Annotated in this window: 50 protein-coding genes, 2 tRNA genes and 9 pseudogenes (1 of these 61 running past the window's edge); 39 read left to right on the top strand and 22 right to left on the bottom strand. The window is 37.8% G+C overall.

Annotated elements, in window-relative coordinates:
- Nucleotides 1–256 precede the first annotated feature (256 nt).
- The 12 genes and pseudogenes from JCM17102_RS31660 to JCM17102_RS31665 all read left to right on the top strand — a co-directional run bounded on the left by JCM17102_RS31660 (nucleotide 257) and on the right by JCM17102_RS31665 (nucleotide 9267).
- A complete protein-coding gene (locus JCM17102_RS31660) occupies nucleotides 257–700 on the top strand; it encodes a DUF8440 family protein (RefSeq protein ID WP_025075181.1) in 444 nt (147 codons plus the stop codon).
- Nucleotides 701–854: 154 nt separating this feature from the next.
- Entirely contained in the window at nucleotides 855–1652 is a 798-nt protein-coding gene (locus JCM17102_RS11235; RefSeq protein ID WP_025075182.1) for a MotA/TolQ/ExbB proton channel family protein, read from the top strand.
- Between the two features lie 28 nt (nucleotides 1653–1680).
- Nucleotides 1681–2286: an ExbD/TolR family protein gene (locus JCM17102_RS11240; RefSeq protein ID WP_025075183.1), complete on the top strand. Its 606-nt coding sequence runs from the start codon at nucleotides 1681–1683 to the stop codon at nucleotides 2284–2286.
- A 15-nt stretch (nucleotides 2287–2301) separates the two neighbouring features.
- Nucleotides 2302–2952, top strand: a complete 651-nt coding sequence (locus JCM17102_RS11245; protein ID WP_025075184.1) for an ExbD/TolR family protein — start codon at nucleotides 2302–2304, stop codon at nucleotides 2950–2952.
- Nucleotides 2953–2981: 29 nt separating this feature from the next.
- Nucleotides 2982–3794: an energy transducer TonB gene (locus tag JCM17102_RS11250; RefSeq protein ID WP_025075185.1), complete on the top strand. Its 813-nt coding sequence runs from the start codon at nucleotides 2982–2984 to the stop codon at nucleotides 3792–3794.
- Nucleotide 3795: 1 nt separating this feature from the next.
- Nucleotides 3796–4746 carry a PstS family phosphate ABC transporter substrate-binding protein gene (locus tag JCM17102_RS11255; protein ID WP_033886767.1) on the top strand — a complete coding sequence of 317 codons (951 nt, stop codon included), beginning with the start codon at nucleotides 3796–3798 and terminating at the stop codon, nucleotides 4744–4746.
- 14 nt (nucleotides 4747–4760) lie between these two features.
- Nucleotides 4761–6193 (top strand): annotated as a pseudogene (locus JCM17102_RS27305) (tetratricopeptide repeat protein).
- A 172-nt stretch (nucleotides 6194–6365) separates the two neighbouring features.
- Nucleotides 6366–7211 carry an ABC transporter ATP-binding protein gene (locus JCM17102_RS11265; protein WP_025075187.1) on the top strand — a complete coding sequence of 282 codons (846 nt, stop codon included), beginning with the start codon at nucleotides 6366–6368 and terminating at the stop codon, nucleotides 7209–7211.
- Nucleotides 7212–7218: 7 nt separating this feature from the next.
- Nucleotides 7219–8068: pseudogene (locus JCM17102_RS27310) on the top strand (hypothetical protein).
- Nucleotides 8069–8081: 13 nt separating this feature from the next.
- Nucleotides 8082–8459, top strand: coding sequence for a GntR family transcriptional regulator (locus tag JCM17102_RS11275; protein WP_025075188.1), 378 nt, complete (start codon nucleotides 8082–8084; stop codon nucleotides 8457–8459).
- Nucleotides 8460–8464: 5 nt separating this feature from the next.
- Nucleotides 8465–9013: a hypothetical protein gene (locus JCM17102_RS27315; protein ID WP_275564389.1), complete on the top strand. Its 549-nt coding sequence runs from the start codon at nucleotides 8465–8467 to the stop codon at nucleotides 9011–9013.
- Nucleotides 9014–9033: 20 nt separating this feature from the next.
- Nucleotides 9034–9267 carry a hypothetical protein gene (locus JCM17102_RS31665; protein WP_275564390.1) on the top strand — a complete coding sequence of 78 codons (234 nt, stop codon included), beginning with the start codon at nucleotides 9034–9036 and terminating at the stop codon, nucleotides 9265–9267.
- Nucleotides 9268–9425: 158 nt separating this feature from the next.
- On the opposite strand, the gene JCM17102_RS11285 is transcribed toward JCM17102_RS31665, so the two are convergent.
- Nucleotides 9426–11057, bottom strand: coding sequence for an alpha-galactosidase D (locus tag JCM17102_RS11285; protein WP_025075189.1), 1632 nt, complete (start codon nucleotides 11055–11057; stop codon nucleotides 9426–9428).
- A gap of 575 nt (nucleotides 11058–11632) precedes the next feature.
- Between JCM17102_RS11285 and JCM17102_RS29685 the strand changes: the two are divergent.
- The 14 genes and pseudogenes from JCM17102_RS29685 to JCM17102_RS11355 form a co-directional block, all read left to right on the top strand.
- Nucleotides 11633–11878 (top strand): annotated as a pseudogene (locus JCM17102_RS29685) (DUF2961 domain-containing protein); the annotation flags it as partial.
- 63 nt (nucleotides 11879–11941) lie between these two features.
- Complete coding sequence (locus JCM17102_RS11300; RefSeq protein WP_025075190.1) at nucleotides 11942–15085, top strand: glycosyl hydrolase; 3144 nt, start codon at nucleotides 11942–11944, stop codon at nucleotides 15083–15085.
- 116 nt (nucleotides 15086–15201) lie between these two features.
- Nucleotides 15202–17295: a discoidin domain-containing protein gene (locus JCM17102_RS11305; protein ID WP_025075191.1), complete on the top strand. Its 2094-nt coding sequence runs from the start codon at nucleotides 15202–15204 to the stop codon at nucleotides 17293–17295.
- A gap of 361 nt (nucleotides 17296–17656) precedes the next feature.
- Nucleotides 17657–18922 carry a site-specific integrase gene (locus JCM17102_RS11310; RefSeq protein WP_025075192.1) on the top strand — a complete coding sequence of 422 codons (1266 nt, stop codon included), beginning with the start codon at nucleotides 17657–17659 and terminating at the stop codon, nucleotides 18920–18922.
- Nucleotides 18923–18999: 77 nt separating this feature from the next.
- On the top strand, nucleotides 19000–19734 hold the full coding sequence (locus JCM17102_RS11315) for a hypothetical protein (RefSeq protein ID WP_025075193.1): 735 nt from the start codon (nucleotides 19000–19002) through the stop codon (nucleotides 19732–19734).
- A gap of 81 nt (nucleotides 19735–19815) precedes the next feature.
- Nucleotides 19816–20124, top strand: coding sequence for a helix-turn-helix domain-containing protein (locus JCM17102_RS11320; RefSeq protein WP_025075194.1), 309 nt, complete (start codon nucleotides 19816–19818; stop codon nucleotides 20122–20124).
- Nucleotides 20125–20139: 15 nt separating this feature from the next.
- The gene (locus tag JCM17102_RS11325) at nucleotides 20140–20466 is read left to right on the top strand and encodes a hypothetical protein (RefSeq protein ID WP_025075195.1); all 327 of its coding nucleotides are present in this window, start codon (nucleotides 20140–20142) and stop codon (nucleotides 20464–20466) included.
- Nucleotides 20438–20869 (top strand): AAA family ATPase, encoded by a 432-nt coding sequence (locus tag JCM17102_RS31670; RefSeq protein WP_245798553.1) that lies wholly within the window; start codon nucleotides 20438–20440, stop codon nucleotides 20867–20869. Before JCM17102_RS11325 ends, JCM17102_RS31670 begins: the two co-directional genes overlap by 29 nt.
- Nucleotides 20870–20892: 23 nt before the next feature.
- On the top strand, nucleotides 20893–21531 hold the full coding sequence (locus tag JCM17102_RS31675; protein WP_275564391.1) for an AAA family ATPase: 639 nt from the start codon (nucleotides 20893–20895) through the stop codon (nucleotides 21529–21531).
- 84 nt (nucleotides 21532–21615) lie between these two features.
- Nucleotides 21616–22665, top strand: a complete 1050-nt coding sequence (locus tag JCM17102_RS11335) for a DUF6371 domain-containing protein (protein ID WP_025075196.1) — start codon at nucleotides 21616–21618, stop codon at nucleotides 22663–22665.
- 2 nt (nucleotides 22666–22667) lie between these two features.
- Nucleotides 22668–23093, top strand: coding sequence for a RusA family crossover junction endodeoxyribonuclease (locus tag JCM17102_RS11340; RefSeq protein WP_025075197.1), 426 nt, complete (start codon nucleotides 22668–22670; stop codon nucleotides 23091–23093).
- Nucleotides 23094–23161: 68 nt separating this feature from the next.
- Nucleotides 23162–23434: a hypothetical protein gene (locus tag JCM17102_RS11345; protein ID WP_025075198.1), complete on the top strand. Its 273-nt coding sequence runs from the start codon at nucleotides 23162–23164 to the stop codon at nucleotides 23432–23434.
- Between the two features lie 319 nt (nucleotides 23435–23753).
- Nucleotides 23754–24662, top strand: a complete 909-nt coding sequence (locus JCM17102_RS11350) for a hypothetical protein (RefSeq protein WP_025075199.1) — start codon at nucleotides 23754–23756, stop codon at nucleotides 24660–24662.
- Nucleotides 24663–24673: 11 nt separating this feature from the next.
- Nucleotides 24674–25009, top strand: a complete 336-nt coding sequence (locus JCM17102_RS11355; RefSeq protein WP_025075200.1) for a hypothetical protein — start codon at nucleotides 24674–24676, stop codon at nucleotides 25007–25009.
- Nucleotides 25010–25191: 182 nt separating this feature from the next.
- On the opposite strand, the gene JCM17102_RS11360 is transcribed toward JCM17102_RS11355, so the two are convergent.
- The 5 genes and pseudogenes from JCM17102_RS11360 to JCM17102_RS11380 form a co-directional block, all read right to left on the bottom strand.
- The gene (locus JCM17102_RS11360; RefSeq protein WP_025075201.1) at nucleotides 25192–25566 is read right to left on the bottom strand and encodes a hypothetical protein; all 375 of its coding nucleotides are present in this window, start codon (nucleotides 25564–25566) and stop codon (nucleotides 25192–25194) included.
- 143 nt (nucleotides 25567–25709) lie between these two features.
- A complete protein-coding gene (locus JCM17102_RS11365) occupies nucleotides 25710–26168 on the bottom strand; it encodes a hypothetical protein (RefSeq protein ID WP_148302052.1) in 459 nt (152 codons plus the stop codon).
- A gap of 200 nt (nucleotides 26169–26368) precedes the next feature.
- A complete protein-coding gene (locus JCM17102_RS11370; protein ID WP_148302053.1) occupies nucleotides 26369–26599 on the bottom strand; it encodes a hypothetical protein in 231 nt (76 codons plus the stop codon).
- Nucleotides 26600–27039: 440 nt separating this feature from the next.
- Nucleotides 27040–27590: pseudogene (fic, locus tag JCM17102_RS27325) on the bottom strand (protein adenylyltransferase Fic).
- An 18-nt stretch (nucleotides 27591–27608) separates the two neighbouring features.
- Nucleotides 27609–27899 (bottom strand): helix-turn-helix domain-containing protein, encoded by a 291-nt coding sequence (locus JCM17102_RS11380; RefSeq protein WP_051572887.1) that lies wholly within the window; start codon nucleotides 27897–27899, stop codon nucleotides 27609–27611.
- A gap of 180 nt (nucleotides 27900–28079) precedes the next feature.
- Between JCM17102_RS11380 and JCM17102_RS11385 the strand changes: the two genes are divergently transcribed.
- Nucleotides 28080–28472 (top strand): hypothetical protein, encoded by a 393-nt coding sequence (locus JCM17102_RS11385; protein ID WP_025075205.1) that lies wholly within the window; start codon nucleotides 28080–28082, stop codon nucleotides 28470–28472.
- A 36-nt stretch (nucleotides 28473–28508) separates the two neighbouring features.
- Nucleotides 28509–28847 (top strand): S24 family peptidase, encoded by a 339-nt coding sequence (locus JCM17102_RS11390; RefSeq protein WP_025075206.1) that lies wholly within the window; start codon nucleotides 28509–28511, stop codon nucleotides 28845–28847.
- Nucleotides 28848–29611: 764 nt separating this feature from the next.
- Here the strand turns inward: JCM17102_RS11390 and JCM17102_RS11395 are convergent.
- From JCM17102_RS11395 to gadC, 3 genes are all read right to left on the bottom strand, one after another.
- Nucleotides 29612–29684, bottom strand: a tRNA-Pro gene (locus tag JCM17102_RS11395).
- Nucleotides 29685–29694: 10 nt separating this feature from the next.
- Nucleotides 29695–29767: transfer RNA gene (locus tag JCM17102_RS11400), tRNA-Phe, on the bottom strand.
- Nucleotides 29768–29992: 225 nt separating this feature from the next.
- The gene (gadC, locus tag JCM17102_RS11405; protein ID WP_025075207.1) at nucleotides 29993–31660 is read right to left on the bottom strand and encodes a glutamine/gamma-aminobutyrate antiporter GadC; all 1668 of its coding nucleotides are present in this window, start codon (nucleotides 31658–31660) and stop codon (nucleotides 29993–29995) included.
- A gap of 180 nt (nucleotides 31661–31840) precedes the next feature.
- On the opposite strand from gadC, the gene JCM17102_RS23470 reads away from it, so the two are divergent.
- Nucleotides 31841–32584 (top strand): potassium channel family protein, encoded by a 744-nt coding sequence (locus JCM17102_RS23470; protein ID WP_033886773.1) that lies wholly within the window; start codon nucleotides 31841–31843, stop codon nucleotides 32582–32584.
- A 168-nt stretch (nucleotides 32585–32752) separates the two neighbouring features.
- Here the strand turns inward: JCM17102_RS23470 and glsA are convergent.
- Nucleotides 32753–33717, bottom strand: a pseudogene (glsA, locus tag JCM17102_RS27330) (glutaminase A).
- 8 nt (nucleotides 33718–33725) lie between these two features.
- Entirely contained in the window at nucleotides 33726–35171 is a 1446-nt protein-coding gene (gene gad, locus JCM17102_RS11420; protein WP_025075208.1) for a glutamate decarboxylase, read from the bottom strand.
- Nucleotides 35172–35350: 179 nt separating this feature from the next.
- Between gad and JCM17102_RS27335 the strand changes: the two are divergent.
- Both JCM17102_RS27335 and JCM17102_RS11430 read left to right on the top strand, forming a co-directional pair.
- Nucleotides 35351–36590, top strand: a pseudogene (locus JCM17102_RS27335) (MFS transporter).
- 7 nt (nucleotides 36591–36597) lie between these two features.
- Nucleotides 36598–37524, top strand: a complete 927-nt coding sequence (locus JCM17102_RS11430) for a DMT family transporter (RefSeq protein ID WP_025075209.1) — start codon at nucleotides 36598–36600, stop codon at nucleotides 37522–37524.
- Between the two features lie 61 nt (nucleotides 37525–37585).
- Here JCM17102_RS11430 and JCM17102_RS11435 read toward each other — a convergent pair whose 3' ends face one another.
- The 3 genes from JCM17102_RS11435 to JCM17102_RS11445 form a co-directional block, all read right to left on the bottom strand.
- The gene (locus tag JCM17102_RS11435; RefSeq protein ID WP_025075210.1) at nucleotides 37586–37978 is read right to left on the bottom strand and encodes an HIT family protein; all 393 of its coding nucleotides are present in this window, start codon (nucleotides 37976–37978) and stop codon (nucleotides 37586–37588) included.
- Nucleotides 37979–38030: 52 nt separating this feature from the next.
- Nucleotides 38031–38495, bottom strand: a complete 465-nt coding sequence (gene greA, locus JCM17102_RS11440; RefSeq protein WP_025075211.1) for a transcription elongation factor GreA — start codon at nucleotides 38493–38495, stop codon at nucleotides 38031–38033.
- Nucleotides 38496–38672: 177 nt separating this feature from the next.
- On the bottom strand, nucleotides 38673–39824 hold the full coding sequence (locus tag JCM17102_RS11445) for a DUF4369 domain-containing protein (RefSeq protein WP_025075212.1): 1152 nt from the start codon (nucleotides 39822–39824) through the stop codon (nucleotides 38673–38675).
- Between the two features lie 193 nt (nucleotides 39825–40017).
- Here JCM17102_RS11445 and pnp point away from each other — a divergent pair, with 193 nt between their 5' ends.
- Entirely contained in the window at nucleotides 40018–42144 is a 2127-nt protein-coding gene (gene pnp, locus JCM17102_RS11450) for a polyribonucleotide nucleotidyltransferase (RefSeq protein WP_025075213.1), read from the top strand.
- A gap of 442 nt (nucleotides 42145–42586) precedes the next feature.
- On the opposite strand, the gene buk is transcribed toward pnp, so the two are convergent.
- Together buk and JCM17102_RS11460 are read right to left on the bottom strand one after the other, a co-directional pair.
- Nucleotides 42587–43648 carry a butyrate kinase gene (gene buk / locus JCM17102_RS11455; protein WP_025075214.1) on the bottom strand — a complete coding sequence of 354 codons (1062 nt, stop codon included), beginning with the start codon at nucleotides 43646–43648 and terminating at the stop codon, nucleotides 42587–42589.
- A 17-nt stretch (nucleotides 43649–43665) separates the two neighbouring features.
- Entirely contained in the window at nucleotides 43666–44613 is a 948-nt protein-coding gene (locus JCM17102_RS11460) for a phosphate acyltransferase (RefSeq protein WP_025075215.1), read from the bottom strand.
- Nucleotides 44614–44792: 179 nt separating this feature from the next.
- Here JCM17102_RS11460 and JCM17102_RS11465 point away from each other — a divergent pair, with 179 nt between their 5' ends.
- The 5 genes and pseudogenes from JCM17102_RS11465 to JCM17102_RS11480 all read left to right on the top strand — a co-directional run bounded on the left by JCM17102_RS11465 (nucleotide 44793) and on the right by JCM17102_RS11480 (nucleotide 48092).
- A complete protein-coding gene (locus JCM17102_RS11465) occupies nucleotides 44793–45596 on the top strand; it encodes a glycoside hydrolase family 16 protein (protein WP_025075216.1) in 804 nt (267 codons plus the stop codon).
- 4 nt (nucleotides 45597–45600) lie between these two features.
- Nucleotides 45601–46509: a S66 peptidase family protein gene (locus JCM17102_RS11470; protein WP_025075217.1), complete on the top strand. Its 909-nt coding sequence runs from the start codon at nucleotides 45601–45603 to the stop codon at nucleotides 46507–46509.
- 71 nt (nucleotides 46510–46580) lie between these two features.
- Nucleotides 46581–47042, top strand: a complete 462-nt coding sequence (locus JCM17102_RS32455) for a zinc-binding metallopeptidase family protein (RefSeq protein WP_373278884.1) — start codon at nucleotides 46581–46583, stop codon at nucleotides 47040–47042.
- A pseudogene (locus tag JCM17102_RS32460) lies at nucleotides 46967–47559 on the top strand (M28 family peptidase). The gene JCM17102_RS32455 and the pseudogene JCM17102_RS32460 overlap by 76 nt, the downstream one beginning before the upstream one ends.
- Before the next feature lie 107 nt (nucleotides 47560–47666).
- Nucleotides 47667–48092, top strand: coding sequence for a SufE family protein (locus tag JCM17102_RS11480; RefSeq protein ID WP_025075218.1), 426 nt, complete (start codon nucleotides 47667–47669; stop codon nucleotides 48090–48092).
- Between the two features lie 87 nt (nucleotides 48093–48179).
- Here the strand turns inward: JCM17102_RS11480 and JCM17102_RS11485 are convergent, their stop codons facing one another.
- The 5 genes and pseudogenes from JCM17102_RS11485 to JCM17102_RS27350 all read right to left on the bottom strand — a co-directional run bounded on the left by JCM17102_RS11485 (nucleotide 48180) and on the right by JCM17102_RS27350 (nucleotide 54554).
- Complete coding sequence (locus JCM17102_RS11485; protein WP_025075219.1) at nucleotides 48180–48977, bottom strand: CPBP family intramembrane glutamic endopeptidase; 798 nt, start codon at nucleotides 48975–48977, stop codon at nucleotides 48180–48182.
- A 38-nt stretch (nucleotides 48978–49015) separates the two neighbouring features.
- Entirely contained in the window at nucleotides 49016–49960 is a 945-nt protein-coding gene (locus JCM17102_RS11490; protein WP_025075220.1) for a bifunctional riboflavin kinase/FAD synthetase, read from the bottom strand.
- A 10-nt stretch (nucleotides 49961–49970) separates the two neighbouring features.
- On the bottom strand, nucleotides 49971–50597 hold the full coding sequence (locus JCM17102_RS11495) for an HAD family hydrolase (RefSeq protein WP_025075221.1): 627 nt from the start codon (nucleotides 50595–50597) through the stop codon (nucleotides 49971–49973).
- Nucleotides 50587–53288 (bottom strand): annotated as a pseudogene (locus JCM17102_RS27345) (calcium-translocating P-type ATPase, PMCA-type). The gene JCM17102_RS11495 and the pseudogene JCM17102_RS27345 overlap by 11 nt, the downstream one beginning before the upstream one ends.
- 91 nt (nucleotides 53289–53379) lie before the next feature.
- Nucleotides 53380–54554: pseudogene (locus JCM17102_RS27350) on the bottom strand (sensor histidine kinase).
- A 209-nt stretch (nucleotides 54555–54763) separates the two neighbouring features.
- Here JCM17102_RS27350 and rd point away from each other — a divergent pair.
- Nucleotides 54764–54928, top strand: a complete 165-nt coding sequence (rd, locus tag JCM17102_RS11510) for a rubredoxin (RefSeq protein ID WP_025075222.1) — start codon at nucleotides 54764–54766, stop codon at nucleotides 54926–54928.
- 231 nt (nucleotides 54929–55159) lie between these two features.
- Here rd and JCM17102_RS11515 read toward each other — a convergent pair whose 3' ends face one another.
- Nucleotides 55160–56857: a Na/Pi cotransporter family protein gene (locus tag JCM17102_RS11515; RefSeq protein ID WP_025075223.1), complete on the bottom strand. Its 1698-nt coding sequence runs from the start codon at nucleotides 56855–56857 to the stop codon at nucleotides 55160–55162.
- Nucleotides 56858–56944: 87 nt separating this feature from the next.
- On the opposite strand from JCM17102_RS11515, the gene JCM17102_RS11520 reads away from it, so the two are divergent.
- Nucleotides 56945–57671, top strand: the start of a protein-coding gene (locus JCM17102_RS11520; protein WP_025075224.1) for a nucleoside kinase. 947 nt of this gene lie beyond the right edge of the window; 727 of the gene's 1674 nt are visible here — the first part of the coding sequence; it begins with the start codon at nucleotides 56945–56947; its stop codon lies beyond the right edge, outside the window.

Here is a 57671-nt window from a genome sequence, read left to right on the forward strand (position 1 = left end):
CCAGAAAAAGAAGCCTGATTATGAAGTAATAAGATATTAATTATCATTTCACCTAGAAGAGTTCATAAGTTTATTGGGAATAAAGCTATTTTAACTAAATTGTCATTTAGTTGTAGAACAAAACTTATTGTGGATTGTTTTAATAATAGAGTTAAACTTATACACTTAAATGATGTGAATAACGACAAACGAATATGTCTTATTAGTACATTTGTCGTTGAAACATGAGAATTCTATTAATAACAAGAGAAATACAATGAGATTTTCTGTGAAATTCATATTAGCTGTTGTTTTACTAATGCTACCATATAGTATGAGTAATGCTGCTATGAGTCTCTCTAAATGTATTTCTGTGATAGAATGCTCTTCATGTCAATTATCAGAATCATCTTCTAATATTAGAACTTGCTCTTCTTTTAGCACTAGTACATCATCTGGTTTTGATAAATCGCAATCATTGTCTATTTCTGATGTAGAAATGGCAATTAAATCTGTTTCTGAAATATATAATAACAATCGTCTTCGTAGGATCATTCAAGCCAATGATCTTTTTAAGGACGTTTTGCACAAGTTTTTCTTGTTAAGAGAAAATATACTGGTATTAGACCAAAGTAAATCTTATTATTCGGATAAGGATCCACATTATTCTACTATCTGTAGCGACTATTATGTGTTCGCTCTAAGACGTATCCTTATTTAGTTTTTTATTCCTTTCATATTTACTTTTTATATCCCTATATGAACTTGTATGACTTTTTTGTTGAGAAGTCGTAGGGTCTATAACGCAGTGTGTCTAATCGTATATCAAATTTTCTAAATAGCTAAAATTTATTTTCTTAACAAAAAAACTTATTATGGAAACTAATAAAAAAAGTCCAGTTGTTGGCATTAAGAATGCTGGCATTGTTATCATTTGCTGTTTTATAATAGCTTTGTGTATTTTTTATTTTCTATTAGGAAATGGGGCTAATTTTATGAATAATGACCCCGACAACCATCCGCTGAACATTTTAGGTACTATTTACAAAGGTGGCGTTATTGTACCTGTTATTCAAACATTGTTGCTAACAGTTATTGCATTGAGTGTTGAGCGTTATATTGCACTTCGTTCTGCTTATGGAAAAGGTTCATTAGCTAAGTTCGTTGCTAATATTAAAGAAGCTTTATCTGCAGGTGATGTTAAAAAAGCGCAGTCAATCTGTGATCAACAATGTGGTTCAGTAGCTAATGTTGTTACTTCTACTTTGCGTAAGTATGAAGAGATGGAAAAGAATACAGAATTGTCTAAAGAGCAAAAGTTGTTGGCTATTCAAAAAGAATTGGAAGAAGCAACTGCTTTGGAAATGCCAATGATGCAACAGAATCTTCCTATTATTGCTACAATTACTACATTGGGTACATTGATGGGATTGCTTGGTACTGTGATCGGTATGATCCGTTCATTTACGGCTTTGGCAGTAGGTGGTGGTACTGACTCGTTGGCATTGTCACAAGGTATTTCTGAAGCCTTGGTTAATACTGCATTCGGTATCTTGACTGGTGCATTGGCTGTTATTTCTTACAACTACTACACTAATAAAATTGATAAATTGACTTACGGACTTGACGAAGTCGGATTCTCTATTGTGCAGACTTTTGCTGCTACTCATTAATTTAGCGAACCCTTTAAAATTATTAATCATGGGTAGAACGCAAATAAAAAAGAAAAGTACGTTCATAGATATGACAGCTATGAGTGACGTAACTGTATTGCTTCTGACTTTCTTTATGCTGACTTCAGCGTTTGTGAAGAAGGAACCGGTAACAGTTAATACTCCGGCTTCTGTATCGGAAATTAAAATCCCGGAGAAAAATGTACTCCAGATTTTAATTGATCCGGAGGGAAAAGTATTTATGAGCCTCGATAAACAGCAAGATATGCAGGCTGTTTTGGAGAGTATGGGTGATGAGTATGATATTAAGTTTACTCCGGAGCAGGAGAAGAGATTTATTGTATCTTCTACATTCGGGGTACCTATTGGAAGTATGCAACAGTACCTGAATCTTCCAGAAGAGCAACGGGATAAAGTCTTGAAAAACCAAGGAATTCCTTGTGATAGTACTGATAATCAGTTTAAGTCGTGGGTACGTAATGCGCGTGCTGCTAACGCGGATTTGCGAATAGCTATAAAGGCAGATGCTTCGACTCCATACTCAGTGATAAAGAATGTAATGAACTCTCTTCAGGATTTGCGAGAGAATCGGTATAATCTGATTACTACTCTCAAAGGATCGTCTGAAGAATAAAATGGAGGAAAAATTATGAGTGCCGAAGTACAAGAGAGTGGTGGAAAGAGAGGAAAAAGCAGGCAGAAAAAAATATCTGTGCGGGTAGATTTTACTCCGATGGTTGATATGAATATGTTGCTGATTACCTTCTTTATGCTTTGTACCACATTAAATATACCTCAAACGATGGAAATAAGTATGCCGTCGAATGATAAGGATATAACAGAAGATCAGAAAAGTATGGTAAAAGCTTCTCAGGCAATAACATTGCTTTTGGGAGGTGATAACAAACTTTACTATTATGAGGGAGAGCCCAACTATAAAGATTATAGTTCGTTGAAGCAGACTAGTTACGCTGCGAGCGGAGTGCGCGATGTGCTTTTGCGTAAAAATGCTGTTGCAGTGAACAAGGTGAGAGCATTGAAACAACAGAAATTGGATCTTGTGATTACTGACGATGAATTTAAGAAGAAGGTTTCTGAGATAAAAAGTGCAAAAGATACGCCAACCGTTATTATCAAAGCTACGGATGATGCTTCTTATGAGAATCTGGTTGATGTGCTGGATGAAATGCAAATTTGTAATATTGGTAAATATGTAATTACCGATATTGCAGAAGGAGATGAGTTTTTGATGAAGAACTTCGATGTAAAAGGGGAATTGTCAAAAAAAATAGCAGAATAAATAAGTAACACCTAAAAAAGAAAAGTAAAATGGCAAAAATAGATTTGACTTCTTCGGAATGGTGTCAACTGATTTTTGAGGGTAAGAATCAAGCATATGGTGCTTTTAGGATGCGTGAGAATTCGACCAAACGTCATAATATTGCCCTGCTGATTGTATTAGTGGTAACTGTGATTGGTTTCACTATTCCTACACTGGTTAAGTGGGCAACTCCGAAACAAAGAGAAGTAATAACTGAAGTGACTACACTGTCGAAATTGGAAGCACCGGAAGTGAAACAAAATGAAGTGAAAAAGGTTGTTCCTGTAGCACCTCCTCCTCAGGCAGTGAAAAGTTCTATCAAGTTTACGACTCCTAAAATCAAAAAAGATTCAGAAATTGATGAAACGAATGAAATTAAGAGTCAAGAAGAATTGCTTTCTACTAATGTGGCTATTTCGATTGCCGATGTAAAAGGTAATGATGAAGTCAATGGAGCGGATATTGCAGACTTGAAACAGATTGTAGTACAAGGTGAACCCGAGCCGGATAATACTATATTTGAAGCAGTAGAACAGATGCCCTCATTCCCGGGAGGTGAGCTTTTGGCTTATCTTGGTAAGAATATCAAGTATCCAACAATTGCACAGGAAAATGGTACACAAGGTCGTGTTATCATACAATTTGTAGTAGAACGTGACGGTTCGATTACGGATGTACATGTAGCTCGTGGAGTAGATCCTTATTTGGATAAAGAGGCAATTCGCGTGATACAAGGTATGCCCAAATGGATTCCAGGTAAACAGAATGGTAAAGCAGTGCGTGTGAAATTTACAGTTCCGGTTTTATTTAGATTGACGTAAAATGAAGATAGAGAGACAATTTTGGCTGATAGGAATCGTATTATTGACGGTATTTAGTGCTTGCGGTTCCAAAAGCGGATCGGCGGATACTTATTCGTCAGGTGTGATAGCTATTGCGGCGGATGCAAGTTTCGAACCTATAATACAGGAAGAGATTGATGTATTTGAAAGTCTTTGTCCTTTGGCCGGAATTGTTCCTCGTTATACTACGGAAGTGGAAGCGATAAATTTACTTCTGAAAGACAGTGTCCGATTAGCTATTGTGACTCGGACATTGACTAAGGAAGAAATGGAATCATTTCATAGCCGTAAGTTTTTCCCAAAAGAGATAAAGTTGGCTACAGATGGTCTGGCATTGATAGTTAATCGTTCGAATCCGGACTCTTTGTTGAGTGTGCGCGATTTCCGTCGTATTTTGACAGGGGAAGTGAAAAACTGGAAAGAAATTTATCCGGATTCTCGTTTGAAAGAGATTCAAGTCGTGTTCGATAATAGAAATTCGAGTACAGTACGTTTTGCAATGGATTCTATCTGTGATGGAAATCCATTGGCAACGGACAATGTCAGTGCGTTGGAAACGAACCTGCAGGTTATAAATTATGTAGCTAAGACACCTGATGCGATAGGAGTAATTGGAGTAGACTGGTTGGGTAACCGTAAAGATACAACTAATCTATCTTTTATAGAAGAAATCAGAGTCATGGCAGTAAGTGCAGAAGATGTGGCAACTGTTGCCAACAGTTATAAACCTTTCCAGGCATATCTGTATTATGGTAACTATCCGTTGGCACGACCTATTTATGCTTTGCTAAATGATCCCCGTGGAGGGTTGCCTTGGGGTTTTGCTTCTTTTATGACTTTCGATAAAGGACAGCGAATTATTCTTAAATCGGGACTTCTTCCGGCTACGCAGCCAACGCGTATTGTTAATGTGAAGACAAGTAATAACTAAAATTTGAGACTATCATGAAACGAGTACAAATGTTTTTAGCTGGAGCGTTTATAGCAATTGGATCGCTCTATGCGCAATCATCAGATGCTGAATGGCAGGCGGGTGTTGCAGAATTGAAAGAAACTATTCAGAAGAATCCGACTCAAGCAATGGAAGAAGCTGAACAACTGATAAAAGGAAAAAATAAAAAAAATGTTGATCTTTTGGTAGCAATTGGAGAAGCTATTTACAAGCAGGAAAACCTGCAGAAGCAGGAGAATATGCTGTTCTTGCTAGAAAAGCGAATGGCAAATCAGCTCTTGCTTCTCTATTGGAAGGAGACATTGCAATAAAACAGAAAAATGCTGGTTTGGCTTCCCAAAAATATGAAGAAGCCATTTATTTCGATTCGCATTGTGTAGATGCTTATTTGAAGTATGCGGATATTTATAAATCAGCCAATGCAAGCCTTGCGATTGAGAAGCTGGAGCAATTAAAGATCTTAGAACCGTCCAACACGAATGTAGATAAAAAACTAGCTGAAATTTATTATTTTAAAAATGATTTTGTAAAAGCTGCCGATGCTTATTCGTATTTTGCGATGGAACCAACAGCAACAGAAGAAGATTTGGCGAAATACGCGTTTGCACTTTTCATGAAGCATGATTTTCAGAAATCTCTTGAAGTGGCTAACATGGGGTTAAAGACAAATTCACGCCATGTTGCGTTCAATCGTTTGGCAATGTATAATTACACAGACTTGAAACGTTTTGATGAAGCAATTAAAGCTGCTGATATCTTCTTTAATGAATGTGATAAGGCAGACTATTCTTATCTGGATTATATGTATTATGGTCATTTGTTGGAAGCTTTAAAGAAATACGGTGAAGCTGCAGAGCAATATGAGAAAGCGGTTGCACTAGATTCAACAAAAACTGATTTGTATAAAAATATATCTTCTGCTTATGAAGAGCAGAATGAATATAAAAAAGCAATCAGTGCTTACCAAAAGTATTATTCGTCACTTGAGAAGGAACAGCAAACTCCTGATTTGCAATTTCAGATGGGGCGACTTTATTATGGTTCAGGTACGCAAGCTGATTCATCAGCAATCACAGTAGAAGAGCGTAAGCAGGCTTTGGAATTGGCAGACTCTGTCTTTAAAACCATTGCCGAAACAGCTCCGGATAGTTATTTAGGTAATTTTTGGAGAGCTCGTACCAATTCTGCATTAGATCCTGAAACAACTCAGGGATTGGCGAAACCTTTCTATGAGGTAGTTGCTTCTATGTTGGAAGGCAAGAATGATTCACGGTACAATTCTGCGTTGGTTGAATGTTACAGTTACCTTGGATATTATTATCTGGTAGTTAATAATCTACTTGAATCTAAGGAATACTGGAGCAAAATTCTGGCTATAGACCCTGCTAATGCTACTGCTAAAAGAGCGTTGGACGGCATCAAATAGTGAATAATTTTAGTTGTTTGTCGTGACAGGAGGAGTGGAGAGTGATTCTTAGCTCCTCCTTTTTTTATTATTTTTTCTCTTTTCTATTGGAATATTCAAAAGATTATCTACTTTTGCAGTGTACTATTGAACTAATACACTAAGGGATATATAATTTTTTAATTTAAGAGCTATGATTACAGTTGAGAATCTTTCGTTTTCTTATCGAAAATCTAAGCATTCTGTATTGCATGATTTCTCTCTTTCTTTGGAGAAGGGGAGAGTGTATGGATTGTTGGGTAAGAATGGTGCCGGGAAGTCTACACTTCTTTATTTAATGTCTGGTCTTTTAACTCCGAAAGGAGGGAGAGTAATGTTTCATGATACAGATGTGCGTCGTCGTTTGCCTGTTACTTTACGGGATATGTTTCTAGTGCCGGAGGAATTTGATCTGCCTTCTGTACCATTAATGAGTTATGTGAGATTGAATAGTTTGTTTTACCCACGATTCAGTAAAGAAGATATGATGAAATACCTTCATTATTTTGAAATGGAGATGGATATTAATTTGGGGGCACTTTCTATGGGACAAAAGAAAAAAGTGTTTATGAGTTTTGCTTTAGCTACTAATACTTCTTTATTGCTGATGGATGAACCGACGAATGGATTGGATATTCCTAGTAAGAGCCAGTTTCGTAAATTTATTGCTTCAGGAATGTCAGAAGATAAAACAATTGTGATTTCTACTCATCAAGTCCGGGATATTGATAAGTCATTAGACCATGTGGTAGTTATGGATAAGAGTCAGGTGTTGCTGAATGAATCTACGACAAGAATAACTGAAAAGTTGTTGTTCACTGAAAGTGAAGATCGTGAGTTGGCAAAGAATGCATTGTTTGCAGCTCCTTCCATACAAGGAAATAGTCTGATGCTTGTTAATGAGCATGAGGAAGAATCGGATATAAATCTGGAACTTCTTTTTAATGCGATTCTTTCATCTCCTGAAAAACTGTCTCAATTGTTTAACTCTCAAAACTAATGACAAAATGATAAAAGATACTTTTTTCAGTTTACCTCGTTTTGTGAATCTCTGTCGTAAAGAAGTGGTAGAGAACTGGAGATCAAATGTGCTTCGTATGATTTTGATTTTCGGAGTGATAACTATTGCCTTCTTATGGAATGGATATTTTGAATATAGACATGTTGATTCGGAATATTTTATAAACCGCTATACTGATTATGATTCGGTCTGGAGGTTTGTGCTGCCATCTTTTTTCTTCTTTTTATTTGGTTTTGGGTGTTTGAGTGCCTCATTTACGATGGAAAAGATGAAGAATAAAACGGGACGACTTTCTACATTAATGACTCCGGCAACACCTTTTGAGAATTTTTTTTTCTAGGTGGTTGATATCTACTATTGTGTTTTTGATCGTTTTTCTCATTGCTTTTAAACTGGCTGATTATACACGACTACTAGTTCTTTCATTGATTTATCCGGATTTAGCAAAAGCTATGTTTCCTGTAAATCTGTGTGATTTGGTTGGAGAAGATCGAGACTTTCATGTTTTTAGAGAAATGTATCAGTTAAAATTTGTTTTTTCTTTATATTTGTTTGTTCAATCATTATTTGTTTTAGGTAGTTCTATCTGGCCTAAAAGTTCATTCATTAAGACTTTTGCTGCTGTCGTGGTCATTGTTCTAATTTACATGTTAGTAGGTACGTCTTTAGGTAGTGTATTATTTAATCGGGGAACATTCTATAGACCTCCGTTTGAATATCTTTCTGAAAATCAGATTTCTAACATAGTCTCTGCTATTCTGGTTTTCTTTACTCTGTTTAATTGGACTCTTTCATATTTCCGTTTTAAAGAATCAGAAATTATTCAACGTATGTAAATATCCTAAGTCTATGAATTTTAAAGAAAGTAAAGCTATTTATCTACAGATTGCTGATAGAATATGTGACGAGATACTTCTGGGCCAATATATTGAAGAGGAACGTATTCCTTCTGTTAGAGAATATGCTGCTATTGTGGAGGTAAATGCCAATACGGTGATGCGTTCGTACGATTACCTCCAATCTCAGAATATTATTTATAATAAACGAGGTATTGGCTATTTTGTAGCTATGGGTGCCAAAGTACTAATTTTCTCCTTAAGAAAGGAGACTTTCTTGAAGGAAGATTTGGAGCATTTCTTTCGGCAGATTAAGACGCTTGATATTTCTATTCAAGAGATAACTGATATGTATGGGGATTTTTGTAAAAAGAACAGTAAATTGAAGTAAAGATTATGAAACGCACAACTTATATATTAATAGGACTTTTTATTGCCGGACTTATTGTACTGGCGGGGGGAATATTTGTGATGTTTTTCACAGGGAAACCTTATGGTTCCAATGAGATTCTTTTTGGGGGAGAACAAGTGACAAAAGAATTTCCTACATGTAGGGTAATATGGCTTACCCAGTCGGTACTTGAAAAAGAGGAATATGCTGTTTGGATGGCGAACTCCTGTCTGGAAGTGTTACCTTCAGAAGGGAAAAAGAATGTATTCTCTTGCCCAAAAGAGGTAAATGATTATCTGACAATGAAGGTAATAGGAGATACTTTAAAAATTACTTTTGATTATCCTATGGATAAGCTTTCCGAAAAAATTGAGGAACAAAAGTATGTGTATATGATTATTGGTGAATGGCAAATGCAATTGCATCGGACGTGGAGACTATTGTCAGTGATATCAGAAATCAGAAACTGGTACTCAAAAATCTATCGCAGGATACTCTTTCTATTGGTGTTTCAGGTTCTGCTGCAATTGAGGATTGTGATTTTAAGGCTTTAAATGTTTTAAGATGTGCTCATTTGCTGAACCTTCAAAGTGGGAATATTCGTGATTTATATCTATATCTCGACCATATTGATGGGTGGAGCGTGGATCCAAAAACATGTCATATTGATACGGAATACTTAACAGGGTATAATGCTGAGGTACAATTAGAAAAAGGAGAATGTAAACGTATGTTTTGGACTCCTACAAAAGAAGATGCAAAGTTGCATGTTACGCTTCATGAAAGGTCTTGTATTACAATGGAATGATGGTATCTGAAAAAGAGAGAAATTATTAATTCCCTTATTAAGATTAACTTATAATATCAAAATGCGAATCTTACAATATCAACACAGAACCACGAAATCTGTGATATTGAAGAGATTCGCATTTTATATCGTTTTTAGTGTAACTTTCAGCTAAGCTTTTATTCTTTAGTTAAAGTGAAGTTGTCAATATCCGGTGCCCAGTTATAACTATTACACATACGGATTACATTATAACCAGGTTTTAATTCCACTGGTACTGTGATTTGATGATGATTATCATCATTAGCTAATGAATTGATTCTTGTAGTTATATCATTAACTGTCAGATCCAATTGGCGACCTTTTCCAAATGAATAGTTGATAGTCATATTATAACGTCCTCCTTTTTCACTGTATACTTCGGACCATTCTGCATAGTTTTCCGGTTGTCCACCAATAAATCCGACTTTCATCTTACCAGAAGCCTGTCCGTCGTAGGAATATACAATACCTTTGGAGTTTTTACCTAGATCATTGTAAAGAGGCAAGTAAGCCCATTCTGCTTCGTATAGTGTTGGTTCTAGACGTGTTTCTCCTTCCATGCGTAGGAACATACCACTATGGGCAGGAAGTGTTTGTTCAAAGGTGCCGGAGAAAGTACCTAGATCATTGTGTTTTACCAGGTCACGTACTTTTACATTTCCACCGAATTCCAATGTAGAAAATGGAACAGAGAAAGTACAGATTGTATCCGATGGATTGTAAAGAGCAACAGCACGGACATTGCCACGTTGTTGTTCAATGTCTTTAACCAGTACGTATCCTTCATTCTCGTGTTGCACTACATAAGCTTGACGTCCTAATGGATCTTGGTTCAATGCAATTAATTCTTTATTTGTCACTAATTGTAGAGAAGATTCTGGCATTGTTGCCAAATTACAACCTATTAATAAAGGTGAGCTCATGATACACCATAAACCAAAATGAACTTCTTCTTCAGTCGGAGTAAGTCCTTCTCCTCCTACTTTGCAGCTATCCCGAAATCCGATTACCATCATGTCCATATCGTTATAATGTCCATTACGGGCATAAGCAGACAGATATAGGTTTTTGCCTACCACGTATTTTAATGAGTTCCAATGAGCATTGATATCCCCACTAATGCGCCATGAATTTGCTATTTTTTCTGCCCATGTTCCCGGAAATGCCCATCGGCAAATATTAACGGAAACATCCTTGTTTACTTTATCAATACTTTTTCGGATAGAAGTATATCTTTCTTCTTCATCTAGTCCTAGAAAGCTTCCACCACAATAGTCTATTTTGATGAAATCAAATCCCCAGTCGCCGAAATATAATTGAGCGTCTTGTTCTTCATGTCCATAGATACCGGCTCCTACTCCTGCATGGTCTTTGTCGGCCATAGAACCGCAGGTGTTATTTCCTGCGTCAGTATAAATGCCAGCTTTCATACCCAGACTGTGTATATGGTCTACTACGGGTTTCATACCATTAGGGAAACGAGTTGTGTTGGCTTGCATGTTTCCATTACTATCCCGTTCGTTGAAGAAGCCGTCGTCGATATTTACGTTGAGATAACCGGCATCTTTCAAACCTTTTTCTACCATAAGATCAGCCTGATTTTTGATAATATCTTCGCTGATATCTACGCGAAAGGCATTCCATGAACTCCATCCCATTAGAGGTGGTGTAACAGATTTACCACTATTAGAGTGATTTACTTGAGTCTCTGCGCAACTTGCACATAACAAAGAAAAAGTAGCAGCTAAGACGTAGAATTTGTTTTTCATTGTGTAAATAAAGATTAATGATGAATAAATAAATTGAGTTACCAAAGATATAAATGATTCTATTTTCCTGCAAATAAATTAGAAAAGAACTGTCATTTTTTGTAGAATATACAGCAAAAGTACAAAATTATGTTTTTACTTTTTCTTATGAAATGATTTCTAAGTTTGTTTTTTTAATGTTAAACTAATATTTTGATGTAATAATAAATAGATTTTTTCAATTGTTCTGTTGCTTATTAATATACTTGATTTTGACATCTGTGTATTCATATTGATTGTAAAAGGATGAATTTGCTTGGATTTAAAACTGATGAAGATACTACTTAGTAGTAAACATGAGTCGTGAAAATACTCTTTGAATAAACGGAAAATTAATTGAACATAACATAATGTATCTTTGGTCTAATCGATTTGTTGGTGATGACTTTAAAGATTATGACCAGATTATAAATGGTCAATGGAAAATAATGTTACTGAAAGGTGAAAAGGTTCTGTCTTCTTTTCTTGTAATTTTGAGAATAAATAAACTATAATATGTTGAGAACTTTTTATGCTTTACAGGTGTGCACTAAGCGATCAGATCGGACGGACAGTATAATGCAATTCAAACATTCGGACTCTATCGCTGGCATATTGTCAATCTTATCTGTTTTGAGAAAGAACTGAAGGTGACTATCCAGGATTTAGGATGGAGACATGATGGTAGATACAATGCACAACAATTGGATATTTCTTCTACTGTGTTTTGGTATCAGGCGGAACCTCATACTAAATTTCTGGTTTTACCGAAAAAAGATGACTTGGAAATACTGACTCCTTGATTGATATTTGTTATCTTTGGCAACTAGATAACATAAACGATATTATTAAAACACTTTTAGATTATGAGGACAGTCATCTTATGTTTTTTGTTAAGTGTCTTTTTTTCTGTTGTACGTGCAGAACAGAAAGACAAGTTTATACCTTTTGAGAAAATAGAATCCGGTTTTCGGCAGGTTCCGAATGATGTAAGAATAGCTGTTTATTGGTATTGGATCTCCGACAATATCTCTAAAGAAGGGGTTATTAAGGATTTGGAAGCTATGAAGGCGGCAGGTATCAGTCGTGCTTATATCGGTAATATCGGTTTGGGTGATATTGCAGCCGGAAAACATAAGATTCTAACAGAAGGATGGTGGGAAATTGTTCATGCTGCTTTGAAAAAGGCAACAGAACTGGATATTGAGATTGGTATTTTCAATAGTCCGGGATGGAGCCAGTCTGGTGGACCGTGGATCAAACCGAACGAAAGTATGCGTTATCTTACCTCATCCGAATTGAGAGTAAAAGGTCCCCAAGTGTTACAGACGGATTTACCCGTTATTGCAGAGGATGCAGAAGACGTTAAAGTCATAGCTTTCCCAGCACCTACAGGTGATGTGGTGAGTGGTAACTGGAAGGTGAAGAAGCAAGAAGGGAAAGAAGAAGTGGTAGAGATGAAACTCCCTCAGGAAACTACGGTCCGTAGCTTTTCTCTTCAAGTAAATACACCTATAAAGGCCGATGCTGATTTATATATTAAAGAAGGGAATGATTATCGTATCCTTAAAAAGATTCATATTGATAGAAGCAATGCTGCTCTGAATGTCGGATTTATTCCTTATCCGCCTATTGTAATCTCTTTGCCGGAAGTAAAAGGACAGGACTTCCGTCTTGTCATTCATGCTGGGGGGAATGCGGAACTGGATATTGCGCTTTCTTCACAACCGATGTTGGAACGTTATCCGGAAAAGATGTTGGCTAAAATGTTCCAGACTCCTCTGCCTCTCTGGCACGATTATATGTGGGATAGAATGCCAGGGCTTACCGATAAGGATTACTTGATTAAGGCGGATAAAGTGGTGGATATAACGTCCTCTTTTAAAGATGGAAAACTTAATTGGGCAGTGCCGGAAGGAGAATGGGTAATTATGCGGACAGGAATGCGTTCTACGAGAGTAACTAATAGTCCTGCCAGTCCGGAAGGTACGGGATTAGAAGTGGACAAAATGAGCAAAAAACATGTAGCAACTCACTTTGATGCTTATATTGGAGAAATATTACGCCGCATTCCGGCACGGGATCGGAGGACTTTTAAAGTAGTAGTGCAAGATAGTTATGAGACCGGAGGACAGAACTGGACAGACGATATGATTGCTAGCTTTAAAAAGAAATACGGATATGATCCGGTGGTTTATCTTCCCGTTTTGAAGGGGATGATTGTTGGTAGCCCCGATCAGTCGGATCGTTTCTTATGGGATCTACGTCGTTTGGTCGCTGATCGGGTAGCCTACAATTATGTAGGTGGTCTGCGTGAAGTGAGTCATAAGCATGGTTTGACAACTTGGTTGGAGAATTATGGTCATTGGGGATTTCCCGGCGAATTTCTACAATACGGTGGACAGTCGGATGAGGTCGGTGGTGAATTCTGGTGTGAAGGTTCATTAGGGGATATTGAGAACCGCGCAGCCTCTTCTTGTGCTCATATTTATGGGAAAAAGAAAGTATGGGCAGAATCATTTACGGCAGGCGGGCCGAATTTTCATCGTTATCCATATTTGATGAAACAGCGTGGGGATCGTTTCTTTACGGAAGGGATTAACAGTACTTTATTGCACGTATATATTCATCAACCTTCAAGCGATCGTTTGCCCGGTATGAGTGCCTGGTTTGGTTGTGAATTTAACCGCAATAATACGTGGTTCGGGCAGATGGATGTATTTACCGGTTATCTGAAACGTTGTAACTTTATGTTGCAACAGGGACAATATGTTGCTGATGCTGCTTACTTTATCGGTGAAGATGCTCCTAAAATGACAGGAGTTTGCGACCCGGCTTTACCTAAAGGATATTCTTTCGACTATATAAACGCTGAAATACTTCTGAGCGAGGCTTCTGTAAAAGATGGAAAATTGACATTACAGAGTGGTATGCAATATCGCGTACTTGTATTGCCCAGACAGAATACAATGAGACTGGAAGTGCTGAAAAAAGTAAGAGAACTGGTGAAAAGCGGACTTGTAATAGTAGGAACAGCACCAGAATATTCTCCAAGTTTGGCTGGATATCCTAAAGCTGACCGGAAAGTGAAAGCGATGGCCTCAGATTTATGGAACGGGCAAGGCTCTGGACTAGTTTATGGAAAAGGACGTGTATTCTCATCCAATGAATCACTGGATAAGGTTTTTGCAGCGTTGTCTTTATCTCCGGATTGTAGTGTCAGTAATGATGCTCCAGTTCTGTTTATTCATCGTACAACATCGGACGGAGATTTCTATTTTATCTCTAATCAGAGTGATAAAGCCATATCCTTTGACGCTACTTTTAGAATTTCTTCTAAAGTACCAGAATTGTGGAACCCGCTGACTCAGGATATGCGTCTCTTACCGGAATATTCTGATAAGAACGGTTTGACTACGGTACCTTTGCAATTGAAACCTTTTGAGAGTTCCTTTATTGTTTTCCGTAAGAACTCGGAAGCAAAACAGTCGGGAAGTAATTATCCGCAATCAGAAGTTGTAGTAAAAGTAGATTCTCCATGGACAGTTGCCTTTGATAAGAATGCTAGAGGACCGGAAGAGGCTGTTACTTTCTCTACTCTGATAGATTGGAAGGATTCGGAAGATGTTCGTATTAAATATTATTCAGGTACAGCTGTTTATACGAATACATTCAACCTAGAGAAATTACCGAAAAAACAGTTTTATATTGATTTAGGTAAGGTAATGGTGATGGCTAAGGTATATGTGAATGATCAATATGCCGGCGGTGTATGGACGAATCCATATCAACTTAATATAACTGGCTATTTACGTACTGGAAAGAATACTCTGAAAATTGAAGTTGTGAACAATTGGCAGAATCGTTTGATTGGCGATCAACAGTTACCGGAGGAATCTCGTCCTACCTGGACTGCGGTGAATCCGTGGAATGCAAATTCTCCTTTGCAATCTTCCGGATTATTTGGACCTGTACAAATAGAAGCTTACGATTATCTGATGATAAAATAAGCTTTAAAAATAAAACTTGAATGAAATAGAGTGTATCAAAAGTAAAGATGACTTCAAAGAATCACGAATACTTTTGATTCACTTCTTGTGAACGTGTTTCAAACAAAACTCTTATTATGGAAAATAAAAGATTGTTAAAATCTCTATTTATATTTGTCGGTTCTGTAGCTTTATCAATCTCCGGATTATATGCTCAACAAGGGGCTAACCAATATATCCCTGTTAGTCCGCGACAAACCGTAGAAAGTGGGATTTTCTGGCCGAATGGTCAAATGCTTCCTCATTTTGCAACTCCCGTATTTCAGCTGGATGGATTTGATTTGAAAAAGGCTAAATTACAACCGGAAGAAAAAACAATGATTCTTTCCCTTCAAGGAATAGTCAATAAAAAACGGCCACGTATTTTTTTGTTCGATCATAGTGGTGAAGGTAAAGAGAAATGGCCTCGTCTGTTGAATTTAACCATTCGTGAATTCGAACCTACAGAATATCTGAAATTAGTAGAGAAGTATAAAGATGAACTGAGAGGAGTCATTTTATATGATCGCACGAAGAGTGATCATTATCTGAACCTAGCCTCTACAGTTGCAGGATTGGAAGAAGCGATTCCTGTGTCTCTCCAATTATACGATCGTTTAAAACAACAAGGAATTCTGTTACCTGTTCTGGAAGATTTTACAAAGTTACCATATACTAAATCTACTGAAATCTACGAATATATGTTTCAGAATTACTGGAATAAATGTACTCACCGTTTATTAGTCAGCCTTCCACCTCAACGCGGATTTGTACGTGACATGGCGATAGCTGCGGGAACTGCTATAGTCTGGTTGGACCCACGTATTTGGGGAGAAAACACTGTATTACGCAAATTCCTGAAAACAATGAAACCGGGTGAAAGCATTATTACCGGCTGGTATGCTGAGGAGCGCTCCGGAATAGGACTGGCAGCAGAATATGGACTTTCAACTATTCCATCAGATTTCTATGAGAATGCTACTGTATACGCCGGAATGCAGCAACTGATAAAATATCCGGAAGTCCCAAAGATGCCGGAATTGGAAAATAAGATTTATCTGGCAATCTATCTAAGCGACGGTGACAATGTGCAATATTGTCAACATGCAATGTCTGAATTATGGGATAAGGCAGGAAGAGGCAGTATTCCAATCAACTGGACTATTAGCCCGGGATTGGTGGATTTCGGTCCGGGACTGCTTAATCATTATTATAGTACGGCTACACCCAATGACTTCTTTGCATCAGGTCCATCTGGAATGGGATATTCATTAATCTATGATGCACACAATTATTTATGGAATGCAACATCAGGAACAAATTTTATCCCTTATGCCAAACTGACACAACAATATTTAGAAAAAAGCGGACTGCGTGTGATTACTATCTGGGATGAAGTGAATCAAGAACAAATGGCTGCCTACGCTCACAATTGTCGTTATTTATATGGTTTAACTCAGCAAGATTGGGAATTCCATCCTTACAAAGTTCCAACTTATATTCAAGACCACAGGTTAGCTTTCATCCCCAATTTGCCTTGCTATGCAAGTGGAGTGGATGTTATCTATTCTTTCTGGAAAGATACGATAGCCGGATTTGATGGTTCAAAACCTATATTCTTGTCAGCTCAAGGTGAGTCATGGAAGATGGGACCGGATAATATTGTAGCATTAAAGAAACGTCTAGAAGAATTATCTCCAGGTAATATTGTGATTTGTCGTGGCGATCATTTCTTCAATCTCCATAGTCAGGCCAATTATCTGCCTTTCAATCTGACTCTTTCCCCGAAAATGAAAATTACTTCCAGTAATGCCACTACAAAGGTGAAGACTGCTGCGGACGGAACTCCATGCGAGGGGCATATGTGGATTTCCAAGGAAAAAGGAAATGAGGCATGGATTCAGTTTGATTTTAAGGATGAATATTTAATCAACCGTTATGTAGTACGTCATGCCGGGAATGCCGGAATGATGAAACAATTGAATACCCGGTCTTTCACAATGGAAGTTAGCCGGGATGGTAAGAAATGGACACGTGTAGATTCACAGAAGAATAATACTGCGTCTGTGACCGATGTCGATATTACTCCGGTACAAGGAACATATGTTCGCCTGCAAATACAAGATGCAGGTGAAGATGGAATCGCTCGTATAGGTGATGTGGAGATATACGGAAGTATTTTGGGGAATTAATATAATCTCCTAATTGTGGATCATACTTAAATTCATTTATAGTCAGTCTCCGAAATTTGAGTATGATACCAATTTTCTTAATCAGGAATAGTGAAAAATTAAAGAAGCGGTAAATGAATAAATCCATTTGCCGCTCCTTTTGTCGGAATGAGGCGACTTGCACCTATGTTTTTTGCTCTTTTCTTTGTTTTGCTATTATGAATATAATGTCTTTGATATACAGCTAATTATATTTGTGGATGAAGAAAAGAGAGACAAAGATAAACTAAATAAAATAAAGATTTTGCGGAACAAAAACGGAACAGTGATAGGAATTGTTCCGCTAATTACATACCTTTGTTTTGGATTTAAAAGCAAGTATATGGCAAATGTGAAATTTATTATTCGTGATATGGGTGCTGATAATGAGCAGACCATATACATTACTTCTCGTTTTGGTAGGAATGAGAAATTAATGTACGCTACTCCCTTGAAAATAGAACCTTTGTTTTGGGATGAAAAGAAGGAGCGTGTAAAAAATTCAAAGTACTGCATAAACAAAGATGAAATAAATGCAGCTATTACAACAATAGATGCAAAAGTGAATTCATTTATAGCAGAATCAACGGCAAAAAGTGAGCCAATTACAAAAGAAAGTCTTAGGAGTTTTCTTGATACCTGTTTCGGGAAGAAAGTTGCTGCTGCACATGATTTTCATTCCTTCTTTGCAGAGTTTATTCGATTGTGTGATACAAGAGTAAGCCCGAGAAGAGGTGGGCAAACTATCGACTATAAAACGAAACGAGAATACGCACGAACTTACTACTATATTCAAGAGTATGAGAAGAAGCGAAAAGTAAGATTGGAGTTTCGAAGTATTACTCAGACTTTTTTTAATGATTTTGTTGCTTTTCTGCAAGAATTAGGTTTAAGCACTAATACAATTTGGCATAAAACAGTAAGCCTTAAAGCTGTGATGAAAGCCGCAAATGAACAGGAACTAACTAATAACACAAAATACCAGCTATTCAAAAATGTGTCAGAAGAAAGTCAAGCGATCGCATTAAGCGAGAAAGAACTTGACACAATCGCTCGTTTTGACTTCTCATCTTCTGCCCGATTGGAACGGACACGAGATCTATTCTTGGTTGGATGTTGGACTGGATTACGCTTTTCTGACTTTACTCGTATTCGAGAAGAGAATATAAAAGACGGTATGATTACCATTCAACAACAGAAAACTAATGAATTTGTTACAATCCCCTTGCATCCGGTGTTCCTTCGTATTTGGGAGAAATATAACGGTAATCTTCCAGGGAATATCAGCAATCAAAAGTTCAATGATAATTTGAAAGATGTTTGCCGGGAAGCTGGGCTAACGGAGCATGTAATAAAATCAATTACTAAGGGAGGTCAGAAACAAACAACGATCTATGAAAAATGGCAGCTTGTTTCATCACATACAGCCCGGAGAAGTTTTGCTACAAACTTATATAAGTCCGGTTTTCCAAGCATTAGTATTATGCAGATCACTGGACATAAGACAGAGAGCAGTTTCCTTAAATATATTAAAGTGACTAAAGAGGAACATGCTAAAATGTTAATGATGCACTGGCAAAAGAATGGTAACTTGTTAAAAGTTGTATGATAGCAGTTAAAGAGAATTATTTCACGAAATTACGAATAGTAAAGTAATTGCATATAAATATATAAAACATTATAACTATGGAAAATATTAGAAAATACTATAGAGAGATGAAAAGATTATTAAGCAGGAAACGACTTTCTAATCGCCAAGTTAATATAGAGGCTGCTCAATTAGCAAACATATCTTTAGATGGCATCAAGAATAAGTTATTATCTATGCCAATAAACGTGCGCCCCCAATATGCTAAATTTATTGTAGATGCCATAAATAATGAGGTTTCTATGTTTGAGTACACCATAGAAACAGAATTAGATTATGGCTATCTACTATCACTTGACTTAGATTACTTATATCAACTTGATTATTCTCATTCCTTTCCATTACACATTACTGGAGTTTTTGAAGAATTTGGGATTGAAATAAAGCATGAAATTCAAGAAAAAGATAATTCCTATCATTTTCAAGGCTTGAAACTTGAAAATTATCAATCCAATAATAACACAGAAGTTGAGGTTAATATTTTAGGAAATAGAAAAGAACCAAAGGCTACTCTAGCGCAACAATGGGCTATTATTCGTAACTTAATGGAATGCGCAACAGGTTGGAAACTAACAAACGATTCTAACCAATTAATGTACAACAAAACGGATGTAGCTAAATTCATATCTTTTTTATGTGGGGGGGCCGAAGATCGAATACGGAAACATCTAGAGGATGAATTAGCAGCAAAGGATGTAAACGAAATTCTCCCTTATTTAGAGAACATTGGACTTCATGAAATCTCTGACAGAATAAAGAAAGATGCAAAATAGTGAATTTGGGACGTCCCAAAAGTAGTCCCAACTTTTAAAACGTAAGCAAACTTTGCTCCATAATCAAAAAATAATAAGATTATGGAGCATTTTTTATCTACACAAAATTCAATTCTTATTCAAGGTGTGACTCCTTCCGACCTTGAAAGTATGTTAAGCCGATTACTTGATAAGAAGCTGGCTAGTATTATTGATTCTACACCCAAAGTAGAAAGTACTTCACGTGATGGACTTTATAAGCGTAAAGAGGCTGCTGAAAAGCTACGTATCTCCCTAGTAACATTGGATAACTGGACTAAGCTTGGCATTATTAATGCTAGGAGAATTGGTACACGTATTTATTATACGGAGAAAGATATTAACGACGCTTTGAAAAAGGTATCTAAGTGAGGAAGGGGCATAACTATGGACAAAAAGAAAAAGGAAGCCTCAACGACTTCCAATCTCCTCAACAGCAGGAGCAAAGATAGTAAATCCTCTCGAATCATCCAACAGGTACGATCTATTTTCTTATCAGGTCGAAAGGTAACAGCAAAGGAAATTAACGCTGAAACAAATTCCAACGATGCAAGGCGTGTTATTTCTACACTTCGAAATGATGAAGGCTGGAATATTAAAGACGTTCGTTTAGACAATAACTGTAAATTGTATTGGTTAGAACTGGATGAACGAAAGATGTATATTGGGAAGAAAGGAGGTAGTAATGAGCGAAGCAATAAAGCAGATTGTTAGTGAATTTGAAAAACCTGTGATCGATATTCCATCCGATATAATGATTGCCATTCAAAGTAGCCGTTTGGATTTATCACAAAATATACCCGAACCGCAAATGCTTGTATCAAAAGAAAATCTGCCTGTATGTACCCGGGGAAATTTTTCTTTCGTTATTGGGTTACCCGGTGCAAGAAAAAGTTTTCTATGTTCCGGTATTGCTGGGGCGTTCCTGAATGAAAACGGCTGTATGGGGTTAGACAACCCGAACGGATCTGGTAAGCTGCTTTGGATTGATACAGAGCAAGCACCGGGGCACGTGGCGAAGATCGGTAGGAGACTACACCGCATTGCAGGGCTTACAACTAACATCAATTCAGATAATATCATTATTCACATGTTGAGAGAGTATCAGCCGCCATAAGACATAAAATCTTTTATGCGTGCATGGGTTTATATCATCCCGATTTTGTCGTTCTTGATGGAGTTAGCGATCTAATAGCCGACCCTAACAGTTCAGAGCAATCAACGTCTGTAATTAATGATTTGATGGCATTGACAAAGGAATATGATTGCCACGTTCTGACAGTCATTCACGCCAATGTAGGAAGTGAAAAGGCCCGGGGACATCTTGGATCGGAAGCTTTGCGGAAGTGCGAAACAGCGATTTTTGCAGAGGCTAAAGGAGACGTAACGTTATGCAAATGGGCTAAAACTAGAGATATGCGACCGATGGACTTTGCATTTATGGTTTTGGAAGGGCTTCCTGTTGAAGCTGAATACATACCCATTGAAGCAAAAACGGATAAACTGCAACAGACTTTATCAAGTATCATGCCTCAATATCCAGGAACTATAACCTATTCGGAGTTAAGGCAGAAACTAATGGTACATCTTGGATTGAAAGAAAGAGCGGCAGAAAAGAATGTTACGAAAGCGGTAGAGAATGGATATATTATCAAAAATCAGGTAGCTGTTATCACCTGCCAAAGATTGAAAAAGCTAATGATACACTACCATTTTAATAACCGTTACCGTACCGTACTTTTCTACCGTACTCATCACCCCTTCTATAGAAGGGGGTGAATACGGTTAATACGGTGTACGGCAAAAATACGGTAAAAATACGGTTATTAATACGGTGCTATAAAATTATAAAGATTTCGATTTATGAGTGAACATACATATCACCTACAGAAATACGCTGGAACGAGCACCCGCCACACCTGCCCGCAATGTGGACATAAAGGAGAATTTACTTATTATGTTGATGAAAGAAATGTTCCTATTGATGAATCGTGCGGACGTTGCAACCGGGAACGTTGCGGTTATCATCTGACACCTTCGGAATATTTCAAGGCACACCCGACCGATAAACGAAATGAGTTTACCACATGGAAACAGCCGGAACCACCTAAAGTAATTCCAGTATCTTATTTGCCTTCCTCGTTATTGACAACAGATACATACCGGAGTGAAAACAACCTGTTCCGGTTCATGGCTAAGGAGTTTGGGACGAATAAGACTAACCTGGTTTTTGATATCTACCATGTAGGGACATCTAAGCACTGGAGAAATAACGGAGGCTTATCTACGGCTTTCCCCCAGATCGACGATAAAGGTAGGATATGTCAATTGAAAGTAATGGCTTATAATCCGTACAACGGTAAGCGGATGAAAAAACAGGACCGGGCGGAGATGTGGAGCGACAAAGCCCAAAAGTATGTACCCGATACCAGACCAATGGATAAAATTTGGTTTGCCGGGAAAACACTCCTCAAAAACTATGAAGCCAACTTGCAGCAAACATTCTTCGGTTGCCATTTAATAAAAGCCTCATCCCGGATAGGAATTGTTGAAAGTGAGAAGTCAGCCCTTATATGCTCTATTTTGATGCCTGAAATTACATGGATAACAACAGGAGGCTGTAACGGCTGTAAATGGACAGAAAAAGCCGTTATCAAACCGCTATCAGACAAAAGGGTAGTTTTATACCCTGATAGTGGAATGGTAGCAAAATGGGAAGGAAAAGCTGAAATATTACGCAGTTCTGGAATAGATGTAACAGTTAGCCGGATATGTGAAGGACTATCGGATAATTGGGACGTAGCGGATGTCCTTCTTCGGGAACGGCACGTTCAAAAAGGGATGTCTATCGGTGAAGTAATGGCTTATGCCAAAGAAATTGGAGTTTCCCGACAAATAACTTATAACGTTTGAGTATGGAAACAGAAACAATCTACGGGCAAGTGATAGCGAAGGCAAATAACTATCAAGCCGTACCGGGCAAGGAAGGACAAAAACGGATTATTAAAAATGACCGGATTAGAGAATATGAGAAATCATTTTGCCTACAATGCAGAAAATACCGAGGTAAACGCATTGCTGGACGTTTCAAACTCTTTATTCGTGTTTGGCAAAGTAGTTCACGTTTTGATCTGGATAACGCTTTAAAAACAATCCTTGATTGTCTACAAATGGTTGAGGCTATAACAAACGACAGCCTTTGTTTTGAGATCCATGCGGAAAAACGCATAGACCGACGGAATCCAAGAGTAGAATTTGGTCTGGAAGAGATAAACGAGCAAAAAAATATATTCAGTCCAAATAAAGCGAGCATAAACCACTTTTACCTGCGAGATGAGTAAGAGTACCAAAAAGAATAGATTATCATTTTCGTTCACCTTAAAATGAGCGAGAGCAACATTTAAAAATTATGGAAGTAATTAAAGAATTAGAGAAAGAGTTTATTAAGAACAAAGAGCGATTTGTCCAAATCGGATATAATCCCCAAACTAAAGTTTATTTATACAAGCGTATATTCCCAAGAGGAGCAATCGTTTATGAAGTGTTCAAACGTAGGATAAACAAACGGTTTAACTGTATTAGCTATCCTGGTGGCAATGCCTTTGGTTATTGGGCTTTGACATTTCCTAAATATGAGCAAGCAAAATATTATTTAGATAATGGGTTTATAAAACCTTCGTAGGCTAATTTAAAAAAGAACCATTCAAACAAATGCCATCCAAGCGAGGAAAAGTATTATCGGATAGGCGTTTGTCTAACCGTTGCAAAAGAATTAGATGATAAATATATCGTTCAAACGGGAAAAGTCGCTTAGACGCAAACAGGATGAGAAAACGAGCAAAATAATATGGGATAACATGGGAAAATCCCACATTATAGTACTATTGCTTTTATGTTTTACGGCATGTCTTAAACCTTAAAACAGAGAAAATATAAGCAAATAGAATAAAATAAGGTAAAATGAGATAAAGAAAACAGTAGAAACATACTATATTTGCATTATGAATATTGCAATTAAAATACCAAATGCGGACAGAGACGAAAGGATAGGAAGTGTATTCAATCATCTTTTTTCTGTTATATTGCAGAATGAAATATACGGAGAGGGGGATAATATTATTTGGGATTTCTCGAATACGTCATTTTTTCATCCGTTCTTTTTATTCCCTTTTGCCATATATAGAAGCAAATGTAAAACCAACATTGATTGCAAAAATCTACCCTCATATATGAGAAGTTATTTGAGTTGTGTGCGCTTCTTTGACATGCTTACAATAGAAGATGATGAGGGACTGAAAGAGGCATTAAAAGAGTATTTGGTTAAAAGCTATATTCCTATATGCAGATTCAGTAGATTAAATAAGAATATTGATTCGATGCAGACAATAATTCAATCTGTAGTAGAAAAACAAAAGCAGTTAGATGCAAGGCTGAAAACTCCAATTTCATATTTAATTAGTGAATTAGTTTGCAATATAGACCAGCATTCAGACAGTGAATTTGGTTACATCTATACACAGTATTTAGGCAAGGAGAATAGTTTAGACATTTGTATTGCCGATGACGGGATCACTATATACGGAAGTTATGTAAAAACACAGAAAATGATTGAAGAAATAGGTGATAATGAAGCAGAAGCACTTAAATTTGCCAACGAAGGGTATTCTACAAAGAATCTTCCAGAAGCAGAAAATAGAGGGTTTGGCATATCTTCCACAAAAAGCATGATTGTAGAAGGGCTTGGAGGCGCATTTTTTATGCTATCCGGAGGCGCATTTCATCGACATGATATTAACGGAAGTTCGTATGTTAAGCTTCCAGAATCCATTAGTTGGGATGGTACAGTAATACTTATGAGAATACCGTTAACAGTAAATAATTCTTTTGATTACATGAAATATATAAGGTAGGAGGTAGTATTATGAACGAAATGATTAAACTTTACGATTTGTTTGGAACAGAAATACGTTCACGCTCTAATGCCGATGTATTGCGTGAAAAAATCTTGGATTGTAATATTTCTATTATTGACCTATCGCAAATAACATTTATTTCTAGGTCTTTTGCGGATGAGCTTTGCAATTTGTCTGAAAGCGAGAATATCAAAATTTATAATGCAAAAGGCATTGTAAAAAATATGCTGTCCATTGTGTCTGAAAGCAGAAAGAATAAACGAATAAGGAAAACCGACAATGCCGAGATGAAAGAATTTAGCGATTTCAAAAGCCTTTCTAATTTTTTATCCACAATATCGTAAAATATAGAAGCATGAATTTTGTTGAGCTTGAAATCGTTAGCTTATATTCATGCAAGCATACAACTAAAAAAGGGACACTTTATAATCTGGCGTCCCTTTATTTTATTATGATATCATATTGGTGTGTTTTCAGAATAAGTATTCCTAATAATAGTAAATGAATATAATAACAATATTCTATATCAAGGTTCGTCATTACCAATTAGAACATCTTCATCAAGATATATATTTATATTTTTCCCTTCTTCTAAATAATATACATTTTGTACCCAATTATTTTTTGAGTTCATAAGTATACAGATCTTCACTTTTACTACTTTATCATTAGCTTGAAAAGTCTCAATAGCTCCAGTTTCACATTCTGTCAGCCTTTTATTAGCTATCTTATCACCACTAGAATTATATTCAAAAACAATAACGTCGGCTACAGGTTCAACGCTCCTAAATTCCCAGAATAAAGTATAAGTACTAGGACGTGGAGGTTCTTCATCATCTGATGAACATCCAGTGAAAATAAACATTGGCAACATAACCAATAAAAATAAAATCTTTTCCATTACTGTGTGTCTCATATTATACAATGCGCAAACGTACAAAAAGCCAAAACAAAAAACAAGCCTTGCAGACATTTTCCGATTATAAAAGTGATTAAGAATCACTTTCTATATGCAGAATTCTACAAGTAAAATACAATACGAAATTAGCCTATCTTTAGTTTCTTATTGTCCTGGAATAAAGAATAATACTTTTTTCTAGCATTAGCCTTTTCTTCATCTCGCACTCGCTTTCGTTCCAAATCAATTCTTTTCGCTGATATTGCATCTACCAGTTCATCTACATTTTCCATCTTAGTACTTACGTAAGTTCTTCTATTTAATCCTATTTCTGTCACCATATTACGATCTTGAATTATATTTAATAGCTTATTATATTGACGTTTGGTAGTATATTTATCATATACCCTTTTTAAAGTCTCATCCTTTAGTAACAACTCCAGTTCCTTCTGGTTTATCGCTCCAAACATCCTACATTTTATCATTTCCGATGTTGTTTGGGCGAAATCCTTATCTCCAATTATAGATGAAATCCCCATGTACATAGCCCACATTGCACGATCATCTGCCGTCATGGTATCTTTTAGCTTATAGAGATTACTCATAACTTCCCCGTTCAATAGAACAAAAGAACATTTGCCTAAATCATACCTCATTTTATATTTTTCTACAGTACTAAGTGTATATTTCACTGTATTCGTTTTCAAGTTCAACATATAAAATACTTGGCGTACTCTATACCATTCTAAAACCTGATCGTAAAATGATGGATTCTTTTTACTATAATCATTCAGGTATTCAATCTCTAACTCTGGGGCAAAGTTCTCATTTTCGAAGCGTTATAATCTTCATCATAAGGGAATTCATCCATTTTATCGTATTCCTGTAGTAGTTTATCGGGTAGTTCCTCTATTGATCTATAGATACAATAAACAAAATCTTTGAGAGCATTACTTTCTATTATGTCAATCTTTCGAGACGTACAAAAGATTCCAATATCATACATATCATTGATTGCTTCTTTTTCGTAGATCATACCTCTCAATAGCGATAGAGGTATTAGGATAAAAGGATTTTTATTCATATCTTTGTTTCCGTATTAACAAGAGGACATTCCGTCGTGATGATGTGGTGTCCTCTTTCTGTTTTATAATTGCAAAGGTAAAGAACTGTTTTTCTTATTCAAAAACGAAATAATAAATAGATGTTAAAAATGTACCTCTTAAATAAGTACGTACCTATGTATGTACCTATGTGCGTACCTATACACGTTCCTCATTAATAACTATATTTTTATAACTATATTATTAATAACTATTTCTTAAGGTTACATCATCAATTAAAAATTGACGATGCTCCCACCCAAAAAACATGATAGCGAACAAAAAAAGACACCAAGGAAGTAGATATAAAAACGCCCGCACTGGTTAGCAAACTATATACGGGCGTTCTATTTTATCAAATCCTTATATGTCCTTATTCAGGCTCATAACCTTCGTAATAGTAAGATTGTGTAATACCCTTAAATATCACCTCTCTATCATCACTCTATCGGTTAAGCCTTGTTGTAGCAAAGTACGTAGCTCTAAGTCATTGATAGGGCTTCTTTCCATTGCTTGTAGATATAAGTGTTTATCTATATTTTGCCAATCAACAACCTTTGATAGGTTTTTCCTTAATATCATATCCAGCCAAATACGCATAGTACGGCCGTTCCCTTCCATAAACGGGTGGGCGATGTTCATCTCCACATATTTAGCAATGATTTCCTCAAATGTCGTTTCCGGCATTTTCTCTATTACTGGGATCATCACATCAAGATACATGCAGTTGGCAAAACGAAAGTTTCCCTTTGCTATATTCAAAGTACGTATCTTTCCGGCAAAGTCATACAATCCCTCAAACAGATAGCGGTGTATGTCACACAATCCTTTTACGGTTCCTATCTCGATACGGTCTATATCTCCAGTCTCAAACAAAGCATGAGCTTTTACAAGGCTCAACTTATCTATTTCATTTGTATTCATACTCATTCAACTTTGATATTATAAAACGATTTCCCCGCTTTCTATTCTATTCACCAAATTCCACAAGTCTGATACACTATTGATATTGTAATTGGTATCTCTTATGCGGATCACTCCAATAATACCACCGGAAGAAGGGGTAAACAACTCTGGAACATCAACATCTAAAGCTGATGCAATTTTCTCTAATGTTTCAAGGGTTGGATTTCCATTGATAGCCCGGCTCAAACTCTCTTGCTTAATTCCCATCTTTTCCGCAAGCTGGCTAACTGTGATACCTTTCTCTTTACATACTTCTTTTATTCTCATAATAATGACGCTTTAAGTTATAATTCAATTTATGTGCAAATATAGGAATAAATAACGCAAAAGTTATAATTCATAGTTAAATATAGTTTAAAATATCATTAATATTCATCTTAATGTTTCGTTTTATGATATTAAGAGTTATATTTGTAGCATGATAATAACAATAAAAGTTATAAAGATATGAAACGTTACGATTTAAGCAAGATAATGAGAAGAGCACACCAGTTATTTACTAACGCTCGTGCAAAGTACCCAACATTCTCTGATGCACTCCGCAAATCTTGGAGTATGGCAAAGTTTGATATTAAGATAGCAGAGCAACGTCAAGTGATCGAAGAAGAAACTAAAGTACGTGAAGCAAAGGAACGTGAAGACAGAGAACAGGCAGCAATAAAATCGGTTCTCTTTCATGCACAACTTGAAATGGACCGGATCAAACGTGAAGCTGAGGCTAAAGCGGAACGTATGAAAGCTGAGATAGCAGCACGCAAAGAAGGTATTACCTATAGCGAATATCAAAACCGCATTAGTCGCTCAATGGGATATGGTTGCGGAGCTTATTGCGGTGATTAAAACGAAATTATAAAGCATATAACAAATAATATAAAAATGGAAACAGAACCAAAAGTAATCGCTTTCAAGATAGAAGGTGATAGTATGGACAATGGAAGTTACGAAAGCCTTCCCAAAGGATGTTATGTATTAGTAGAGGCTTATAGTATTGACAACTTTAAGAGTAGTATAACAAGTAGACCGGATGATTTTTGGGTAATTAAGACAAAAGACGGCTACCTAGTTAAACAAGTCACTGATTACATAGAAGGAGTTGCGATAAAATGCCATAGCCTCAACACGAAATATCAAGATTTCATTATCAAGTTAGAGGATATAATCAGTGTTTATCTAGTAACAGCAAGACAAAGTAAGGCTATACGTTACAAGAATTAATAATACACTTGAAAAGTCTATAACGTGCGTATGAAGATAACCGACTTATTCACTAAAAAAGTCTTATCTCATGCGCATGTGTGTAATGAATAGGCAATTTCATAATATTGATATTAGACCAAACAGCAATTACAGGATTTATTTAAAATACTATTATGAACATACACCAAACATCACCCCGAATAGATTGCATCCATTTTGCAAAATGCAGAAAACGTTCTATTGCTTATTGTCGTAGATATGGTCCAATTGAATGTGTTTCGTGTGATCTAGTAAAGCGAAAGCCCAAGAACCGGGTAATAGTCAATGGCGTAGAAAGAAAACTATGTACGCATTGTGGAAAGCTGCTACCACTACATAGATTCTATGATCGAACAATATACCGGAATGGTAAAACATATCATTTAAAAACTTCTTGGTGTCGCTTATGTATGTCAAGAACTCAATGTGAAAGGACCGCTAAAAAGAAAGGCATATTTCCCAGTAAAATTCCCTAAGGAGAAAATAAAAGTGGTAAGGTTTTGGTAAGGGGAAATTCAGGAATTACAGCTTAATAATATATCAAAAAAAAGAGGGAATCGCTTACGGACCCCTCTTTATGGATTTAAAAGCTAATTCAGACACCTCCGAAAGCATTTAGTGCAAAGATAAAAAAACAGAGGCAAATTGTTATGGAATCCTCTAGTTTTATTTTTTTTCTTTTGTTTTGCGGAACAATAACGGAACAAAAAAGGCTTAACTTGCTGAAAGTCAAGCCTTGCGTGTCGGAATGAGGCGACTCGAACGCCCGACCCCTACGTCCCGAACGTAGTGCGCTACCAACTGCGCTACATTCCGCTCACAAAAGTGGTGCCACCAGGAATCGAACCGGGGACACAAGGATTTTCAGTCCTTTGCTCTACCAACTGAGCTATGGCACCTTTCTCGTTTGCGGGTGCAAAGATAAGTATATTTTTTAATACCACAATGACTTAAATGGAAAAAATATCCAAATTCAAGTAAAAGAAGATATGCGGTGAAGAAGAGATACGTAGATATTGTAAATGGAAAAAAGGAGATTGAAATACATAAAATAATCCCATAATAGAATCTATGACTCCATCATGGGATTAAAAGTTTATGAATTATTTATGATTGGTATCCAGCTAAGACGTTGGATTTTTATCCTTGTCATCGACAGAACCGTATGAAGCATTTGAACTTGACGGTGAAGGATTGCTTGATGAAGCGGAACCTCCACCTGTCAGAACTGATGTGCTTGTTTTTGTGCTATTACTAACAGATGCACTATTGCTTGCAGATGCAGTAACTGAAGAAGTAGTTGTGGCGGTTGCACTGACATTAGTAGTAGCTGTTTGTGCCTGTGCTTCCCAATGGAATGGTTCGAATTCTGAGTTCGGGTCAGTCCATGATGGCTTTCTTGAAGAATAAATGATGAATGGAGCCACTACTACAATTAAAGCACCGATAATCAATACGGAGAACCAAACTGTATTGCTACCTGTAGAAATCTGGCTTGGCGGAATGAAACTTAATATGAAAGCAAGCAAAGATCCACAGAATCCAAGTCCACCGATAAACCACATCAGGCTATTGCCATTCTTTCCGATACGGAATGGACGGTTGGCTTTCTTCATGTTGTAGCGGAGGTAGATAGCACCTGAGAACATGAGCAAGTACATGATGAGGTAGAGAATAACTGTCAATTGTGATAGAATTTGGTAGAAGCTTTGCACAGAAGGCATTACAACGAACAGAAGACTCAACAGAGTAACAGCACCACCTTGTATAAACAGGATATTTTTCTGAACACCCAGTTTGTTTGTTTTCTGGAAGAACGGAGGCATGTAACCGGCTTTACCTACGGCAAAGATACCTTTTGACGGACCAGCTACCCACGTTAATACACCTGCTAACACACCAAATGCAAGAGCAATGGCAATAATCGGTGACAACCAAGAAGAGTGGATGTATTGGAAATAGTTATCGAAACCAACGAGCAAACTTTGTGTCAGGTTGATGTCTTTAGCCGGAATGATGATACCCAATGCAAATGTTCCTAGTACGAAGATGATAACTGTGATTAGTGCACCGATAAATACCGCTTTCGGATAGTTCTTCGCTGGGTTTTCTATGTCTTTCACGTGAATACCTCCCATTTCCATACCAGCATAAAAGAGGAAGATACTAGCCGCGAGCACAACGTTGTCGAAGTTCGTGAAGTCGGGGAAGAAACTACTATGGAAGTCCAGGTTGGAGTGTCCGCCTGTTGCTAGATAGATAATACCCAGTATAATCAGCAGTGCTGCCGGAATAATAGTGCCGACCATACCGCCTATTTTGGCCACTTTACCTACCCATCCCATACCTTTTAGAGAGATGAATGTGGCAAGCCAATAGATAATGAGCACAACAGCTAATGTATAGAACTTGTTGCTGGCCAATGCCATATCGTGAGTATCATTCATGCCGATGAAAGCGATAGATACAGCGCCGAATGTCAAAACGGTCGGATACCAAATGGTACTTTCAATCCATTGCAACCAGATGGCAAGAAATCCGATTCTTTTTCCGTAAGCTTCGCCTACCCATCGGAATACACCACCTTGTTTATCCTGAAACATAGCTGCTAGCTCGGCTGCTACGAGTGATGTTGGAATCAGGAAGACAATTGCTGCAAAAAGATAATAAAAAGCCGAGCTCATTCCATAGACGGCTTCGGCTGGCAGTCCGCGTAGGGATACAACTGCCGTAACGTTCATGATAGCTAGGGTAAACACACCTAGCTTCACTGCATTTTTAATATTCGCCATAAGTTAAGGTTTTAAGTGAAAAATATTTTAAAGTCAGTGATTATAACAAGATTCTTTGGGAGATGTTTGCAAATAATAGTTCAAAGTTGGTTAATTAACAAATGTATACTGACGGAACATTCGTTGCTTATTTTTGTTTCTGTACATAATAATATTAGAAACTTTTTAAAATAAACAATTATGAAATCCGCTCTTTCTGATTTTGTATGGGAGAAAAAGGGTATTTATGGCATTCTTCATGTAGTCATTTTGTTGATGTCTCTTTTTCTGGTCATAAGCATTTCGATTGATACTTTCAAAGGCATTCCTTTCTATACACAGACTTCGTATATGAAGGTTCAGCTATGGATATGTATCTGGTTCTTGTTCGATTTTGTGTTGGAATTCTTTTTGGCACAGCATAAATGGCGTTACCTGCGCTCACATTTTATTTTCTTGTTGGTGGCAATACCATATCAGAATATTATAGCATATTATGGTTGGACATTCTCACCAGAGATAACTTATATGTTACGCTTTATTCCTTTGTTAAGAGGAGGATATGCATTGGCTATTGTGGTAGGCTGGCTCACTCATAATAGGGCTTCCAGTCTTTTTGTATCTTATCTGACAATGTTGTTGGCAACTGTTTATTTTTCTAGTTTAGCATTCTTTGTACTTGAGCATAAAGTGAATTCTTTGGTTGTGGGATATGGTGATGCTTTATGGTGGGCATTTATGGATGTTACTACGGTCGGTTCGAATATCATTGCGGTGACTGTTACAGGGCGTGTGTTGTCAGTTGTATTAGCAGCATTGGGTATGATGATGTTCCCAATTTTTACAGTATATGTGACGAATTTGATACAACGTTCTAACGATCAAAAAAACAAGTATTATCAGCAACAAACCACTCAACAAGAACCTGTAGTTCCACAAAGGTAAACGACACCACAAGGACAAACATCACAGCAATCACCAACATAGAAAACTGCATTATAGAAGATAATTACGCTCAAAAAACGATATAGAAGCCTTACTTCATATAATAAATTAGAGGGCGTTATCCTTTTTACAGGATAGCGCCCTCTCTCACGTTAGAAAAATCGAATTTTACTCCCCAACAATGATATGATTATTTCCGAATACGTTCAGACCGAGTTTGTTCATGATGTACTGAATAGCCAGCTGAGCTTTTACAGAGTTGCCGGATCCGTCCAAAGGAGGAGCAAATGCGGAAATACCAAACTGACCGGGTAATACACCCATAACACCACCGCCTACACCAGTCTTGGCGGGAATACCAGAAGTATACATCCAGTCACCTGTGTGCTCGTAAAAACCTACTGCGGCAATCATTGCCGTAATTTTAGGAGACAGGCTGGCATCAAATACTTCTTTTTTAGTAACCGGATTCACACCTGCATTAGCAATTGTACCGGCGGCAATAGATAACTGTAAAGCAGTCACTCCTAAAGAACATTGACGGGTATAGAGTCTAATGACATATCTGGATCATCATAGATACGATTGTAATTCTTCAGCAACCAAGCGATAGAACGATTGTTGAAATTAGTATCTGATTCCGATTTATACAATTCGTCAATCAGTTGAGGTGCACTTCCACATAGGTCGGTAATATTTTGCACGATGGCTTCCCATTTTTTAGCAGAGTCACCAGTCGGTTTCACCATACTACAAGCAGTGATTGCCCCAGCATTTACCAACGGGGTAGAAGGATGATCATTTTCCAACAAGATAGCCATGATAGAATTAAAAGGCAATCCGGTTGCATCGGCTCCGATCTTCTCTAGTATTTCTTTTGCACCGTACTGGCGTAGTGCCAGAATTGCAGTATGTACTTTGGATACGGATTCAATACCGAAGCGGTAATCAGTATCTCCCACGTGAATGGTTTGTCCGTTAAGCAGACAAACACTAATTCCGAAGAGATCTTTGTTTACATTAGCCAGATAAGGAATATAGTCGGCATTCTTGCCGCCTGTATTTGTCTTTACCTGGTCGTATGCTTCCTGAACTATTTCTTGTAATTGGGCAAGAGTTACTTTTTTATTCATAAGGTAATTTATTTTTTTACACCTTTCTGACGACGTCCGCCATGATTGAAAATTTTAGCTTCTACCGGCAGATTCTTTTCCTGAGCCAGGCGAGTAGGAGTAGGGAAGTCAAGTTTTTCCAATTCAGTAATTGCATTCTTGATGTCACCTAACAACATGTCTGCCATGTCGCGGCTAAATCCCTGACGAACAACAATACGCATTACAACGTAATCTTGTAACTTTTCAGGCAACGTATAAGCAGGAACCATCCAGCCATGTTGAGACAGCTTATCTTGCAAATCATACAGTGTCCATTTAGCTGTCTTAGCATATTCCGGTTTCATGTACCAAATAAATAGTGGGTTCACTACTTCTTTAGAGTAGTTTACGAACGGAGTCATCTTTCCTATTTCGCCATGAAGATACTTGGCAATCTGCAAAGAGTTGTACTGAACTTCCTTGTAACCTTGGAATCCTAAACGGATGAATTGATAATACTGTCCTAAAATCTGAGCAGCAGGACGAGAGAAGTTCAAACCAACCTGAGTAATGTTTGCTCCTAGATAGTTTACGCTGAATGCCATTTCTTCGGGCAGATATTCTTTACCTTTCCATACTACCCAGCCCAATCCCGGATAAACAAGTCCGAATTTATGACCTGATACACTGATAGAAAGTACCCATTTCAGACGGAAGTCCCATTTCGTTTCCGGATAAAGGAACGGAAGGATGAAGCCACCACTAGCGGCATCTACGTGAATAGGAATGTCAAAACCTGTTTTTGTATTATATGCATCAAGGGCTTTGTCAAGAGCTTCTACGTCATCATTCAATCCTGTCCATGTAACACCTTGGATAGGTACAATACAGATCGTGTTTTCATCACACATCTTCAATGCTTCTTCTGGATCGAGAGTTGTCTTTTCCAATGTTAAGGGCACTTCACGCATTTCAATCTGCCATAACTGGGCAAATTTTTCCCAAACTACCTGGAAACCGGTTGAGATAACAAAATTAGGTTTATCAAACGGTTTGCCTTGAGCTTGTCTTTTTTTACGCCAACGTAGCCACGCTGCTACACCACCCAACATACAAGCTTCGGAAGAGCCGATAGCCAAGGCACCAGTTTTCCAAGTATCCTTTTCTGGAGAGTTCCACAGGTTGGCAACGATATTGATACATTTACCGTTCATTACTGCGATACGTGGATACTCTGTTTCATCGATGTAATTGATGTTGATAGCCTCGTTCATCAGTTTGGTAGCATATTCGTCCATGTAAGTAGTGACGAAGGTTGCTAGATTCAGTCTTGGTTGAGTCTGAGCAAATGTTTCATCTTTCACCATTTGATATGCGATTTCCGGGGTAGTAGGGCCATCAGGAATTTTTTCTACGGGTGAAGGCTGCAACATTCTGTTAGAACCAAATACATCTGTCTTGGCATCACCTTTTCTAAAGTTTAAATCTTCCATACTTAATTTGTTTTTTTAAAGGTTTAGGCGATGGGGATTTTCCCCGTCTAATTTTTCACAACAACAGCAGATAGTATTGAAAGTTTGCTGGTTTTACATTATTTGGCGTTTATTAAGGGGTGAACTTTATTGCGGTGTGATTGTTGTTTTCAAACCTAAACATTTAACTTTCATACAATATGAGAATACAGACAGGTCATGGGACTATTCCCCTTATCACTCTGATTGGTATCTGGTCAATATCGGCATTGAATGCATTACCAGGGTTAGCTGTTTCACCTATTTTGGGGAAGCTTTCTGTCATCTTTCCCCATTCTACGGAGCTGGATATTCAGATGCTTTCGTCATTACCTTCATTGTTGGTTATACCTTTTATTCTGTTAGCAGGTAAACTGACAGAGAAAATGAATTTTATCCGTTTGCTGCAAGCGGGATTAGCGATTTTTGCATTAAGTGGCATTTTATATTTATTGTCTAATAAGATGTGGCAATTGATCGCTGTCAGTGCTATGCTTGGGGTAGGTTCTGGTATGATTGTCCCGTTATCCACAGCTGATTTCCAAATACTTCAGTGGAGCTTATAGAGTGAAGCAGTTCGGACTTAGCTCAGCAATAACCAATGTGACACTTGTTGTAGCCACTACAGTTACCGGTTATTTGGCAGAAGTAAACTGGCACCTGCCTTTTGTGGTTTATCTGCTTCCCATAGTATCTCTTGTTTTGTCTGTTTATTTGAAAAGAAGTATGGATAGCGAAGGTGATTCTTCACTTGCTAAAAAAGAATCGTCTGATGGAAGTGAAGACGAAGAAGTGGATACGGTTACATTGCATAGCAAATATGGTATCAATGTGAAGCACTTAATACAAGTAATGCTTTTTTATGGATTGTCTACTTTCCTTGTATTAGTTGTAACTTTCAATCTTCCTTTCTTGATGGAAGAATATCATTTTACCAGTGGTAATTCTGGCATTATGATATCACTATTCTTTTTGGCGATTATGGCTCCCGGTTTTTTCCTCAACCAGATTGTTGGTCGATTGAAAGAGAAAACAAAATTTTATAGTTTGTTATCCATTGCGATTGGTCTTGCTTTGATATGGGTTTCTCCAAAAGAATGGGTGATTGCACCCGGATGTATTCTTGTTGGTTTAGGTTATGGAGTGATTCAGCCGATTATTTATGATAAGACAACTCACACAGCTATTTCTAGAAAAGTAACTTTAGCACTGGCTTTTGTGATGATGATGAACTATCTTGCCATTTTGCTTTGTCCGTTTATCATTGACTTTTTCCAGTCAATGTTCCACATAAAGACTCAGCAGTTTGGTTTTGTATTTAATTTATGTATTACAATTGCTGCTCTCATATGGGCTTATATTCGCCGTCACGAGTTTCTATTTAATGACCAATTGAAATAAAACAAAGATGAAGAATAAAAAACTAGAAGCCAACCTAAGTATGGCAGTCTCAAAAGTCTTTAGTGGATTGAATATGAATGCTCTGAAATTTCTTCTCCCATTGTGGATGAGTCCACTGACGGGGGCAACATTTCGTTGTGCTTTTGCAGCAGTTGCTTTCTGGGTGATAGGTTGGTTTATGCCTCCGGAGAAATCGACAACAAGAGATAAGTGGCTTCTATTCTTATTGGGGGCTTTGGGACTTTATGGATTTATGTTCCTCTATCTTACAGGATTGAGTAAAACAACTCCGGTTTCCAGTTCTATCTTTACTAGTTTGCAACCTATTTGGGTTTTTCTGATAATGATTTTTTTCTATAAAGAGAAAGCTACCGGCAAAAAGATAATCGGAATTTCTATAGGATTAATAGGAGCATTGGTTTGTATCTTAACTCAGCAAAGTGACGATCTGGCTTCTGATGCTTTTGTAGGAAATATGCTTTGTCTCATCAGTTCGATAGTTTATGCTATCTATCTGGTATTGAGTCAACGCATTCTTACTTCTATTGGTGCAATGACTATGTTAAAATATACCTTTTCAGGTGCGGCTGTCTCTGCCATTATCGTGTCTTGTATTGTTGGTATTGATGCACCTGTCTTTTCATTACCATTCCACTGGACGCCTTTCCTGATCTTAATGTTTGTTCTGGTATTTCCGACCACTATTAGCTATATGCTGCTTCCTGTTGGCTTGAAATATTTGAAGACAACAGTCGTTGCCATTTACGGTTACCTTATCCTGATTGTTGCAACGATAGCTTCCTTGGTATTAGGTCAAGACCGTTTTAGCTGGACACAAACCTTTGCGATTTTATTTATCTGTGTGGGAGTTTATTTGGTAGAAGTAGCGGAAAGTAAAGATCAGTCGGCAGACTCATTGAAAACCAAAAAATGAAAGAAATAAGGTATCCCTATATCCCTATAGAGATACCTATCAATTATTTAATCATCATGTTTTATAGAGAGGAGTTGATAGCTTTAGCTATGGCTATAAATTCTTCTTCCGATAATTTCAATTTAGGATTGGAAAATAGCATATCCGATTCCTTCTGGATAGGGATCAGATGAATGTGTGCATGAGGAACTTCCAGACCAATAACAGCTTCACCAACTTTCTGACAGGGGAAAGCCTTTTGAATGCCTTTAGCTATTTTCTTGGCGAAGACGTGCATAGCTGCTAAATCTTCATCACTCAAATCGAAAATATAATCAACTTCTTGTTTGGGGACTACCAACGTATGTCCTTTTACCAACGGATTGATGTCAAGGAAAGCAAAGAACTTATCGTCTTCGGCCACCTTGTAACAGGGAATTTCACCTGCGATGATTCTGCTGAATATTGTTGCCATAACGTATATAGATAAAAGAAGGCAAGCTCCTTTGCGGAGACCTGCCTTTACATTAAATTGATATGTTTACTACTTCCAGTGCAATCTGACCTTGCGGAACTTTGATTTCAGCAATATCACCTACCTTTTTACCAAGTAAACCTTGTGCGATAGGAGTATTTACAGAAATCTTTCCTTCTTTCAGATTAGCTTCACTTTCAGAAACGATGGTATAAGTCATCTTCATACCATTTTTTACGTTCTTCAGTTCCACTTTGTTTAAGATCTGTACGGAATCTGTTTTTAATTTTGATTCATCAATAATCTTAGCATCTGCGATAACAGCTTTTAATTTGTTAATGCGCATTTCCAACATGCCTTGCGCTTCTTTAGCTGCATCGTATTCTGCATTTTCTGACAAATCTCCTTTATCTCTTGCTTCAGCTATTGCCGCAGAGATTTTAGGGCGTTCTACTGTTTCCAGTTCTTTCAGTTCCGCCATAAGTTTTTTGTAACCTTCTTCTGACATATAAGCCATGATGTTTCCTCCTTTAATTAAAAATGGTCATATAAACAAAAAAGAATTCCAACATGAGTCATGCTGGAACCCTCTTCTAATGATTTCTTTGCAAAGATAACCTTTTAAGTAATATGAGTCAAGCAAAAAAGAATGCTATGTAACATATTTAAATGAAATATGCTAAAATGTAACAACTTAAAGTAAAGATTTGACGGATGCTTCTATATCCTTGATGTCTTCGCCACGAAGTTTTAATTCGTTGTTGCGATTAACTAGGAAGATAGATGGTATCTGACGAACATTATATACAGCTACGTTGCTGGAATACACACCGTTGCCGTCGCGAACGCATACCCAAGGCAAGTTGGCTGCGGATGTTTTCCAGAAATGCTCGTCGGCATCTAAAGATACTTGATAAATTTCCAATCCCTGTGAAGCGTATTTGTTATATAATTCACGAAGCATCAAGTTGTGTGTCGCACCTGCCGGAGCTTGGTATACAGTGAAATCTAACAACACTACTTTACCTTTCAGATCAGTCAGTTTGCGAATATTTCCTTTCACATCACGTAATGCAATATCGATAATACCTGTTTTTATAATCTTGTCTTGTGGAATCTCCAGATTCTGTGTCTGAGGTTTGCGAGTATTCTTCATCCCTTTAATCACAATATTATACAGGTTCTTGGAACGTACAGCATGAGGAAAAGCATTGTTGAGGCTGGTAGCAACGGCTGCAAAACATCTTACATCGTCTTTATTGTTCAACGGATCAAATATCAAGTAGTCGTTGAGTTTCTGGAACAAAGCGAAATAAGCAGCTGCAGTGTTAGGAGCCGCAAAAATATAGTTCATTTTAACATCGTCTTTGTATCTTTTTACCAGTGCGGTGAGGCTATCTTCCAGAACATTGTGACTTAATTTATTAGCTCGCAGTGCATTTAATAAATTATCCGCATCTTTCTGAAGACGGATCTGCTTTAAAGTCAGTTCTTTAATCTTACTGCTATTTTCTGAACCTTCAACAGTATATGCTGTGGAAAAATCGGTGTAAGGGGCATTGATTTGAATCGTTTCAAGTGAATCCACAGAGAAATTGATGACTTTATCTTCTACCCGTAGCCGATAAAATTCCGGAGATTCGGGACGGGGTTGTTTGAAGCTGAACTTACCTTCCCCCTTTAGCTTGACAGAATCAAGTGGAACGATACCTTCCAACCCGGAAGCTTCCAGATAAAGAGTTTTTCCGTCAGCTCCGGATACGTCACCGTTTACATGGAACTTAGGGCCGGAACTACAAGCTGTAATGGTCAGTGCAGCAATAGCTGCAAAAGTTATTTTTTTCATATCGTGTGTTATTATAAGAGTTGCAAATATACTTCTTTTCAAGATTAGTCAAAGCATTTTGCCTGCTTCTTCACCCTTATTTTGAAAAAAATCATATTACAACTAACTTTTTACCTCATTTCCACCCGATTACAATGATAAATGTGTATCTTTGCAAGAATTTTGAAAGAAAAGTATAGATAAAACAATTTTTATGATTAACCCAATTGTTAAAACGATCGAGTTACCTGATGGAAGAACCATCACACTCGAGACGGGAAAGTTGGCAAAACAGGCAGACGGTTCTGTAATGCTTCGCATGGGAAACACCATGTTGTTAGCTACTGTTTGTGCCGCTAAAGATGCAGTTCCCGGAACAGATTTTATGCCTTTACAGGTAGAGTACAAAGAAAAATTTGCGGCATTCGGCCGTTTCCCTGGTGGTTTCACCAAAAGAGAAGGTAGAGCTTCTGATTATGAAATTCTTACTTGTCGTCTTGTAGACCGCGCTCTCCGTCCTCTATTCCCTGATAACTATCATGCAGAGGTATATGTAAACATCATTCTCTTTTCAGCTGATGGTGAAGATATGCCGGATGCTTTGGCAGGACTTGCTGCTTCTGCAGCACTTGCTGTTTCAGATATTCCTTTCAACGGACCGATCTCTGAAGTACGTGTAGCACGTATTGATGGACAGTTCGTTATCAATCCTACTTTTAACCAATTGGAAAAAGCTGATATGGACCTTATGGTTGCCGCTACTTATGAGAATATCATGATGGTAGAAGGTGAAATGAATGAAGTATCGGAAGCTGAATTACTGGAAGCAATGAAGGTGGCTCACGAAGCTATCAAAGTTCATTGTAAAGCTCAAATGGAACTGACAGAAGAAGTTGGTAAAACTGTAAAACGTGAATATTGCCATGAAGTAAATGACGAAGATTTGCGTAAGGCTGTACGTGAAGCATGTTATGACAAGGCTTATGCTATCGCTGCTTCTGGAAACAAGAACAAGCACGAACGTATGGAGGCTTTTGAGGCTATCTGTGACGAGTTTAAAGCACAATTCTCAGAAGAAGAATTGGAAGAAAAAGCTCCGTTGATCGACCGTTATTATCATGATGTAGAAAAAGAAGCCATGCGTCGTAGCATTCTTGATGAAGGCAAGCGTTTGGATGGTCGTAAGACTACCGAGATTCGTCCGATCTGGTGCGAAGTGGGATACCTACCTGGCCCTCATGGATCTGCTATCTTTACTCGTGGTGAAACTCAGTCATTGACTTCTGTTACTTTAGGTACGAAATTGGATGAGAAGATCATAGATGATGTATTGACTCATGGAAAGGAACGTTTCTTGTTACATTATAATTTTCCTCCTTTCTCAACAGGTGAAGCTAAAGCACAACGTGGTGTAGGTCGTCGTGAAATCGGTCACGGTCACTTGGCTTGGCGTGCATTGAAAGGACAGATTCCTGCTGACTATCCGTATGTAGTACGTGTCGTTTCAGATATTCTTGAATCTAATGGTTCTTCTTCAATGGCTACTGTATGTGCCGGAACATTGGCTTTGATGGATGCGGGTGTGAAAATCAACAAACCGGTTTCTGGTATCGCTATGGGATTGATTAAGAATCCGGGTGAAGAGAAATATGCTATATTGTCTGATATCTTGGGTGATGAAGATCACCTCGGAGATATGGACTTCAAGGTGACTGGTACAAAAGATGGTATTACCGCCACTCAGATGGATATTAAAGTAGACGGTCTGTCGTATGATATTCTGGAACGTGCTTTGAATCAGGCAAAAGAAGGTCGGATGCATATCCTTGGTAAGATCACTGAAACAATCTCTGAACCACGTGTTGATTTGAAAGACCATGCTCCTCGTATTGAGACGATGACTATCCCGAAAGAATTTATCGGTGCTATTATCGGCCCGGGTGGAAAAATCATTCAGGGTATGCAGGAAGAAACGGGTGCTGTAATCACTATCGAAGAAATCGGTGGAATCGGTCGCATCGAGGTTTCCGGAACAAACAAGAAGTGCATTGATGACGCTATGCGTATGATCAAAGCAATCGTTGCTGTTCCTGAAATAGGTGAAGTGTATAAAGGTAAGGTTCGCTCTATCATGCCTTACGGTGCATTCATCGAATTCTTGCCAGGTAAAGATGGTTTGCTTCATATCTCAGAAATTGACTGGAAACGTCTCGAAACAGTTGAAGAAGCCGGAATCAAAGAAGGGGATGAGATTGATGTTAAATTGATTGATATTGATCCGAAGACAGGTAAATTCAAACTTTCAAGAAAAGTTTTGATGCCAAGACCGGAAAAGAAATAAAGAAACGAATTGTTTCTCATAATTAGATGGCCCGATTACTTTAAGTAGTCGGGCTATTTTATTTACATATGTATCTTGTTTTGTCAGAATAGTACTAAAAAGAATCGGAAAGTACCCCCATACTTCCCGATTCGAAACAGTCAAAAATCGACCTTAATCAATTTATTAACTTAACACGTTACAAAGATATGAGAAAATTTTCTTTGGAATGGCTTTTTACTCAAAAAAGTTTAATCGTAGAGTAAATAATGTTGTTATGGAAGCTGTTTTTAGGTTAGCGAGAAGGCGGGTAAGGACTTTTTCTTCGGTTATAAGACCGATTTATAGGTTATATAATATTCTTTTCTGAATTGCTTGCTTGAATGACTTTCCCCGGACGTACATCTGGGGAATCCCCACATGTACGTCTGGTACTACCCAGATGTACGTCCGGGGATATGAGTTACTTATAAATTTGTATTGGAAGTTCGCCTTTTAATGCACTTAGAGCATTCAATGCCAATGCTTCCATTTCATCTTCTCCGGGATAGACATATATAGGGGCCAGGAATGCAATACGTTTTGTCAGGCGGGAGACTACATAATCGGAGTAAGCAATACCACCTGTTAGAAGGATCGCGTCTATTTTTCCACAAAGTACAGTAGAGGCGGCGCCAATTGCTTTAGCAATATTATAGATCATGGCATCTATTACTAATTCTGCTTTCTTGTCACCTTTTTCTATGGATTGGATAATAGCAGCTACATCTGTAGTACCTAAATGGGCAGTAAGTCCGGCTCGTCCCGAAATGCGTTTTTTTAGTTCGTCTTTGGTGAACTGACCACTAAAACATAAATCAATTAACTGGCCTGCAGGAAGTGTTCCTGCTCGTTCTGGTGAGAAAGGACCTTCACCGTCTAGTGCATTATTGGCGTCAATGGCACGTCCGTGCTGGTGGACTGCTATAGAAATCCCCCCTCCCAAGTGACAAATAATCAAATCTAGACTTTCATAGTGGGTATGTTGTTCCTGAGCGAATCGGCGTGCAATTGCTTTTTGGTTTAAAGCGTGCCAGATGGTAATTCGTGGCATTAATGGAGACCCAGTGATACGGGCTATGTCTTCCAGTTCGTCCACTACTCCAGGGTCAGCAATAAATGCACGACAACTAGGTAAAGAAGAAGATAGTTCATCAGCAATTAATCCTCCCAAGTTACAGACATGAGTACGCATTGCGTGTAAGGTATCGCGTTTCATCGCATCGTTTACTTCGTATACACCACCGGGAATAGGCTTGACTAGACCACCGCGTCCGACGATTGCATCGAATGCGAAAGGTATTCCGTTAGCTTCTAGTTCCTGAAGTACCAGATTCTTCCGAAATTCGAATTGATCTATCACTTGTGGATAGGCGGATAATTCTTCCACTGTATGTCGGATATTGCGAACCAGAATCGGAGTTTCGTTTTCGTATACAGCTATTTTGGTGGAAGTAGAACCGGGGTTGATTGCTAGAATCTTCATTAATCTTGAATTTTAAATTATGAATTCGGATGAATTTGTTTTCTGCATTCGCAGTCTCCTGATACTTGTAGACAAGCCATTGCAATACTATAATATTTAGATAACCCAGAGTCACTGCGTGACGGAAGTACCACCGGACAGATAGGGCCTTGTAATAATCCTGCCATTTCTGCTTTCGCAAATAATGATACAGATTTATAAAATGCATTGCCTGATTCGATGTTTGGGAAAATCAGTACATCTGCCTGTCCGTTGATAGGAGAAACAATACCTTTGATATCTCCGCTCGCTTGTTCACAAGAGGTACGCACATCGAGTGGACCGTCGATAATGACATTTCCAAATTCTCCGGCCTCGGCTAATTCCACAATATTCACATAATCCAGTGAATGTGGGAATTTAGCACTTACTTTTTCAGTACAATGAATCAGTGCGATGCGTGGTTGATCGATGCCAAAGTGGCGACAGGTGCAGATGGAATACCAAATCATTTCTATTCGTTGTTGTAATGTAGGGCGTGGAATTACGGCTGCATCCGAAAAGAATAGTAACTTATGGTAAGTTGGGATTTCCATAACAGCAAGATGAGTGAGGATTTTGCCTTTAGGTAATAATCCTTTCTCTTTGTCGAGTATAGCATGGAGTAAATTATCTGTATTAATAATACCTTTCATCAGAATATCTGCTCCGCCTTCGCGTACAACACGTACAGCTTCACGTGCTGCCTCGTCCGGATCATCAATGTGAATTGTTTTCACATAGTCGGGATATTGTTTGAGAGTGGGGAATTTATTCAAGATGGCAGAGTCACCAATCATAAGAAATTCTGCAAATCCTTCCTCTAAGGCACGGGCAATGGCATATTCTGTATTGGCATCATTGGCGCAAACTACTGCTATTCGTTTTCTATTGCGTTGTTTCTTTAGATGGGCTGTTAATTGGGCAAAACTTTGAATAGGTTCCATAACGTTATGTTTTTAGCAAATATCTGAAAAATGATTGAAAAAACAGGCAGAATGATCTTAAAAAAATCATCCTAAATATAACATTTTGCTATATTGTATTTGTTTTTAAGGTCTGATATACGTAGAATCGTTTTTTCGTGTATTTTTGCAAAAGAAAATTCCCTGAAAACAAAATTGATATGAAACATTATACAAGTCTCTTATTTATTAGCTCATTGCTCTTTTGCTGGATGTTCATATCTTGTAAATCGACTCAAAGACTTACGGACTGGTCGCTGGTGTGGGAAGAGAATTTTAATCAGAAAAAAGGTTTCAATGAACAGGTATGGAGTAAAATACCTCGTGGAGGAGCTGATTGGGATAATTACATGACAGACTTTGATTCCTGCTACGCAATGCGTAAAGGAAAATTGGTGTTAAGGGGTATTGTCAATCACACGCAACTCAATGACACAGCTCCTTATTTGACTGGTGGTGTTTATTCGAAGGGGAAAAAAGTTTTCTCCGATGGACGCATTGAAATTCGGGTTAAGTTAGATCCAGCGAAAGGAGCTTGGCCGGCTATCTGGATGTTGGCCGAGAATGCCGATTGGCCGGTAGGAGGCGAGATTGATATTATGGAACGTTTGAATCATGATTCCATTGTTTATCAAACGGTTCATTCTTATTATACTTATACGTTAGGTCTAAGAGAATACCCTAAGTCAGGTTCTAAAGGGATGATAGATCCGGATTGCTATAATGTATTTGCGGTTGAAATGTATCCGGACAGCCTTTCATTCTATATTAATAATATACATACGTTTACTTATCCCCGCATACAAACAATAGAGAAAGGTCAGTATCCATTTAATCAGCCTTTTTATTTGTTGATTGATATGCAATTGGGCGGTTCTTGGGTGGGGACAGTCGATCCTAAAGAGCTTCCGGTGGAGATGAAAGTAGACTGGGTACGTTTTTATCAGCAAAAATCAATAAAGTAATAATATGGATATTCAATTCCCTTCCTTTCTGCAACGAGGTGATAAAGTGGTGATTATTTCTCCTTCCAGTAAAATTGATAGTCAATTTCTAAAAGGAGCGAAGAAACGTTTAGAGTTGTGGGGACTGAAAGTTGCTATGGGAAAACATGCCGGAGGTTCTTCCGGACGCTTTGCCGGAACGATTAAACAACGTTTGAAAGACCTTCAAGATGCGATGGATGATCCGAAAGTAAAAGCAATCCTTTGTAGTCGGGGAGGATATGGAGTGGTACATTTAATTGATAAAATTGACTTTACCGGATTTAGAGAACATCCTAAATGGTTACTCGGATTCAGTGATATTACCGCTTTGCATAATCTTTTCCAGAAAAATGGATATGCTTCGTTGCATTCATTGATGGCTCGCCATCTCACAGTAGAGCCGGAGGGTGATCTTTGTGCCGGTTATCTGAAAGATATTTTATTCGGAAATCTGCCCGAATATACTTGTGAAAAACATAAGTTGAATAAACAGGGAAGTGTGCAAGGAATCTTGCGCGGAGGAAACATGGCAGTAGCATATGGTTTGCGAGGTACTCCTTATGATATTCCTGCAGAAGGTACTGTGCTGTTTATCGAAGATGTCAGTGAGCGTCCCCATGCTATTGAACGCATGATGTATAATCTGAAGTTGGGAGGTGTGCTGGAGAAACTGTCAGGATTGATTGTCGGACAGTTTACCGAATATGATGAGGATCATTCGTTAGGTAAAGAGCTGTATGCTGCTTTGGCAGATTTGGTGAAAGAATACGATTATCCGGTTTGTTTTAACTTTCCTGTAGGCCATGTCACTCATAATTTACCACTAATCAACGGAGCAAAAGTCGAGTTTACAGTTGGTAAGAAAAATGTGGAACTAAAGTTTATTTGTTAATAATCTATTCCATTTGAACGATACTGTGATGAAAATGACTAATTTTGAAGTCTTAACATAAAAAGATGACAATGAAAAAGAAAGCTATGATATTATTGGGTAGTACTTTCTTGTTATTCTCCGCTTTTTCTTGTGGGGGAAATAGCAAAGCTGGAAGTACAAACAATGTAGAGAGTGTAGGGGTGGTGAATGTACCTCAGTTTGATGCGGATAGTGCGTATTTGTATGTGAAAAGTCAAGTTGATTTTGGTCCCCGAGTACCCAATTCTAAAGAACATGTAGCATGTGGTAATTATCTGGCTAAACAATTAGAGACATTTGGCGCAAGAGTAACCAATCAATATGCCGATTTGATTGCTTATGACGGGACTTTACTGAAAGCGAGGAATATCATAGGCTCTTATAAACCTGAAAATAAAAAAAGAATTGCTTTGTTTGCACATTGGGATACCCGCCCATGGCTGATAATGATCCGGATAAGAAAAATCATCATACTCCTATTCTGGGTGCAAATGATGGAGCAAGTGGAGTAGGAGTTTTGTTGGAGATTGCCCGATTGATTAATCAGCAACAACCGGAGTTAGGCATTGATATTATCTTTCTGGATGCAGAAGATTATGGGGCAAGTGGAGGTAAAGAGGAATCATGGTGTTTGGGTGCTCAATATTGGCTCGTAATCCACATGTAGAAAAATATAATGCTCGTTTTGGTATTTTACTTGATATGGTTGGAGGTGAAAATACAATGTTTTTAAAAGAATCTCACTCTGAGCAATATGCGCCGGATATTAATAAAAAGGTATGGAAAGCCGCTAAGAAACTGGGGTATGGGAAAATGTTCATTGATGAAAATGGAGGAGCTGTTACGGATGATCATTTGTTTATAAACGAACTTGCACGTATTAAGACAATTGATATCATTGCTTCTGATCCGGAAGGAGGTTTTACTCCGACCTGGCATACGATCAATGATAATATGGATCATATTGATAAGAATACTTTGAAAGCTGTAGGACAAACAGTATTGGAAGTAATCTACAATGAGAAATAAATAATTTATCAGTACCAATTCGCTAATGTACCTGATTACTTTTATGTAAGTATGTATGCGAGGCTATTAGTGTATTGTTATATTGCCAATTTAAATAATTATTTTATATGTCAATAAATGAATTGCAGGACGAAGTTATTGCTGAATTCAGTGACTTCGATGATTGGATGGACCGCTATCAACTGTTGATCGACTTGGGAAACGAGCAGGAACCGCTTGATGAGAAATATAAAACAGAACAGAATCTAATCGAAGGTTGTCAGAGTCGTGTGTGGCTTCAGGCAGATGACGTGGATGGTAAGATTGTCTTTAAGGCAGAAAGTGATGCGCTGATCGTAAAAGGAATAATTGCTTTACTTATTAAAGTTCTGTCCGGACATACAGCCGATGAAATTCTAAAAGCTGATCTTTATTTTATTGATAAGATTGGTTTGAAAGAACATTTGTCGCCTACACGAAGCAATGGTTTGCTTTCGATGGTGAAACAGATACGCATGTATGCTTTGGCGTTCAAGGCAAAGGAGGGAAGATAACCTAATGATATTTAGTTAACCAATAAAAAAGTAGATTAAGTTTTTTTATCTTAATCTACTTTTTATAATATAATGGAGTACAATAGGTTAGTTTATATTCGTTTCATTCCATGGATAACCAACAGTTGTCCGATTCATCAATAGGATAACTCCTGTCAGTACAAGCAATGATACAATACAAGTAATCAGATAAGGAGCTCCAGTGATAATTTCGTCTATATATTTAGCTTCAGGAAATTTTGCGCTCAGATAAAGAGACATTGAATTATTGAGAACATGTATAAGAATACAAGGAATCAGACTTGCTGTTTTATAATAAATCCATGTTAATAGTATTCCGATTAAGAATGCGGGAAGTATCTGAGCCGGATTGATATGAATTATGCCAAATAGAAATGCTGAAAGAAGAATGGCTTTTGTTGGATTATACTGTTGCAGTAGGGCCTTGGTGATTGCTCCACGAAATAGTAATTCTTCAAATATAGGGCCAATAAGTGATATGACAAGTATTCCAATCCAGTTAGATTGGAGAATCTCGAAGGGGAATTCCATGATATTAGGAATCCATTTCATTAAGTCGGTGATAGCGGATACTACAAAAGTACAGGAAAGAATTGCCAGCACACTAAGAAGCAGATAAGAACCGGATACCAGTGACCAGGTTGTTTTTTGTTTGCTGATATAGCCGGCTTTCCATAAATATATAAGCATCATGAGTTGTCCAGTTAATTGTGCTGGAATTATAATCATGTTCATCAATGCTTCATTATTTAAACTTCCAGTGGTTATTATCTGATAAATTACACAAGGAATCATCACTAAAATTGGAGCGACAATCTGTGCAATAACGAGGTATAATAAAATTAGTTTGATTGCAGTTCTCATATTTGTTATATTCTTTAGTCTATGAATATAGACAGTATTTAGCTTAATATAGCTTCTACTTCCTTGGCATCTTTATGGAGTTCTTCAATTAACTCTTCAATACTGTCGAATTTTAATTCGGGACGTGTTCTTTTTACAAAAGTAAGCCTTATGAATTTATCGTAAATATCCGAGTGGAAATGTAGGATGTTTACTTCAATAGTCCGGTTAGAACCATTATCGATAGTAGGACGTACTCCAATGTTCAACATTCCCATATAAGTTTTCCCATCAAAAGTCACCCAAACAGCATATACCCCGTCTGCAGGAATTAATTTATCGGGATTATCAACACTTAAATTAGCTGTCGGAAATCCTATTTTCCGTCCTACCTGATAACCGCCTACGACTGTACCATCCAGAAAATATTCATATCCCAGACAACGGGCAGCTAGATCGACATCCCCTTGATGAAGCAGTTTCCGAATAAGTGAAGAACTTACTGTTATCTTTTGGGCATCATTAGTTTCTATATCATCCGTATATGCAATAGCACGAACTACTTCAATACCAATAGATTGGCCATAACTTACATAATCTTCGAATCCTTCACTTCGATTATGTCCAAAACGATGATCGTAGCCTATAACCAGACATTTTACCTGAAATCGTTCTTTCAATAATCGTTCCATAAACTTCAAGGCTGTCAAACTGGAAATCTCTGGAGTGAAATCAAGCATCAGGCAATAGTCTACTCCGGTATCGGCTAACAAATTGATTTTTTCATCCGGAGTTGTTAGTAATTCCAGACGATAATCCGAATGCATCACCTTACGAGGATGAACGGGAAAAGTAACTAAGGCAGAACGCAAACCTTTGATTGCCGCTATCTCTTTCACTTGTTGAATCAAATAGCGATGTCCGATATGTACTCCATCAAAAAAACCGATGGTGGCTACACATGGCTCAGGAATTATAGCGTCTGTATCACGTATAATCTGCATAGTTACAAAATTACCTTTTTTTATTGAATAAATGGCTCCAATCTTCACCGGCTTTTGGAGTATAGGTCGAAATTCCCAATTCCTGAGCTATTTTACAGTTTATATCAGAGTCGTCGATGAAGAAAGTTTCTTTAGGGTCAATATCTGCGTCTTCGATGACAGCTTTAAAAATCTCCATTTCGGGTTTGATCATTTTCATTTCAAAAGAGAGATAAGCCTTTTCGAAGTAGTCTTCTACTTTGAATGTGCGGTAGGGGAAAGCATTCTCACAAACCCATTTCCAATGGATAGCATTCGTATTACTGAGCAAGTAGACTACATATTTCTCGCGAAGTTTCAATAAGAGTTCAAGCTTATAGGTCGGTATATCCACAAGAAAGCTATTCCAGGCAGTATCAATTTGCTGATCACTGAGCGCTTTCCTCATCATTTCGCGAACCCCATTGCGAAATTCAGCAGAAGTAATCATTCCTTTTTCATGTTGCATGAAGATTCCCTGTTGATGATAGAAATTCAGTAGAGAATCGACATGTTCACATCCTAATTTTTTAAAATTGTCAATACAACGTTGGCGGTCTAGATTTATAAGTACTCCACCAAGATCGATAAGGAGATTTTTGATTCCTTTACTTCTCATTTTTCTTTTTGTGAGTAATACGTTGAACAAGGCGGATAAGTTCTCCAACCCATAACACCATGGACGAAACGCTTATAATACAAAGCCAGGTTTGCCAGTCGAGCGGTGTTGTACGGAATACTGCTCCTCCGAATTGTACAATGAGGAACTGACCGGCTAAAATGGCTAAAATAATTAACTCCATACCATACGATTTGGAAATCCCTTTGAAAGCAGAATCGGTAGTACCGAATACACGGGCATTGAAGAGATTCCAAAATTGAAGCATGACAAAAAAAGTGAAAAAGATAGTGAGATTTTGTGCATTCATACCTTGAGGAGTATGATCGAAATAATAGATCATTCCAAGCAATATGATGAGGAAGACAGAACCTACACCTAATATATTATGCTTCATTGCTTTCGTGATGATAAAATCACTGCTACGCCGAGGTTTATCCTGCATTACAGTCTCGCTGGGAGGAATAGACGCTAAAGCTAAAGCGGCAAAGGTATCCATAATAAGATTTACCCATAACATTTGTGTAACGGTTAGGGGTAGTTCTGTACCGATGATGGAGCCTAGCAGTACAATTAACAAAGCAACAAAGTTAATTGTCAACTGGAATACGATGAACCGTTGGATATTTTTATAGAGTGAACGTCCCCACATAACAGCAGTTCCAATGCTATTGAACGAGTCATCAAGCAGTGTGATATCACTTGCTTCTTTGGCTACGGAAGTTCCTGTACCCATTGACAATCCCACTTGAGCATGATTCAAGGCAGGTGCGTCATTCGTACCATCTCCTGTTACGGCAACTACTGCTCCTTTTTGTTGAAGCAACTGCACCAGGCGTTGTTTGTCCGTAGGACGTGCACGTGACATGATTTTGAGGTCCATGATACGTTTCAATGCCTCTTCATCACTTAATTCAGCAAAGGCAGCACCTGTTATCCGATTCCATTCAGTGTCTTTTTCAGGATTCCATAGTCCGATTTGGCGTGCAATCTCTGTTGCAGTTCCCGGAGTGTCTCCGGTGACAATCTTAATACCGATACCGGCTGATTGGCATTTAGCTACGGCAGCAGGTACATCCGGACGTATAGGGTCTGAAATGGCAACTACACCTAAAAAGTTTAAGTCATTGGCAGAGACAAGCTCTGTGCAGTCATTCGGCTCATTTTCTCCTACTATTTTGAAAGCAAAACCGAGAGTACGCATTGCCATGTTCTGATAGTTCAGTAACTGTGCTTCTACCGTAGAGCGATATTCTACTGCATCTACCCTACGTCCGTCCAATATAACTTCTTTGCATTTGCCGAGAACGATTTCGGGAGCTCCTTTGATATAGAGTATTTTCTTTCCGATAATCGGTGATTCAACAAGTGTAGCCATGAATTTGCGTTCTGTAGAGAACGTTAATTGGTCAAGTATATGTACCTTCTCTCTGAGCTCCAAATAATTTTTTCCTTGGCTATTGAGCCATAATAATAAAGCAACCTCAGTTGGATTTCCTACTCCTTTAGCTTTTCGCCATTTGTAGTTTCTTCAAGGAAAGCAGTTGAGTTTGCACTAATTCCTTCTACAATAAGAGTACTGATATCGTCATCAGATAACTGACTATTATTTTTGATTCCATAAAAGTTTGGCTCATATACTTGCATCTGGTTTTGAGTCAAAGTACCGGTTTTGTCTGTACAAATGACTGTAATTGCACCCATTGTCTCACAAGCGTGCATCTTTCTCACCAGGTTATTAGTGGAAAGCATACGACGCATATTCAGCGCCAGACTTAATGTAACACTCATAGGCAGACCTTCCGGAACAGCTACAACGATTAAGGTAACTGCCATCATAAAGTATTTCAGTGTCCGTTCCAAAACAGGAAGCCATTCATGCCAACCGTTGAGTGCACTGAAATCATAATATAACAACACATCTTTTACAAAGAATATAAGGAAGGCCAATCCTGCAACTGTAAATCCGATCTTTCCGATTAGGTTAGCAAGCTTGGTTAGTTGGATGTTTAATGGAGTTGGTTCAAGATTCTGTTCTGTGCTTTGACGGGCTACTTTTCCAATCTCCGTTGCATCTCCTACATGTAAAACACGCATTGTTCCGTGACCGTCCACCACTGTTGTTCCACGCATAACCAGATTAGAAGCATATGTTGCTTCTTCATCAAAATCAGCTTCAACAACTGTTTTATTGATTACCGGCTCACCGGTAAGGTTGGATTCGTTAACTTGTAGAGAAATGGCTTCCAGTAATTTCCCGTCTGCAGGAATTTCCTCTCCTGTTTCCAGAATTACAATATCTCCCACAACAATATCTTTACGAGGAACTTCTTGAACATGCCCGTTTCGGATAACTTTGACTAACGTCTCTTCATTAACGGCATTTAGCAGATCGAATTTTTTGTTAGCATCGTATTCGAAAAAGAAACCGATACCTGTAGCAAGCAGAATTGCTGCAATAATTCCGATAGTTTCGGCATACTCATTTTCGATGATAGAAATAATCAGCGAAAATACAGCGGCTATTAATAATACGCGTACAACAGGATCTTCAAACTTTTCGAGATAAAGTTTCCAAAGAGATGGACGCTTAGGAGGTGTTAGCAGGTTTACACCATTTTTTTCCCTGCTTTGTAGGACTTCCTTATCAGTAAGTCCTAAATGATTAGAATCATCTTTTATTGCACTCATGCAGATACATGCGTTTAGTTAGGATTGCAAAAATACAATATTAAATTGTGATAAGATGTTTAATTAAAATTTTTTATGAAGTTGCAATTGTTCACTGTGGTTTGCCGCATGAACTATAGGGGATCGTAAACCAGAAAGTAGAACCTTCTCCTTCTACTGAATCTACACCAATTGATCCGTCTAACTTTGAAATTATGGTTTTAGCAATAGAAAGTCCCAACCCTGTTCCCTTTTTATCCTTGTTTAATTTTACAAAGCGTTCGAATACATTCGGTAACTTTTCAGCCGAGATCCCAATTCCGGTATCAGTGACATGGAAATAAAGTTCGTTTTCTTTGGCTTCGTAGCCAATGCAGATACTTCCTTCTTTTGTAAATTTGATAGCATTGGTCATGAAATTGGCGAGTACTTGTGAGATGCGGTTGTGGTCTGTTTGTATCAGACAGGAGGGGAGAGGAGTCTCTGTCAATATCTTTACGTTTTCTCCGGTTTCTGCTATTCTCATCTGGAAAAGTTGTTGTAACTCGGAAATTAACTGATTGATATCCACTTTGGTATGTACGAATTCGAGAGTTCCTGCTTCTATTTTCGACATATCCAGAATATCGTTGATTAGTTGTAATAGCAGTTCGGCATTCGTCTTGATTATTTTTTGATATTGTGCCTTGTCTTCTGCATTATTGGTCGCTTCCAGAATTTCAGAAAATCCCATGATAGCATTTAGCGGAGTACGTATTTCATGACTCATGTTTGCTAGAAATACAGATTTTGAAATATCGGCTTTTTCGGCTTTATTTTTAGCTTGTACTAATGCTTTTTCTATTTGTTTTTGATGAGTGACATCATGTACGGTAATTACCATTTTTTCTTTTTCGTCAAACAGAAGATATGCTCCGGAGATAATAGCATCACATTCAACAGTTTCGCTATCCGATGTAACTACATTTAAAGTTGCTTCTAAATTGGTAAAACTCTTTTTCTGATCGAAAGCCTCTTGAATGGCGTGGCGTATTGGACAAGTACCACAATAAACATGTGTACCACAGCTCCTACGGCAGATAGTGCGTTGCGGCATTGCAATAAATCGCCGACTCTTTTTCTGTCCAGACTTTCCAATACTCCTGTTAGTTGGTAATAATTGGTTTCTTGTACTTTAAAATCATTATCTATCAATAAAATAAAAGCATGTACATTTCTTAATATAGCGTTCGTAATATGGTGGGTATGCCTCAACTCTTTGGCGTCTTGGAGTAATTGCTGCTGCATGTAAAGGCGTTTTCTTCGTTCCCACAAGAGAATGCTTAGCAGGACGAGACATATGGCAATGAAGATAAATAGCAATGTTGTGTGCATGATGTATTTTGTTCGGGATGTGATTACAAAGATACCTTTTTCCTTTTTATAAAAAAAGGAATCTGAACAATTTGCTTATATTTGTGTTATATTATATAGAAAACCAATAAAAAACGAACAGTATGAGAAAATACATTTGCACGGTTTGCGACTACATTTATGATCCTGAACAAGGCGATCCGGATGGTGGAATTGATCCAGGTACAGCGTTTGAAGATATTCCAGATGATTGGGTATGTCCTCTTTGCGGAGTAGGTAAAGAAGATTTCGAACCGTATGAAGAATAAAAGAGAGAAATAAAGATTCTGTGAATTGAATTGGTCGGGTATGTATGGATAACATATCCGACCATTTTTATCAAGTAGTTTTGAATATTATTTTGCTGCTTGTCCTTTCAATAAAAGTCTTTGCTAAAAAAACAATGCGCTTATTTATAAATGTATATATAAAAACAGGGTGTTCGGAAACGGACACCCTGTTTTTATGTAAAATGAGAAATTCATTATTCCATTATTAAATTAAGGGATTTTTTTCTCTTTCACATCACTACTCGCTTCCACCACATTAACCACATAGTCACCGAGCTTTTCACATTCGGCAATAATATCCATGTAGTAAACTCCCATTTGATAATCATATTCTTTGTTGTTTACATCCAGAATATTCTGATTTTTCAGTTGGTTGCGGTAGTTATTAATTTCATTCTCAATATTAAAAGATTTATTGATATCAATGCTTTGATGTTCCGGTTTTTCTACCACTACAATCATTTGTGAAAGAGCATCGCTTGTTAGTTTCATCATAAAATGAATATGCTCATATTGTTTTTCCGTAAAGTCTTGGTTGGTTTGACGTTTCCGGTTGATGGTACGTGCCAGATTGTAACAACTATCACCAATACTTTCAATTTCAGTAACTTCACGTAGCATGGCGCGAATCTGCAACTTACTTTCAGAGCTTAACCGTCCTTCGGAAACTTGATTCAGATAATTGGCTATTTCTAACTCCATGTTGTCACTGATATTTTCGTATTTCTCTACTCTACTGAATAACTTATTGAAGTCGTCATCTTTTTCGGTATGTAGCAGATCTTGAACCATTCCAAACATACGATGAGTACGTTCAGCAAACAGATGAATCTCCTTACGTGCTTGGAGAATAGAGAGTTCTGCCGTAGAAAGCATACCACCTGTGATAAACCGGAGACGTGGCTCTTCGTCTTCATCTTTCAGATGTATTAAAGCACATACGGTGCGTTCTATGAATTTTACAGCCCAAATCAATATAAATACATTACAGATATTGAAGATGGAATGGAAAGCGGATAATTTATAAGATATAGCCACTTCAGGATTACTTGTCTGAAAGAATGTATCTACAACCCAGTTTACGAACTGCATAAAAGGATGGAAGATAATCAACACCCAGATGACGCCAAACACATTAAAAACAAAATGGGCCAATGCTGCTCGCTTAGCCTGTGTGTTGGCTGTTAATGCAGCAAGATTGGCCGTGATCGTAGTTCCGATATTTTCACCTAATACTAGTGCTGCTCCCAGTTCGAGGCTGATCCAACCGTTGGCACACATAATTAAAGTAATTGCCATGGTAGCCGCTGAGGCTTGCACGATCATGGTCAGAATAGTACCGATGAATAAGAACAGTAAAACAGAGAAGAATCCCATGTCTGTGTAGTTCTGTACAAAAGCGAGCATTTCCGGGTTGGAGTTTAAGTCGGGTGCATTTGCTTTCAGATAAGAAAGCCCCATGAAAAGAAAAGAAAAACCGAAAATGAATTCACCTATGGATTTACGGTTGCTCTTGCCCGAGAAGATAAGTGGCAAGGCGATGGCCAGAAGAGGAAGGGCGAAAGCAGCCATATCAACTTTAAATCCAAAAATAGAGATAATCCAAGCAGTAACTGTAGTACCGATATTGGCTCCCATAATTACGCTGATAGATTCAGCCAGAGTCAGTAATCCGGCATTAACGAAACTCACGACCATGACCGTCGTTGCTGATGAAGATTGGATAAGGGCTGTGATTAACACTCCTGTTAATACTCCCGTTACCCGGTTGGTGGTCATTGCCGTCAGAATACTTCGTAGCCTGTCACCCGCGACTTTTTGCAAGCCCTCACTCATTATTTTCATTCCGTATAGGAAGAGTCCTAATGAACCTATGAGCTTTAAAAAATCATAAAAAGAATATTCCATCTATAATAATTTTAGTAGTTGTTTGTTCTCTATCTGATTAATATAATGTATATTTAGTCCCACATATTCACCTTTAAACGAACAACGATGAAACAGATGTTACAAATATGTTGCAAAAATAATAATATTTATAAAGAATTCCCTATCGGAAGCTCACTCTTGGATATTTATTACGGTTTTAATCTTAATTTTCCTTATCAGGTAGTTAGTGCCAAAGTGAACAATCGTTCCGAAGGACTTAACTTCAGAGTTTATAATAATAAAGACGTAGAGTTTCTCGATGTACGTGATCAGTCGGGTATGCGTACGTATGTCCGATCCTTATGCTTTGTCCTGTATAAAGCCGTTACAGAGCTATTTCCGCAAGGGAAACTGTATGTAGAACATCCGGTGTCTAAAGGCTATTTCTGTAATTTGCGTATCGGTCGCCCTATTGAACTGGAGGACGTAACGCGCATCAAAAGGAGGATGCAGGAAATTGTAGAGGAAAACATCTCTTATCACCGGGTTGAGTGCCATACGGCTGAGGCTGTACGCGTATTCAGTGAACGGGGAATGAATGATAAAGTGCGATTACTCGAAACATCCGGTTCTATTTATACCTACTATTATACATTAGGCGATACAGTAGATTACTATTACGGAAACCTTTTGCCAAGTACCGGTTATCTGAAACTATTCGATATTGTGAAATATTACGATGGGTTACTTTTGCGTATTCCGAGTAAAGAGAATCCGGAAGTATTGGAAGACGTGGTTAAACAGGAAAAAATGTTGGAGGTATTTAAGGAACATCTCAATTGGAGTTATATCA

It is taken from the genome of Bacteroides faecichinchillae JCM 17102, from assembly GCF_000614145.1.
Taxonomy (GTDB): Bacteria; Bacteroidota; Bacteroidia; order Bacteroidales; family Bacteroidaceae; genus Bacteroides; species Bacteroides faecichinchillae.

Coding starts and splice junctions, on each gene's coding strand:
- JCM17102_RS11250 (WP_025075185.1), top strand. CDS start 2,982: ATGGCAAAAATAGATTTGACTTCTTCGGAATGGTGTCAACTGATTTTT.
- JCM17102_RS11435 (WP_025075210.1), bottom strand. CDS start 37,978: ATGGCAACAATATTCAGCAGAATCATCGCAGGTGAAATTCCCTGTTAC.
- JCM17102_RS31675 (WP_275564391.1), top strand. CDS start 20,893: ATGGGTTTATATCATCCCGATTTTGTCGTTCTTGATGGAGTTAGCGAT.
- JCM17102_RS11470 (WP_025075217.1), top strand. CDS start 45,601: ATGGATATTCAATTCCCTTCCTTTCTGCAACGAGGTGATAAAGTGGTG.
- JCM17102_RS11485 (WP_025075219.1), bottom strand. CDS start 48,977: ATGAGAACTGCAATCAAACTAATTTTATTATACCTCGTTATTGCACAG.
- JCM17102_RS11300 (WP_025075190.1), top strand. CDS start 11,942: ATGAGGACAGTCATCTTATGTTTTTTGTTAAGTGTCTTTTTTTCTGTT.
- JCM17102_RS31660 (WP_025075181.1), top strand. CDS start 257: ATGAGATTTTCTGTGAAATTCATATTAGCTGTTGTTTTACTAATGCTA.
- JCM17102_RS11315 (WP_025075193.1), top strand. CDS start 19,000: ATGGAAAATATTAGAAAATACTATAGAGAGATGAAAAGATTATTAAGC.
- JCM17102_RS11515 (WP_025075223.1), bottom strand. CDS start 56,857: ATGGAATATTCTTTTTATGATTTTTTAAAGCTCATAGGTTCATTAGGA.
- JCM17102_RS11325 (WP_025075195.1), top strand. CDS start 20,140: ATGGACAAAAAGAAAAAGGAAGCCTCAACGACTTCCAATCTCCTCAAC.
- JCM17102_RS11285 (WP_025075189.1), bottom strand. CDS start 11,057: ATGAAAAACAAATTCTACGTCTTAGCTGCTACTTTTTCTTTGTTATGT.
- JCM17102_RS11445 (WP_025075212.1), bottom strand. CDS start 39,824: ATGAAAAAAATAACTTTTGCAGCTATTGCTGCACTGACCATTACAGCT.
- JCM17102_RS11355 (WP_025075200.1), top strand. CDS start 24,674: ATGAACGAAATGATTAAACTTTACGATTTGTTTGGAACAGAAATACGT.
- JCM17102_RS11335 (WP_025075196.1), top strand. CDS start 21,616: ATGAGTGAACATACATATCACCTACAGAAATACGCTGGAACGAGCACC.
- JCM17102_RS11370 (WP_148302053.1), bottom strand. CDS start 26,599: ATGATCTACGAAAAAGAAGCAATCAATGATATGTATGATATTGGAATC.
- JCM17102_RS11385 (WP_025075205.1), top strand. CDS start 28,080: ATGAAACGTTACGATTTAAGCAAGATAATGAGAAGAGCACACCAGTTA.
- JCM17102_RS11460 (WP_025075215.1), bottom strand. CDS start 44,613: ATGGAACCTATTCAAAGTTTTGCCCAATTAACAGCCCATCTAAAGAAA.
- JCM17102_RS11430 (WP_025075209.1), top strand. CDS start 36,598: ATGAAGAATAAAAAACTAGAAGCCAACCTAAGTATGGCAGTCTCAAAA.
- JCM17102_RS31670 (WP_245798553.1), top strand. CDS start 20,438: ATGAGCGAAGCAATAAAGCAGATTGTTAGTGAATTTGAAAAACCTGTG.
- JCM17102_RS27315 (WP_275564389.1), top strand. CDS start 8,465: ATGAAACGCACAACTTATATATTAATAGGACTTTTTATTGCCGGACTT.
- JCM17102_RS11480 (WP_025075218.1), top strand. CDS start 47,667: ATGTCAATAAATGAATTGCAGGACGAAGTTATTGCTGAATTCAGTGAC.
- JCM17102_RS11265 (WP_025075187.1), top strand. CDS start 6,366: ATGATTACAGTTGAGAATCTTTCGTTTTCTTATCGAAAATCTAAGCAT.
- JCM17102_RS32455 (WP_373278884.1), top strand. CDS start 46,581: ATGAAAAAGAAAGCTATGATATTATTGGGTAGTACTTTCTTGTTATTC.
- gadC (WP_025075207.1), bottom strand. CDS start 31,660: ATGGCGAATATTAAAAATGCAGTGAAGCTAGGTGTGTTTACCCTAGCT.
- rd (WP_025075222.1), top strand. CDS start 54,764: ATGAGAAAATACATTTGCACGGTTTGCGACTACATTTATGATCCTGAA.
- JCM17102_RS11305 (WP_025075191.1), top strand. CDS start 15,202: ATGGAAAATAAAAGATTGTTAAAATCTCTATTTATATTTGTCGGTTCT.
- pnp (WP_025075213.1), top strand. CDS start 40,018: ATGATTAACCCAATTGTTAAAACGATCGAGTTACCTGATGGAAGAACC.
- JCM17102_RS11320 (WP_025075194.1), top strand. CDS start 19,816: ATGGAGCATTTTTTATCTACACAAAATTCAATTCTTATTCAAGGTGTG.
- gad (WP_025075208.1), bottom strand. CDS start 35,171: ATGGAAGATTTAAACTTTAGAAAAGGTGATGCCAAGACAGATGTATTT.
- JCM17102_RS11240 (WP_025075183.1), top strand. CDS start 1,681: ATGGGTAGAACGCAAATAAAAAAGAAAAGTACGTTCATAGATATGACA.
- buk (WP_025075214.1), bottom strand. CDS start 43,648: ATGAAGATTCTAGCAATCAACCCCGGTTCTACTTCCACCAAAATAGCT.
- JCM17102_RS11345 (WP_025075198.1), top strand. CDS start 23,162: ATGGAAGTAATTAAAGAATTAGAGAAAGAGTTTATTAAGAACAAAGAG.
- JCM17102_RS11365 (WP_148302052.1), bottom strand. CDS start 26,168: ATGAGTAATCTCTATAAGCTAAAAGATACCATGACGGCAGATGATCGT.
- JCM17102_RS11275 (WP_025075188.1), top strand. CDS start 8,082: ATGAATTTTAAAGAAAGTAAAGCTATTTATCTACAGATTGCTGATAGA.
- greA (WP_025075211.1), bottom strand. CDS start 38,495: ATGGCTTATATGTCAGAAGAAGGTTACAAAAAACTTATGGCGGAACTG.
- JCM17102_RS11490 (WP_025075220.1), bottom strand. CDS start 49,960: ATGCAGATTATACGTGATACAGACGCTATAATTCCTGAGCCATGTGTA.
- JCM17102_RS11245 (WP_025075184.1), top strand. CDS start 2,302: ATGAGTGCCGAAGTACAAGAGAGTGGTGGAAAGAGAGGAAAAAGCAGG.
- JCM17102_RS11235 (WP_025075182.1), top strand. CDS start 855: ATGGAAACTAATAAAAAAAGTCCAGTTGTTGGCATTAAGAATGCTGGC.
- JCM17102_RS11495 (WP_025075221.1), bottom strand. CDS start 50,597: ATGAGAAGTAAAGGAATCAAAAATCTCCTTATCGATCTTGGTGGAGTA.
- JCM17102_RS11390 (WP_025075206.1), top strand. CDS start 28,509: ATGGAAACAGAACCAAAAGTAATCGCTTTCAAGATAGAAGGTGATAGT.
- JCM17102_RS11465 (WP_025075216.1), top strand. CDS start 44,793: ATGAAACATTATACAAGTCTCTTATTTATTAGCTCATTGCTCTTTTGC.
- JCM17102_RS11255 (WP_033886767.1), top strand. CDS start 3,796: ATGAAGATAGAGAGACAATTTTGGCTGATAGGAATCGTATTATTGACG.
- JCM17102_RS11350 (WP_025075199.1), top strand. CDS start 23,754: ATGAATATTGCAATTAAAATACCAAATGCGGACAGAGACGAAAGGATA.
- JCM17102_RS11360 (WP_025075201.1), bottom strand. CDS start 25,566: ATGGAAAAGATTTTATTTTTATTGGTTATGTTGCCAATGTTTATTTTC.
- JCM17102_RS11340 (WP_025075197.1), top strand. CDS start 22,668: ATGGAAACAGAAACAATCTACGGGCAAGTGATAGCGAAGGCAAATAAC.
- JCM17102_RS11310 (WP_025075192.1), top strand. CDS start 17,657: ATGGCAAATGTGAAATTTATTATTCGTGATATGGGTGCTGATAATGAG.
- JCM17102_RS23470 (WP_033886773.1), top strand. CDS start 31,841: ATGAAATCCGCTCTTTCTGATTTTGTATGGGAGAAAAAGGGTATTTAT.
- JCM17102_RS11380 (WP_051572887.1), bottom strand. CDS start 27,899: ATGAGAATAAAAGAAGTATGTAAAGAGAAAGGTATCACAGTTAGCCAG.